General features: G+C 61.0%; 52 protein-coding genes and 1 tRNA gene (2 of these 53 running past the window's edge). 28 read left to right on the top strand and 25 right to left on the bottom strand.

What is annotated here, in order from left to right:
• The 4 genes from AC07OP_RS06895 to AC07OP_RS06880 all read left to right on the top strand — a co-directional run.
• Window positions 1-288, top strand: partial view of a ribonuclease E inhibitor RraB gene (locus tag AC07OP_RS06895; protein WP_025854181.1) — the 3' portion only. 54 nt of this gene lie to the left of the window's left edge; the window shows 288 of its 342 coding nt (coding positions 55-342); the start codon falls outside the window, past its left edge; the stop codon is at window positions 286-288.
• A gap of 458 nt (window positions 289-746) precedes the next feature.
• Window positions 747-2,156: a circularly permuted type 2 ATP-grasp protein gene (locus tag AC07OP_RS06890; RefSeq protein ID WP_027603639.1), complete on the top strand. Its 1,410-nt coding sequence runs from the start codon at window positions 747-749 to the stop codon at window positions 2,154-2,156.
• Window positions 2,157-2,160: 4 nt separating this feature from the next.
• The gene (locus tag AC07OP_RS06885) at window positions 2,161-3,111 is read left to right on the top strand and encodes an alpha-E domain-containing protein (RefSeq protein WP_027603640.1); all 951 of its coding nucleotides are present in this window, start codon (window positions 2,161-2,163) and stop codon (window positions 3,109-3,111) included.
• Window positions 3,108-3,911, top strand: a complete 804-nt coding sequence (locus tag AC07OP_RS06880) for a transglutaminase family protein (RefSeq protein WP_027603641.1) — start codon at window positions 3,108-3,110, stop codon at window positions 3,909-3,911. The genes AC07OP_RS06885 and AC07OP_RS06880 overlap by 4 nt, the downstream gene beginning before the upstream one ends.
• A 28-nt stretch (window positions 3,912-3,939) precedes the next feature.
• Here AC07OP_RS06880 and AC07OP_RS06875 read toward each other — a convergent pair whose 3' ends face one another.
• Window positions 3,940-4,746: a c-type cytochrome gene (locus tag AC07OP_RS06875; RefSeq protein ID WP_495100603.1), complete on the bottom strand. Its 807-nt coding sequence runs from the start codon at window positions 4,744-4,746 to the stop codon at window positions 3,940-3,942.
• Between the two features lie 640 nt (window positions 4,747-5,386).
• On the opposite strand from AC07OP_RS06875, the gene AC07OP_RS06870 reads away from it, so the two are divergent.
• The 3 genes from AC07OP_RS06870 to AC07OP_RS06860 all read left to right on the top strand — a co-directional run bounded on the left by AC07OP_RS06870 (window position 5,387) and on the right by AC07OP_RS06860 (window position 9,573).
• Window positions 5,387-6,592: an acetyl-CoA C-acetyltransferase gene (locus tag AC07OP_RS06870; RefSeq protein WP_495100604.1), complete on the top strand. Its 1,206-nt coding sequence runs from the start codon at window positions 5,387-5,389 to the stop codon at window positions 6,590-6,592.
• A gap of 16 nt (window positions 6,593-6,608) precedes the next feature.
• The gene (locus AC07OP_RS06865; RefSeq protein WP_495100605.1) at window positions 6,609-8,753 is read left to right on the top strand and encodes a 3-hydroxyacyl-CoA dehydrogenase NAD-binding domain-containing protein; all 2,145 of its coding nucleotides are present in this window, start codon (window positions 6,609-6,611) and stop codon (window positions 8,751-8,753) included.
• 94 nt (window positions 8,754-8,847) lie between these two features.
• The gene (locus AC07OP_RS06860; RefSeq protein ID WP_495100606.1) at window positions 8,848-9,573 is read left to right on the top strand and encodes an amidotransferase; all 726 of its coding nucleotides are present in this window, start codon (window positions 8,848-8,850) and stop codon (window positions 9,571-9,573) included.
• Here the strand turns inward: AC07OP_RS06860 and AC07OP_RS06855 are convergent.
• From AC07OP_RS06855 to AC07OP_RS06845, 3 genes are all read right to left on the bottom strand, one after another.
• The gene (locus AC07OP_RS06855) at window positions 9,570-10,541 is read right to left on the bottom strand and encodes a magnesium and cobalt transport protein CorA (protein ID WP_027603646.1); all 972 of its coding nucleotides are present in this window, start codon (window positions 10,539-10,541) and stop codon (window positions 9,570-9,572) included. The genes AC07OP_RS06860 and AC07OP_RS06855 overlap by 4 nt on opposite strands.
• A 140-nt stretch (window positions 10,542-10,681) precedes the next feature.
• Window positions 10,682-11,404, bottom strand: a complete 723-nt coding sequence (locus AC07OP_RS06850) for a lysophospholipid acyltransferase family protein (protein WP_495100607.1) — start codon at window positions 11,402-11,404, stop codon at window positions 10,682-10,684.
• Between the two features lie 212 nt (window positions 11,405-11,616).
• Window positions 11,617-12,309, bottom strand: a complete 693-nt coding sequence (locus AC07OP_RS06845) for a crotonase/enoyl-CoA hydratase family protein (protein ID WP_065924808.1) — start codon at window positions 12,307-12,309, stop codon at window positions 11,617-11,619.
• Between the two features lie 335 nt (window positions 12,310-12,644).
• Between AC07OP_RS06845 and AC07OP_RS06840 the strand changes: the two genes are divergently transcribed.
• Window positions 12,645-12,734, top strand: a tRNA-Ser gene (locus AC07OP_RS06840).
• Between the two features lie 274 nt (window positions 12,735-13,008).
• Window positions 13,009-14,568, top strand: coding sequence for a sensor domain-containing diguanylate cyclase (locus tag AC07OP_RS06835; RefSeq protein WP_495100608.1), 1,560 nt, complete (start codon window positions 13,009-13,011; stop codon window positions 14,566-14,568).
• 75 nt (window positions 14,569-14,643) lie between these two features.
• Here AC07OP_RS06835 and AC07OP_RS06830 read toward each other — a convergent pair whose 3' ends face one another.
• The 4 genes from AC07OP_RS06830 to AC07OP_RS06815 all read right to left on the bottom strand — a co-directional run bounded on the left by AC07OP_RS06830 (window position 14,644) and on the right by AC07OP_RS06815 (window position 17,693).
• Window positions 14,644-15,684, bottom strand: a complete 1,041-nt coding sequence (locus AC07OP_RS06830; protein ID WP_495100609.1) for a DMT family transporter — start codon at window positions 15,682-15,684, stop codon at window positions 14,644-14,646.
• 62 nt (window positions 15,685-15,746) lie between these two features.
• On the bottom strand, window positions 15,747-16,082 hold the full coding sequence (locus tag AC07OP_RS06825; RefSeq protein WP_032887540.1) for a hypothetical protein: 336 nt from the start codon (window positions 16,080-16,082) through the stop codon (window positions 15,747-15,749).
• Window positions 16,083-16,173: 91 nt separating this feature from the next.
• Window positions 16,174-16,752, bottom strand: coding sequence for a DUF4337 domain-containing protein (locus tag AC07OP_RS06820; RefSeq protein WP_027603653.1), 579 nt, complete (start codon window positions 16,750-16,752; stop codon window positions 16,174-16,176).
• A 56-nt stretch (window positions 16,753-16,808) separates the two neighbouring features.
• Window positions 16,809-17,693: a LysR family transcriptional regulator gene (locus AC07OP_RS06815; protein ID WP_495100610.1), complete on the bottom strand. Its 885-nt coding sequence runs from the start codon at window positions 17,691-17,693 to the stop codon at window positions 16,809-16,811.
• A 95-nt stretch (window positions 17,694-17,788) separates the two neighbouring features.
• Here AC07OP_RS06815 and AC07OP_RS06810 point away from each other — a divergent pair, with 95 nt between their 5' ends.
• Window positions 17,789-18,772 (top strand): SDR family oxidoreductase, encoded by a 984-nt coding sequence (locus AC07OP_RS06810; RefSeq protein ID WP_495100611.1) that lies wholly within the window; start codon window positions 17,789-17,791, stop codon window positions 18,770-18,772.
• On the opposite strand, the gene AC07OP_RS06805 is transcribed toward AC07OP_RS06810, so the two are convergent.
• A complete protein-coding gene (locus AC07OP_RS06805; protein WP_115489102.1) occupies window positions 18,744-19,115 on the bottom strand; it encodes a DUF2784 domain-containing protein in 372 nt (123 codons plus the stop codon). The genes AC07OP_RS06810 and AC07OP_RS06805 overlap by 29 nt on opposite strands.
• 109 nt (window positions 19,116-19,224) lie before the next feature.
• Between AC07OP_RS06805 and AC07OP_RS06800 the strand changes: the two genes are divergently transcribed.
• Window positions 19,225-19,914 carry an HAD-IA family hydrolase gene (locus AC07OP_RS06800; protein ID WP_053132697.1) on the top strand — a complete coding sequence of 230 codons (690 nt, stop codon included), beginning with the start codon at window positions 19,225-19,227 and terminating at the stop codon, window positions 19,912-19,914.
• A 47-nt stretch (window positions 19,915-19,961) separates the two neighbouring features.
• Here the strand turns inward: AC07OP_RS06800 and AC07OP_RS06795 are convergent, their stop codons facing one another.
• A complete protein-coding gene (locus AC07OP_RS06795; protein ID WP_131699705.1) occupies window positions 19,962-20,708 on the bottom strand; it encodes an SDR family oxidoreductase in 747 nt (248 codons plus the stop codon).
• Window positions 20,709-20,834: 126 nt separating this feature from the next.
• Here AC07OP_RS06795 and AC07OP_RS06790 point away from each other — a divergent pair, with 126 nt between their 5' ends.
• Window positions 20,835-21,758: a LysR family transcriptional regulator gene (locus AC07OP_RS06790; RefSeq protein ID WP_495100612.1), complete on the top strand. Its 924-nt coding sequence runs from the start codon at window positions 20,835-20,837 to the stop codon at window positions 21,756-21,758.
• Between the two features lie 13 nt (window positions 21,759-21,771).
• Here the strand turns inward: AC07OP_RS06790 and AC07OP_RS06785 are convergent, their stop codons facing one another.
• The 3 genes from AC07OP_RS06785 to AC07OP_RS06775 all read right to left on the bottom strand — a co-directional run bounded on the left by AC07OP_RS06785 (window position 21,772) and on the right by AC07OP_RS06775 (window position 25,203).
• Entirely contained in the window at window positions 21,772-22,500 is a 729-nt protein-coding gene (locus AC07OP_RS06785) for an aspartate/glutamate racemase family protein (protein ID WP_027603659.1), read from the bottom strand.
• Window positions 22,501-22,513: 13 nt separating this feature from the next.
• Window positions 22,514-24,043, bottom strand: coding sequence for an NCS1 family nucleobase:cation symporter-1 (locus tag AC07OP_RS06780; protein ID WP_495100613.1), 1,530 nt, complete (start codon window positions 24,041-24,043; stop codon window positions 22,514-22,516).
• Window positions 24,044-24,468: 425 nt separating this feature from the next.
• A complete protein-coding gene (locus AC07OP_RS06775; protein ID WP_027603661.1) occupies window positions 24,469-25,203 on the bottom strand; it encodes a phosphoadenylyl-sulfate reductase in 735 nt (244 codons plus the stop codon).
• Window positions 25,204-25,354: 151 nt separating this feature from the next.
• Between AC07OP_RS06775 and thrH the strand changes: the two genes are divergently transcribed.
• The gene (gene thrH, locus AC07OP_RS06770) at window positions 25,355-25,972 is read left to right on the top strand and encodes a bifunctional phosphoserine phosphatase/homoserine phosphotransferase ThrH (protein WP_065924794.1); all 618 of its coding nucleotides are present in this window, start codon (window positions 25,355-25,357) and stop codon (window positions 25,970-25,972) included.
• 77 nt (window positions 25,973-26,049) lie between these two features.
• Here thrH and AC07OP_RS06765 read toward each other — a convergent pair whose 3' ends face one another.
• The 6 genes from AC07OP_RS06765 to rloA all read right to left on the bottom strand — a co-directional run bounded on the left by AC07OP_RS06765 (window position 26,050) and on the right by rloA (window position 31,442).
• Entirely contained in the window at window positions 26,050-26,406 is a 357-nt protein-coding gene (locus AC07OP_RS06765; RefSeq protein ID WP_092486821.1) for a helix-turn-helix domain-containing protein, read from the bottom strand.
• Window positions 26,403-26,708: a type II toxin-antitoxin system HigB family toxin gene (locus AC07OP_RS06760; RefSeq protein ID WP_495100614.1), complete on the bottom strand. Its 306-nt coding sequence runs from the start codon at window positions 26,706-26,708 to the stop codon at window positions 26,403-26,405. The genes AC07OP_RS06765 and AC07OP_RS06760 overlap by 4 nt, the downstream gene beginning before the upstream one ends.
• Before the next feature lie 229 nt (window positions 26,709-26,937).
• The gene (gene pabB, locus AC07OP_RS06755; protein ID WP_495100615.1) at window positions 26,938-28,281 is read right to left on the bottom strand and encodes an aminodeoxychorismate synthase component I; all 1,344 of its coding nucleotides are present in this window, start codon (window positions 28,279-28,281) and stop codon (window positions 26,938-26,940) included.
• A gap of 100 nt (window positions 28,282-28,381) precedes the next feature.
• On the bottom strand, window positions 28,382-29,368 hold the full coding sequence (locus AC07OP_RS06750) for an alpha-L-glutamate ligase-like protein (RefSeq protein WP_027603666.1): 987 nt from the start codon (window positions 29,366-29,368) through the stop codon (window positions 28,382-28,384).
• Entirely contained in the window at window positions 29,368-30,900 is a 1,533-nt protein-coding gene (gene rloB / locus AC07OP_RS06745; RefSeq protein ID WP_495109905.1) for an osmotic stress tolerance membrane protein RloB, read from the bottom strand. Before rloB ends, AC07OP_RS06750 begins: the two co-directional genes overlap by 1 nt.
• Before the next feature lie 5 nt (window positions 30,901-30,905).
• On the bottom strand, window positions 30,906-31,442 hold the full coding sequence (gene rloA, locus AC07OP_RS06740; RefSeq protein WP_027603668.1) for a retropepsin-like aspartic peptidase RloA: 537 nt from the start codon (window positions 31,440-31,442) through the stop codon (window positions 30,906-30,908).
• Window positions 31,443-31,715: 273 nt separating this feature from the next.
• On the opposite strand from rloA, the gene AC07OP_RS06735 reads away from it, so the two are divergent.
• The 6 genes from AC07OP_RS06735 (at window position 31,716) to prpD (ending at window position 40,173) form a co-directional block, all read left to right on the top strand.
• Entirely contained in the window at window positions 31,716-32,426 is a 711-nt protein-coding gene (locus AC07OP_RS06735; protein WP_027603669.1) for a GntR family transcriptional regulator, read from the top strand.
• A complete protein-coding gene (gene prpB / locus AC07OP_RS06730; RefSeq protein ID WP_027603670.1) occupies window positions 32,423-33,316 on the top strand; it encodes a methylisocitrate lyase in 894 nt (297 codons plus the stop codon). The genes AC07OP_RS06735 and prpB overlap by 4 nt, the downstream gene beginning before the upstream one ends.
• Window positions 33,317-33,358: 42 nt before the next feature.
• Window positions 33,359-34,486 (top strand): bifunctional 2-methylcitrate synthase/citrate synthase, encoded by a 1,128-nt coding sequence (gene prpC / locus AC07OP_RS06725; RefSeq protein ID WP_053132736.1) that lies wholly within the window; start codon window positions 33,359-33,361, stop codon window positions 34,484-34,486.
• Window positions 34,487-34,695: 209 nt separating this feature from the next.
• Window positions 34,696-37,290: a Fe/S-dependent 2-methylisocitrate dehydratase AcnD gene (gene acnD, locus AC07OP_RS06720; protein ID WP_495100616.1), complete on the top strand. Its 2,595-nt coding sequence runs from the start codon at window positions 34,696-34,698 to the stop codon at window positions 37,288-37,290.
• An 11-nt stretch (window positions 37,291-37,301) separates the two neighbouring features.
• A complete protein-coding gene (gene prpF, locus AC07OP_RS06715; RefSeq protein ID WP_495100617.1) occupies window positions 37,302-38,492 on the top strand; it encodes a 2-methylaconitate cis-trans isomerase PrpF in 1,191 nt (396 codons plus the stop codon).
• A gap of 196 nt (window positions 38,493-38,688) precedes the next feature.
• Window positions 38,689-40,173, top strand: coding sequence for a 2-methylcitrate dehydratase (prpD, locus tag AC07OP_RS06710; RefSeq protein WP_495100618.1), 1,485 nt, complete (start codon window positions 38,689-38,691; stop codon window positions 40,171-40,173).
• 58 nt (window positions 40,174-40,231) lie between these two features.
• On the opposite strand, the gene AC07OP_RS06705 is transcribed toward prpD, so the two are convergent.
• The 5 genes from AC07OP_RS06705 to AC07OP_RS06685 are packed head-to-tail and all read right to left on the bottom strand — an operon-like array spanning window position 40,232 to window position 45,702.
• Window positions 40,232-40,960, bottom strand: a complete 729-nt coding sequence (locus AC07OP_RS06705; protein ID WP_495100619.1) for an alanyl-tRNA editing protein — start codon at window positions 40,958-40,960, stop codon at window positions 40,232-40,234.
• A gap of 2 nt (window positions 40,961-40,962) precedes the next feature.
• A complete protein-coding gene (locus tag AC07OP_RS06700; RefSeq protein ID WP_253491737.1) occupies window positions 40,963-41,955 on the bottom strand; it encodes a serine O-acetyltransferase in 993 nt (330 codons plus the stop codon).
• Between the two features lie 37 nt (window positions 41,956-41,992).
• A complete protein-coding gene (locus tag AC07OP_RS06695) occupies window positions 41,993-42,907 on the bottom strand; it encodes a PLP-dependent cysteine synthase family protein (RefSeq protein ID WP_065940683.1) in 915 nt (304 codons plus the stop codon).
• Between the two features lie 15 nt (window positions 42,908-42,922).
• Complete coding sequence (gene moeB / locus AC07OP_RS06690; RefSeq protein WP_027603678.1) at window positions 42,923-44,785, bottom strand: molybdopterin-synthase adenylyltransferase MoeB; 1,863 nt, start codon at window positions 44,783-44,785, stop codon at window positions 42,923-42,925.
• 23 nt (window positions 44,786-44,808) lie between these two features.
• Entirely contained in the window at window positions 44,809-45,702 is an 894-nt protein-coding gene (locus tag AC07OP_RS06685) for a DMT family transporter (protein WP_161985727.1), read from the bottom strand.
• Between the two features lie 160 nt (window positions 45,703-45,862).
• On the opposite strand from AC07OP_RS06685, the gene AC07OP_RS06680 reads away from it, so the two are divergent.
• Window positions 45,863-47,287, top strand: coding sequence for an aminotransferase-like domain-containing protein (locus tag AC07OP_RS06680; protein ID WP_027603680.1), 1,425 nt, complete (start codon window positions 45,863-45,865; stop codon window positions 47,285-47,287).
• A 187-nt stretch (window positions 47,288-47,474) separates the two neighbouring features.
• Here AC07OP_RS06680 and ppsR read toward each other — a convergent pair whose 3' ends face one another.
• On the bottom strand, window positions 47,475-48,293 hold the full coding sequence (gene ppsR, locus AC07OP_RS06675) for a posphoenolpyruvate synthetase regulatory kinase/phosphorylase PpsR (RefSeq protein ID WP_027603681.1): 819 nt from the start codon (window positions 48,291-48,293) through the stop codon (window positions 47,475-47,477).
• A gap of 177 nt (window positions 48,294-48,470) precedes the next feature.
• On the opposite strand from ppsR, the gene ppsA reads away from it, so the two are divergent.
• The 8 genes from ppsA to AC07OP_RS06635 form a co-directional block, all read left to right on the top strand.
• Window positions 48,471-50,846, top strand: a complete 2,376-nt coding sequence (ppsA, locus tag AC07OP_RS06670; protein WP_027603682.1) for a phosphoenolpyruvate synthase — start codon at window positions 48,471-48,473, stop codon at window positions 50,844-50,846.
• A 104-nt stretch (window positions 50,847-50,950) separates the two neighbouring features.
• Window positions 50,951-51,940, top strand: a complete 990-nt coding sequence (locus AC07OP_RS06665; protein WP_495100620.1) for an alpha/beta fold hydrolase — start codon at window positions 50,951-50,953, stop codon at window positions 51,938-51,940.
• A 188-nt stretch (window positions 51,941-52,128) separates the two neighbouring features.
• Window positions 52,129-52,620 (top strand): ribonuclease E activity regulator RraA, encoded by a 492-nt coding sequence (rraA, locus tag AC07OP_RS06660; RefSeq protein ID WP_495100621.1) that lies wholly within the window; start codon window positions 52,129-52,131, stop codon window positions 52,618-52,620.
• Between the two features lie 25 nt (window positions 52,621-52,645).
• On the top strand, window positions 52,646-53,641 hold the full coding sequence (locus AC07OP_RS06655; protein WP_027603685.1) for a zinc transporter ZntB: 996 nt from the start codon (window positions 52,646-52,648) through the stop codon (window positions 53,639-53,641).
• 86 nt (window positions 53,642-53,727) lie between these two features.
• Entirely contained in the window at window positions 53,728-53,973 is a 246-nt protein-coding gene (locus tag AC07OP_RS06650; protein WP_015885347.1) for a hypothetical protein, read from the top strand.
• 2 nt (window positions 53,974-53,975) lie between these two features.
• Window positions 53,976-54,800, top strand: a complete 825-nt coding sequence (locus AC07OP_RS06645; protein ID WP_003175519.1) for a mechanosensitive ion channel family protein — start codon at window positions 53,976-53,978, stop codon at window positions 54,798-54,800.
• An 87-nt stretch (window positions 54,801-54,887) separates the two neighbouring features.
• Window positions 54,888-55,478, top strand: a complete 591-nt coding sequence (sigX, locus tag AC07OP_RS06640) for an RNA polymerase sigma factor SigX (protein WP_010208495.1) — start codon at window positions 54,888-54,890, stop codon at window positions 55,476-55,478.
• Window positions 55,479-55,585: 107 nt separating this feature from the next.
• Window positions 55,586-56,493, top strand: partial view of an OmpA family protein gene (locus tag AC07OP_RS06635; protein ID WP_027603686.1) — the 5' portion only. The gene runs 73 nt beyond the window's last position; 908 of the gene's 981 nt are visible here — the first part of the coding sequence; the start codon lies at window positions 55,586-55,588; its stop codon lies beyond the right edge, outside the window.

Genomic DNA, 56,493 nt, shown 5'->3' with positions numbered 1-56,493 from the left:
GAAGGCGGCTTCGACTTTTCACGGTTCCACCCCATTGAGTTCTACGCCATTTTCCCGGATGAGGAACGGGCGCGCAGGGCTGCGGGTGAATTTCGTGGTGAGTCCCTGAATGCCCAGGTCAGTGCGCGCGACGATGGCGCCTGGTACCTGGAACTGAGCAAGATCATGTTTGCAACCTACGATGGCATAGGAGACTTCGAGCAGGACTTTGGAGCGGTGGTCGAGCCGCTGGGCGGAATCATCGAAGGTTGGGGCGTCAAGCAGGAGGTGCGTGGGTTACCCATGTAGCGCCATTGTATGAGCAACACAGCGTATCGGCTGGCCTTAGGGTCGGCCGATTTTGTTTGCGGTATATGAAGGTTTGTGGAACTTGCGCCGCTCTTTCTTGCACAAAAAAAAGCCACCCGTAGAAAAGGGTGGCTGAAAGGGAAGACCGAAGGAGCCGGTCGGTACACGAGTGATCACGGTACCGATTACGCAATGGTTAAAGCTGTAGGACATGTCCTGTTCAGCGGATGGGGGCGATTATCCGCACGCTTCGACGGGCAGTGAAATCAACTCTGACTATGCTGTTGATAGCCAAAGCTTGCATTGCCATGAAGCGTGCAGCAGGGCAGCGGGCATTCTGCGCACCAGGACGGTGCGATCAGTTCCTTGCTTATATTTAACCCACTGATTTTTAAGTGTTTATGCCGCTGGCACGGGCCTTGCGATGGTTCTTGCGTCCGGGTGACAAGGAGTACGGCATGATCCGCACTTATTACGACGAAATGTACGATGGGGCTGGGCAGGTTCGCCCTCACTACCGCGAGTTCGCCCGCTGGTTGGCCGACACCCCCGCTGAACTGCTGGCCCAGCGCCGGCGCGAAGCCGACTTGCTGTTTCACCGTGCCGGGATCACCTTCACGCTTTACGGCGACGAGCAGGGCACCGAGCGCCTGATTCCGTTCGACACCATCCCTCGCAGCATTCCCGCCAGCGAATGGCGGATGGTCGAGCGTGGCTGCATCCAGCGGGTCAAGGCGCTGAACATGTTTCTCGCCGACCTCTATCACGAACAACGCATCATCAAGGCCGGGATCATTCCCGCCGAACAGGTACTGGCCAACGAGCAATACCAGTTGGCAATGCAGGGGCTGAACCTGCACCGCGACCTGTATTCCCACATCTCCGGAGTCGACCTCGTACGCGACGGCGACGGCACCTACTACGTGCTGGAAGACAACCTGCGTACACCCAGCGGCGTGAGCTACATGCTCGAAGACCGCAAGATGATGATGCGCCTGTTCCCCGAGCTGTTCGCCGCCCAGCGCATCGCGCCGATCGATCATTACCCCAACCTGCTGCTCGATACCCTGAAAAGCGCCAGCCCCCTGGATAATCCCAGCGTCGTGGTGCTGACCCCTGGGCGCTTCAACAGCGCGTTTTTCGAGCATGCATTTTTAGCTCGGGAAATGGGTGTGGAATTGGTGGAAGGCGCCGACCTGTTCGTGCGCGATGACCGTGTGTTCATGCGCACCACCGACGGCCCCAAAGCCGTGGACGTGATCTACCGTCGCCTCGACGACGCATTCCTCGACCCGCTGGCGTTCAACCCGGACTCCATGCTCGGTGTGCCCGGCCTGCTGGCGGCGTACCGATCGGGCAATGTGGTGCTGGCCAATGCCATCGGCACCGGGGTGGCGGATGACAAGTCGGTGTACCCCTTCGTCACCGAGATGATCCGTTTTTACCTGGACGAAGAACCGATCCTGCAGAACGTTCCCACCTTCCAGTGCCGTAAGCCCGACGAATTGTCCCACGTGCTGGCCAACCTGCCGGACCTGGTGGTGAAGGAAACCCAGGGCTCCGGCGGCTACGGCATGCTGGTGGGCCCAGCGTCCACGGCGGCGGAAATCGAAGCCTTCCGCGCGCGTATCAAGGCCAAGCCCCACGCCTATATCGCACAGCCAACCCTGTGCTTGTCCACCTGCCCGACCTTTGTCGAAAACGGCATTGCGCCGCGCCATATCGACCTGCGCCCGTTTGTGTTGTCCGGCAAGGAAACCCGTGTGGTGCCCGGCGGTTTGACCCGTGTCGCGCTGCGTGAAGGGTCGCTGGTGGTCAATTCGTCCCAGGGCGGCGGCACCAAAGACACCTGGGTGGTCGAGGACTGATGCCATGTTGAGTAGAACTGCCTCGGATTTGTACTGGATGTCGCGCTACCTGGAACGCGCGGAAAACCTCGCGCGCATGCTCGATGTCAGTTATTCGCTGTCGCTGATGCCCCAGGATGGGCGCGGTGATGGCCTGCATGAACTGGCCATGCCGCTGTTGATCACCGGCACGCTGGATGATTACCGCGAGCGCCACGGCGAATTGCACGCCGAACGCCTGCTGCATTTCTTCGCACTGGATGCGGCCAACCCGGCCAGCATCTACAGTTGTCTCGGTGCCGCGCGGGCCAGCGCCCATGCTGTGCGTGGGCGAATCACTGCCGACATGTGGGAAAACATCAACGCCACCTGGCTGGAGATTCGCGAAATCTCACAGCAGGGCCTCAGCCGCTACGGCATGAGCCGCTTCTGCGAGTGGGTCAAGGAGCGTTCCCATCTGTTCCGAGGGGCGACCTACGGCACCATCATGCGCAATGACGCCTTCCGTTTTATTCGGCTGGGTACGTTTATCGAGCGCGCCGACAACACCCTGCGCCTGCTGGATGCGCGCTATGAAATGGCCGGTGACCAGGCCGAAGCCGTTACCGATGGCACCGCCCACGCCTACTATCAATGGAGTGCCTTGCTGCGCGCGTTATCGTCGTTCGAGGCCTACACCGAGATCTACCGCGACGCCCCAGGGGCCCGGCAAGTCGCGGAACTGTTGCTGTTGCGCGCCGATGTACCGCGCTCCCTGCGGGCCTGCAGCGAAGAGATCGACCAGATCCTCGCCAGCCTGCCCGGCATCAACGGGCGTCCGGCCCAGCGCCTGGCGGCCGAGATGGATGCGCGGCTGCGGTTTACCGCGATCGATGAAATCCTCGAGGAAGGCCTGCACGCCTGGCTGACCGACTTTATCCCCTTGGTCCGCCAGTTGGGCGACGCCATCTACAGTTCCTACCTGGAGGCCGCATGAGACTCTCCATCAGCCACGAAACCACCTACCACTACGAAGACCAGGTACGCGCCAGCATCCAGTACCTGCGCCTCACGCCCCACGACAGCGAGCGCCAGCACGTGCTCAGTTGGCAACTGGACCTGCCTCGCCCGGTGCGCGCGCAGATCGACCCGTTCGGCAACATCCTGCACGTGCTGACCCTGGACGAACCCCACGACGCCATCATCATTGGCGCCCGTGGCCAGGTGGATATCGATGAGCTGCGGGAGGCTGAACACGAGAGCCAGTCAGCCTTTCCGTTCCTGCGCTGCACCCGCCTGACCGAGCCCGACGACGCCCTGCGCGCTTTTGCGCAGCAGCATTGCCACCAGCGTCGTGATCGCACCGCGTTGATCGACCTGATGCACGCCCTCAACCAGTCGATGGTCTACACGCCCGGCGCCACCGAAGTCGACACCTGCGCCGCCCAGGCCTTCGCAGGGCGGGCGGGGGTGTGCCAGGACCATACCCATGCGTTCCTGGCCTGCGCGCGCAGCCTGGGCATTCCTGCGCGGTATGTGTCTGGGTATTTGTACACGGAAGACAGTACCCACCTGGCCAGTCACGCCTGGGCCGAAGCCTGGCTGGATGACGCCTGGTACAGCTTTGACGTGACCAACCAACTGGCCCGGCCGGAGCGGCATTTGAAACTGGCCGTGGGCCTGGACTACCTCGACGCTTGCCCGGTGCGCGGCATGCGCCGTGGCGGTGGGCATGAGCAGATGCATGCCAAGGTGTTCGTGGCACCGACGCCGGTGGTCCTGGTCCAGCAGCAATAACCCGCTCGCCACCGAGATCAGGCTGGGTTCAGGGGTGTTGTTTACGCCCCGCCATATGCCTCAAGTACCCCACCAGCAATTCCAGCTCGCTGTCAGGCAACACGCTGGCGGCGAACGCTGGCATCTTCGCCTGCGGCCAGTGCCTCAGGCTCTGCGGGTCGCGGATATAGCGCTTGAGGAAGTCGCCGCTGAAATATTCCGTAGGGTTGTAGGGAACATTCAGGTCCGGCCCCACCTGTGCATCGCCGGCGCCATTGAGGCGGTGACAGGCCAGGCAGTTCTTCTGGAACAGCGCAAAGCCCTGGTTGACCGGATCATTCGCAGCCAACGTCGGGTCGGGCAACAGCGCCGGAAAACGTTCGGCCACCGTCTTCAACTGCTTGATCGCAGAGATCTGGAACGGCCACTGCTCCGGGCTGATATGCCCGGCCTGCGGATCGGTCCACACCAGGTAGAACGGCCCGGCACTCGGCTTGCCGTCTGCCAACGGGGGCCATGGGTGGGCCGGGTCTTCCACGGCCAGCCAGGCGCGGGCGCCGTTTTTTTGCAGCAACGGTGCCGCCGTCAGTTCGGCGGCGAAGCCATCCAGGGCAACGGCTTGCAGATGATTATCGGGCTGTAGGCCCGGCAGGAGCACTGCCAGCGGTACTGCGCGATAGGTCATGTTGCGCTTGTAGGAAACGTCATCGACGACCTGCACTGTCTGCGCATCCGGATGCTTGAGCAGGTCGGCGGTCTGCCAGGTCTTGCGGCTGTGATCCAACTCGACGGTCAATTGCGCCGCCGAAGCGGGCAGGGCGAGCAACAAGGCAAGGAATGCGAAGAACGGTTTCAAGACGGCGGCCCCGTGTTAAGTGGCGATAGGGCCCACGATAGCGGAAAAGTGCAGGTAAAAAGGCAGCCCCTGCAACAGGATCGCTATGCACGAAGTCCCGGCAGGTGCTGCCAAAAGCGGTAATCCTGAGGTACAGAACAGGCTCAAGAAGAGGTCACCCAATGACCTTGGTCAAGTTGGGCAAGATCAGAATCAATGTGGTGGCGAACAGAATAAGTCCCGCCTGACGTACTTTCGAATGTTTAAACATGGCTGACTGCCTTTTGTTGTTATTCCTGAGCGTCAAATGCGTGCCGTTGAATATGAGTATCGCAATGTGACGTGTCGCTTTTCTTACAGCTGCTCCAGCAAAACCCGGCAGCAACTTCTTACTGATTGAACCTTAGAGCCCTCGTTCTGCGCGGCTTAGACCCATTTCATATCATCTGATCAGCATTTCAGCTTAAAAAGGCATGAGGCATAACGCCATCTTGGCGCCAATGCCTTGGCTAGACAGCTAAAACGATTAATCCAGCAATTACCTTAGGTGCCTACCGTTCGTCCGAGCGTGGCGGTCAAAAGCAATGAGCGCATCCGTCATTGAAACCGTGTCAATCGGGCCTAAGGTAAGGGCATTACTGCGCAATGGTTCGAGGACGTCATGACCCAAGCTTTGATCTTTGATGCGATACGTACGCCCCGCGGCAAAGGCAAGGCCGACGGGGCCCTGCACAGCGTCAAGCCGGTAAACCTGGTGGCCGGCCTGCTAACCGCGCTGGGGCAACGCAACGACCTCGACACCCAGCAGGTGGATGACATCGTGCTTGGCTGCGTCACCCCGGTGGGCGACCAGGGCGCCGACATCGCCAAGACCGCCGCCCTGGTGGCGGACTGGGCCGTCAGCGTCGCCGGTGTACAGATCAATCGCTTCTGCGCCTCGGGCCTGGAGGCGGTTAACCTCGGCGCGATGAAAGTGCGTTCCGGCTTTGAGGACCTGGTGGTGGTCGGCGGCGTGGAGTCCATGTCCCGCGTGCCCATGGGCAGCGATGGCGGGGCCTGGGTGCTCGACCCGCAGACCAACATGCACAGCCACTTCACGCCTCAGGGGATCGGCGCCGATCTGATCGCCACCCTGGAAGGTTTCACCCGCGAGGACGTCGATAGCTTTGCCCTACAGTCCCAGCAGAAAGCCGCCAGGGCGCGTGCAGACGGTTCCTTCAACAAGTCGTTGATCGCGGTGCAGGACCAGAACGGCATCGTGCTGCTGGACCATGATGAATTCATTCGCGCCGATTCCACCCTCGAAGGCCTGGGCAAGCTCAAGCCCAGCTTCGAAATGATGGGGCAGATGGGCTTCGACGCCACCGCGTTGCGGGTCTACAGCCATGTGGAACGCATCCACCACGTCCACACACCAGGCAACAGCTCCGGCATTGTCGACGGCGCCGCATTGATGTTGATCGGCTCCGAAGCGAAGGGCCGCGAGCTGGGCCTGCAACCGCGGGCGCGCATCGTCGTCACGGCCGTCACTAGCACCGACCCGACCATCATGCTCACAGGCCCGGCGCCGGCCACCCGTAAAGCGCTGGCCAAGGCCGGTTTGCGCGTAGAAGATATCGACCTGTTCGAGGTCAACGAGGCCTTTGCCTCGGTGGTGCTCAAGTTCATCAAGGACATGGGCATCGACGCCGCGCGCGTCAACGTCAACGGCGGCTCCATCGCCATGGGCCACCCGCTGGGCGCCACGGGTTGCGCGATCCTCGGCACCCTGCTCGACGAACTGGAGGTGCGCCAGCAGCGCTACGGCCTGGCCACCCTGTGTGTCGGCGGCGGCATGGGCATCGCCACCATTATCGAACGCCTCTGAGCCCAAGGAATTTGTCATGATCGATGCCATTCGTTACGAAAAAGGCCAGGACCAGATCGTGGTGCTGACCCTCGACATGCCCGGCCAGAGCGCCAACACCATGAACGCCGCGTACCGTGAGGCGATGGCGGCCACCGTCGCACGCCTGCAAGCGGAAAAGGATGACATTGCCGGCGTGGTTATCACCTCGGCGAAGAAGACTTTTTTCGCCGGCGGCGACCTCAATGAACTGATCAAGGTCGACAAGGCCCACGCCCAGGATTTCTACGCCAGCGTCCTGGTGTTGAAGGCACAACTGCGCAGCCTGGAAACCCTCGGCAAACCGGTGGTGGCCGCGATCAATGGCGCAGCCCTCGGCGGTGGTTGGGAGATCTGCCTGGCGTGTCATTACCGCATCGTGCTGGACGACAAGTCGGTACAACTCGGTTTGCCGGAGGTCACCCTTGGCCTGCTGCCAGGCGGCGGTGGCGTGGTGAGGATGGTGCGCATGCTTGGGCTGGAAAAGGCCTTGCCGTATTTGCTCGAAGGCAAGAAAGTCCGGCCCCAGCAAGCGCTGCAAGCCGGGTGGGTGGATGAGCTGGCGGCGGACCGCACGGAGCTGCTGGCCAAATCCCGCGCATGGATTCTCGCCAATCCGCAGGCCAGGCAGCCGTGGGACCACAAGACCTTTCAGATTCCCGGCGGTACGCCGTCTCACCCGAAAGTTGCGCAAATGCTCGCCATCGCACCGTCGATTTTGCGCAGTAAAACCCATGGCTGCTTCCCGGCCCCGGAGAAAATCCTCTGCGCCGCCGTGGAGGGCGCGCAGGTGGATTTCGACACCGCGCACGTGATTGAAACCCGCTACTTCACCGAATTGGTCACCGGGCAGGTGGCGAAAAACATGATGGGCACCTTCTGGTTCCAACTCAATGAAATCAACGCCGGCAGCTCGCGGCCTCAGGGCTTTGCGCCTTACGTGACGCGTAAGGTCGGGGTACTCGGTGCGGGGATGATGGGCGCAGGCATCGCCTATGTCAGCGCCTGCGCCGGTATCGATGTGGTGCTCAAGGACATCAACCAGGCGGCCGCCGAGAAGGGCAAGGCGCATTCGACGGCGCTGTTGGACAAGAAGGTCAGCCGTGGGCAATTGACCGCCGAGCAGCGCGAAACCACCCTCGCGCGGATTCATCCTACGGCTTCGGATGCTGATCTGGCCGGCTGTGACCTGATCATCGAGGCCGTGTTCGAAGACCGTGAACTCAAGGCCAAGGTCTCGGCTGCCGCACACAATGTGGTCGGCGCCGACGCGGTGATCGCCTCCAACACGTCTACCTTGCCCATCAGCGGCCTGGCCACGGCGGTGCCGGATCAAGGCAAGTTCATCGGCCTGCATTTCTTCAGCCCGGTGGACAAGATGCCCCTGGTGGAAATCATCAAGGGCGCCCGCACTTCGGACGAAACCCTGGCCCGGGGGTTCGATTTCGTCCTGCAGATCAAGAAAACTCCGATCGTGGTCAACGACAGCCGTGGGTTCTTCACCTCGCGGGTGTTCGGCACCTTCACCCATGAAGGCATCGCCATGTTGGGCGAAGGCGTGGCTGCGCCGATGATCGAGACCGAGGCGCGCAAGGCGGGTATGCCGGTGGGGCCGCTGGCGGTGTCCGATGAAGTGTCCCTCAGCCTGATGAGCCATATCCGCCAGCAGGCTGCCAAGGATCTGCAGGTTGAAGGTAAAACAGTCCCAAGCCATCCGGCGACGGTGGTAATTGATCTGTTGGTGAACGAGTACAAACGCGCGGGCAAGGCGGCGGGGGGCGGTTTCTACGAGTACCCGGCGGGCGGGCAGAAGCATTTGTGGCCTGAATTGAAAGCGCGCTTTGAGCGAGCCGACCAGCAGATTTCAGCGCAGGATGTGCGCGACCGTTTGCTGTTCATCCAGGCTATCGAAACCGTACGCTGCGTGGAGGAGGGCGTGTTGATGTCCACCGCCGACGCCAACGTGGGGTCGATCTTCGGGATTGGTTTTGCCGCCTGGAGTGGTGGCGCGTTGCAGTTTATCAACCAGTACGGCCTCAACGACTTCATCGCGCGCGCCCGCTATCTGGCCGAACAGTATGGGGAGCGGTTCTCGCCGCCGGCGTTGTTGCTCGACAAAGCGGCGCAGAACACGACCTTCTGACGGTTTTGGGCATGTACAGGGCTTGCCTTGTCAGGGTATTTCAAGGCAGGCTCTGGGGTGTGCATTATTCCCATCACCGTGTCAGGTATTTTTTATGTCGCTACGCGTCTGTATCCTGGAAACCGATATCCTGCGTCCAGGCTTGATCGATCAATACCAAGGCTACGGGCAGATGTTCAAGCGCCTGTTCTCCAAGCAGCCGATTGCCGCCGAATTTGTTGTGTACAACGTGGTGCAGGGCGAATACCCGTCGGACGACGAAGTGTTCGACGCCTACCTGGTGACCGGCAGCAAGGCCGATTCCTTCGGTGCCGACCCCTGGATCCAGACCCTCAAGACCTACCTGCTCGAACGCTATGAGCGCGGCGACAAGTTGCTGGGCATCTGCTTCGGCCATCAATTGCTCGCGCTGCTGCTGGGCGGCAAGGCCGAGCGCGCGGGGCAGGGCTGGGGCATGGGCATTCACGATTACAAACTGGATACCAAGGCGCCGTGGATGAGCCCTGAAGTGCCAGAGTTGACGCTATTGATCAGCCACCAGGACCAGGTCACCACCTTGCCGGACAATGCCACGGTCATCGCCTCCAGCGAGTTTTGCCCGTTCGCCGCCTATCACATCGGCGACCAGGTGCTGTGCTTCCAGGGGCATCCGGAATTTATCCATGACTATTCCCGCGAGTTGCTGGAGATTCTTCAGACAACCCTGGGTGAAAAAGTCTACACAAACGGCGTGGCCAGCCTGGCGCGCGACCACCACGGCGTCACCGTGGCGGAATGGATGATGCGTTTCGTGGCGCACAAGCCTGAAGCCCGGGTTTAAAGCCAGCCCGAGCGCTTGAAACTGGCCCACAAGCCGGTGCAACCGAACGCAATAAACCCGAGCACCGCAAAATAGCCGTAGTGCCATTGCAGCTCGGGCATGTTCTGGAAGTTCATCCCATAAATCCCCGCCACCGCGGTGGGGAACGCCAGGATCGCCGCCCACGCGGCAAACTTGCGCTGCACCACGCTCTGGCGCGAGGCCTCAAGCAATACACCGATCTCGATGGTCTGGCTGGCGATATCGCGCAGGGTGGTGAGGTCTTCCATCTGCCGCGTGACGTGGATCTGCACGTCACGGAAATACGGGCGCATGTTCTTGTCGATAAACGGGAAGCTCAGCTTCTGCAGTTCCTGGCTGATCTCCACCATCGGCGCCACATAGCGCTTGAGTCGCAGCACGTCGCGGCGCAGGCCATGGATCTTCTGGATATCGCGCTCGCTCAGCGAGCTGCACAGCACGTTGTGCTCCAGTTCATCGATCTCGGCGTGGATCGCCTCGCTGACCGGCTGGTAGTTCTCGGTGACAAAGTCCAGCAGGGCATAGAGTACGAAATCTTCCCCATGCTCCAGCAAAAGCGGCCGCGCCTCACAGCGTTGCCTAACAAAGCCGTAGGACGCCGAATGGCCGTTGCGCGCAGTGATGATGTAGCCGTTGCCGGCGAAGATATGGGTCTCGATAAACTCCAGCTTGCCGTTCTCGCGCACCGGTGAATAGGTGACGATAAACAGTGCGTCGCCGAAGGTTTCCAGCTTGGGGCGGCTGTGTTTTTCCAGGGCATCTTCGATGGCCAGTTCATGCAGGTTGAACTGGCGTTGCAGGTTGGCCAGCTCCTGGGCGTTGGGCTCTTCCAGGCCGATCCACACAAAGTGCCCGGGTTTGGCGGCCCAGGCCGCGCCTTCGTCGAGGGTGATATCAGTGACTTTCTTTCCGGCGCTGTACACGGCGGCCGCAACAACTCTACCCATGGTGCTGATCACTTCTTATTAGGAGGACAGGTGTTGGGCAGCTTAGCTTGAATGACGTTCCGTTGCGGCGTTTGCAGGTGCTCGCTTTTTGTGACGAGCAAGCTTGTTTGCGTGGGGAGGCCAGGCCCCCCGGAAGGTGTTCAGGCAGGTTGCACTTCGCGATCCATCGCTGTAATGCACTCATCCATCTGCGCCTGACAGGTCTGCATCAACTGCGGGATGTCATCCGAAGTCAGGCCCACAGTAGGAATCGGCGGCAACGAGCGTATGAGCACATCACCGCTGTTCCAGCGATTGAGCTTCATATGGATGACGTAATTGCTGACACACACCGGCACGATGGGCACGCCAGCGGCGATGGCCATATGAAACGCGCCTTTCTTGAACGGCAACAGGCCTTTGCCCAGGTTGCGCGTGCCTTCCGGAAACACCCAGATCGACGTGTCCTGATGCTGCAACGTATGAGTGGTGGTGAGCATCGCGCGACGTGCCTTGTGCGCATTGCCGCGGTCGATCAGCACATTGCCCGCCAGCCAGAACAACTGGCCGAACAGCGGTACCCATTTCAGGCTCTTTTTGGCGATACACACAGTGCGATGGGGCACCACGGTGCCCAGCACAAACAGGTCATAGTTGGACTGGTGATTGGCGATGATCACGCACGTACCAGGCTTGTTGCGCAGGGAGTCGACATCGGTCTTCACCCTCAGCCGCAGGATCCACATGGCCGGCAGCGCATAGAGGCGCGCGCACAAGCGGCTGTTGTCCGGGTTGAACGGCCGGCAGGCCCCGAGCAGCACGCCCAGTACACCGGCCACCATAAAGTGCAGGCCCATCAATAACATGCGTAACAGAAAAAGCATCGACACGGCCCATCGGGATAAAAGGTGGCGCAGTGTACGGATGTGCACTGAATTCGGCAATTACCCGTAAAGAGGTAGGAGATAGGCGATGTTTAAGCACATGTTTCAACATGTGCCGATATAGGCAGGCTAGAGCGGCTAAAGATGTTTCGGATTCATTTGTACGAAAAAGCCCGACGCAAGGTCGGGCTCTGATGTTTCGGTTGTAGGGCTTAACTCAGGATATGGCCCTGATCCTGAATGATCGCCTCGTCCAAGGCTTCCAGCAGCGCCTTACGCACCTTCAGCTTGGTGTGCTTATGGGCATTCATATTCAGCTTCTTCAACTGACGTGCCGCTTCCAGCGCCGCCGCCTGCAGCTCTTCAGGCGCCACCACCTTGTCGAGGAAGCCGGCCTGCAACGCGCCTTGCGGGTCAAACATCTCGGCATTGATCACCGAGCGATGAAACGCCGACTTACGCAGACGGTCCCGCGCCAGCTCGATACCGGCGTGGTGCATGGTCATGCCGATCGCCACCTCATTCAGGCCAATGCTGAACGGGCCTTCCACCCCAATCCGATAATCTGCCGACAACAACAGGAACGCACCCTTGGCCACCGCATGCCCAGGGCACGCCACAATCACCGGAAACGGGTGGGACAACAGGCGACGCGCCAACGTCGAACCCGACGTCACCAGGCCGATGGCTTCTTTAGGGCCGGCTGTCATCACCTTCAAGTCATACCCACCCGACAGGATCCCCGGCGTGCCGGTGATGATCACCACCGCCCGATCTTTCTCGGCTTGGTCCAGCGCTGTATTGAACGCACTGACCACATCCGGAGAAATGGCATTCACCTTGCCGTTGCTCAGGGTCAGGGTCGCGATACCGTCTTCGAGGTGGTAAGCAATCAACTCACTCATGACGCGGTTCCTTGTAGGATTTGTTATAGAGAGGCTGTTTATAAAGGCGCATGCGCAGACGTTACCCACCACGCCCGCCCCGGTAAAGCGCCGTGACTGACTGCCCAGTCAGACTTTCCCCGCAGGGAGGGCACTGGAAGGCCTGGGGCAGGGCGCAACACCGACCCCAGACACAGGCCGCCCATGCCCAAGAATGGCAGAATCACCCCCCTCGCCGGGCACATCCCGGCATAGCCGTCTAACCGCATGAAAATTCTGAAAAAAACCTTTGCCATCAGAAAGGCTTTCGACTACATTAGCGCGCCTCGACAGACTGAACTGGTTTGACGAGATACGGTGAAGTGTCCGAGTGGCTTAAGGAGCACGCCTGGAAAGTGTGTATACAAGAAATTGTATCGAGAGTTCGAATCTCTCCTTCACCGCCACATTTAGTAAACACAAACCCCCGGTTTTCCTAGAGAAGGCTGGGGGTTTGTGGTTTTTGGCATTGGAAAAGACTGTGTAGGGCCATTACGAGGCTGGCGGTATTTTCTGCGTGCTGCGCCCGAATCCATCGGCTTTGCAGGTGCAGGTGCAGGGAGCTGCGTCTATCGTAAAGTTGTTTGAGGCCAGGGTTTAGTGCTCAAGTGTCTGGTAAATCCAGGCGACTCACGCTTCAGCGAATGGTTTGTAATTCCTCGCTCCAACCGGATTGCGTTAATGACCACACGACCGAAGCCCAAGCTCAACCTCCGCTTTCTGATTCTTATTTTTGTACTGCTTTCCGCCGTCGCAACCCTGGCCAACAGTTTTTGGGTGACCTTCAAGATTCAGAAGCAGGAACTGATTGAGAATGCGCTGGACGTCAACAAAGCCTACGCTTCCCGGATTGCTACGAGTGTCGAGCAAGTACTGAACAGCGACGTCAATAAATTGAAGTACGGTTCAGTTGGCATCGGCAGAGCTTTTGGCGACACGTCGTATTTGGCTGACGAAGTTCAGCGCTTGTTTGGGCAGGATGCCAGTTTCAACTCGGTACTTATCGCCGATGCGGCAGGAACAATCATCGCGTCAGCACCCGAGCGTCTGCATCTCAATGGCCGCACGCTGCAGCACAAAGAGCCCCTCAGCCTTCGCACGGCGCAAATCAGCCACGCCTTCAAGTCCATCGCAGGCAATCTGGTGGTCTTCATCTCCCACCCCATATTTGACGTAAAAGGCGAGTACCTGGGCCTTATAGGCGGGAGTATTCAACTTGAACAGAAAAATACCCTTCAGGCCCTGATGGACACCAATGTCCGTAAGGATGGGGCGCATGTTTATCTGATCGACAGCTCCCGGCGCGTGCTCTATCACACTTATCCGGCGCAGATCGGCAACATTATGGACAAGGGCTTGATCGCTGGTGAGGCACTCAGCCAAGACGTGGGTACGTTGGAAGCGCCGGATGAAAATGGCGTGGAAATGCTCGCGGGTTTCGCCAAGGTGCCCAGCAGCGGCTGGGGCGTGATCTCGCAGCAGCCACTTGTCAATATAGAGTCCGTGCTGCGGCAGACGATGGTCAAGGTTGCGCAGGGGATAGCGCCACTCGCAGTGTTCGGCATTGTATTGATCTGGTGGTTGGGGGCCAGGATTTCGGCGCCGCTGTCCAGGCTTGCCGAGTGCGCCAAGCGCCTGGATACACCTGACAGCTACGAACGCATCAGTGCAGTCCCCGCGCGCTATTTCGAAAGCTGGCAAATTCGCAGAGCGCTGTTGCTGGGTGCCACCTTGCTGCAGGAAAAGATCGGCAAGCTGAACCAGCAAGCACAAACCGATGCACTGACCGGGCTGGCCAACCGTCGCGCGATGCAGGACGTCCTGTCGCGCTGGCTGGAAGCTGAAAAAGGGTTTGCCGTCGTCTCCATGGACATCGATCACTTCAAGCGCGTCAACGACACTTTCGGCCATGGCGTAGGTGATGAGACGCTGAGGGCCATCGCGCAACTCATGCAGCAGAACTCACGAACCAACGATTTGCCCTGCCGGGTGGGAGGCGAGGAGTTCGTGTTGTTGTTGCCCGGCGGTTCGCTTCAAATCGCGGCGGACGTCGCCGAGAGACTGCGAGCGTCGATCGACGCTGCGGATATAGAGACTGTCGGGCACATAACCGTCTCGCTTGGTGTCGCCTTATGGCATCCCACTGGCGACTCGATTTCAGCGGTGCTTGAGAGGGCCGACCAGTTGTTGTACCAGGCCAAGCAGGGCGGACGTAATCGTGTGGTGGTGGAGCAGCCTTGATGTGACGTGACGGTCACCCCGTGATATGAATGACCGTCGATTGGGTTGTCCGGATGTATTCCGCGCACACCGGCTTCAATGCCTATGCCGATGATGCACATCTGGAAAATGCGCATGGCTGTGCCTCAGCGGACTGTGTACATGCACATGGCTATGGGGTTGCGCCGGATCCCACGCAAACCCGTGCTCATGCTGATGATGTTCATCATGCACATGCCGATGCCCGTGTTCCGTCGCGTCATGCTGATGTTCATGGGCATGCCGTTCCGTCAGGTGCAGCCAAACCCCCACGGCCATCAACGCTGAAGCAATCCAGAACGCCAGCGTCACTGACTCACCCAACAACAGCACCGCGATCGCGGCACCCAGAAACGGCGCAGTCGAAAAATACGCCCCCGTGCGTGCACTGCCCAGTCCGCGTAACGCCAGCACGAACATCACCAGGCTGATGCCGTAGCCCAGAAAACCCACCAGCAAGATAGGCGCAAGCTGCGCCATGCCCGGGATCCGCGCCCCGAGATAAAGCGCCAACCCGCCATTCACCAGCCCCGCAATCAACCCCTTGGCCGCGGCGATAAACAGCGCGTCCGATGCAGACACCTTGCGCGTCAGGTTGTTATCGATCCCCCAGCAGAGGCACGCCACGGCAACCGCCAGCGGCCCCGTCCAGTCATGGCTGGTGCCACCGCCGTCGGCCCCTGACAACACCACGCCGCCCAGCACGATGGCGATCATCCCCAGGACGATGCGACGGTCGGCGTTTTCCCTGAACACGACCCAGGCGATAACGGCGGTCAGCACCGATTCCAGGTTGAGCATCAGGGAGGCGGTGGCGCCAGCGGTGCGGCTCAAGCCGAACATCAGCGCGACGGGCCCGAGAATGCCGCCGAATGCGATGGCGCCGAGCAGCCAGGGCCATTCCGAAGGGGTTAGCCCGGAGGGTTTCCAGCCGCGATCACGAATCACGCGCACACCCGCGAGGCCGACGCCACTGCCAAGATAGAGCAGGCCGGCGAGCAGCACGGGCGAGAGGCCCAGGCCGAGGTGCTTGGCGAGCGGGGTGCTGGCGCCGAACAGGGCGGCGGCGGCGAGTGCGTAGACGATACTGAGGTTCATGGGCCATCCTCGAAAGGTTGGCCCATGATACGTCGCGGGCTCAGTTGAAAGCCCGAGCGATTTTACTGCGCGGTTTTCAGCTTGATCACATCACCGGAAATCTTGGTGGTGTAACCGCTGAGCACCCAGGCCCAGAACCAGTTTTCCTGCACTTGGGTGTTGATCAGCGCATCGCCGCCTTTTGCCTTGATGGCGGCGTCCTGGGCGCGCACGAAACGGCTGTTCTGGCCGATCGGGATCACGCCGAACAGCATGATGCCGGTGGCACTGGCTTCGCTGTGACCCAGCACGGTGTACTGGCTGCTGTCGTATTGCGGGGATTTGATGGCGGTGCCGGTGCAACCTGCGAGGGTGAAACCGAGAACGGCTGCTGCAACCACTTTACTGATGTACTTCACTGGGAAACTCCATGGACTAAAGCCCGAGATTCAATTCTCGGGGGCTGCACTTTAATCGCCCCGGCAAGGGATTGAAATCAATCTTCCCCCGTCAGATATGCAACCACGCCAGGCTACCTAACACCACCGCCACACCCGCCGCCGCATAGGACATGCGCTTCAACCATTCCCTTCTCGTCAACAACGTAATCGCCGCCAGCGAAATCGCGATCTGAATCGCGGTCATTGCCTGCGCCCAACGATGATGCTGGTGCAGGGCCTGCTCGGATTTTTCATCCCATTCCTTTGAGGTCGCTTCCAGTTTTTCCGCTTGCTTGCGTACCTCTTCCTTCTGGCTTTTGTAGCGCTCGATCTCATCCTTGTAATGGGCGGCATCCACGCCGGGAATATGGGTCGCGAGTTCCGCCAGGTTCTGTCGGCTGGACTTGGCCTGGTAGTAGTTCCATTGGTTGGCGGCGTCGGTCTTGATGATGGCTGCGTTGTTCTTGTCCATCGCCGCCTCACTCTCGGTGGAGCCGGCCTGGTAGCTGAGCATGGCGCCGAGGGTGGCCATCAGCGCGGTCATGACGGCGATGCGGCTGGCGAAACTGTCACCACGGGCGTGGGCATGTTCGGTGGTGTGTTCGAGGTGTTTTTCGTGGGGGCTGGGGACTTCGAAGGCTTCGGACATGGGGGCGCGCCGGTGAACGGACTGAGGGAGTCTGATTCTTCACCAGAGAAGCTGTCTCAATCCTGTACGTAACGCTGCAAACCCTGCACCAGGGCATCGAACATCACTCGGCAGCGCGGGCTGTTGCGCAGGTCTTCGTGCATGGTGACCCAGGTGTCCATCTTGAACGCAAAGGCATTTGGCAGAACGCGTTGCAGGCGTGGGTCGCGCTTGGCCAGTTGCACCTGGCAGCCGCCAATGCCGGCACCGGCGCGAATCAGCGCCAGTTGTGCCAGGTCGCTGTCGCTGCTGAGGGCAAACGCGCTGCGCTCGAAGCCAGGAATAGCCAGGCTGCGGATAAACGCGGTTTCCTGGTCGAAGCCGATCACCGAGTGCGCCGCCAGTTCTTGCAGTTGCTGCGGGATACCGTGCTGTTGCAGGTAGTCGTCGCGGGCGTGCAAACCCACTTCGATCAGGCCGATACGCCGTGCCAGCAGTTGTTCCTGGCTCGGGCGGACCATGCGCACGGCGATGTCGGCTTCCAGTTGCAGCAGGTCGCTCAGGCGGTTGGTCAGGATCAGTTCGACCTTGAGATGGGGTTGTTGCTGGCGCAATTGGCTGAGGATCGGCGGCAGTACCTCAACGCCGACCACTTCACTGGCAGACACCCGCACGACGCCGCGTACTTCATCGCCTTGTGACGAGGCGGCGCGCTCGAGGGCGGCGGCGGTACGCGCCATGGTTTCGGCGTGGGCGCGCAGCGTGTGGGCGACCGCCGTCGGCAACAAACCGGTCGGTGAGCGGGTAAACAGCACAACGCCCAGCGCCGTTTCCAGGGCGGCAATATGCCGACCGACCGTGGGCTGCGTGATGCCGAGCTGCCGTGCGGCCCCCGACAACGAGCCCTCCTTGAGTACACCGAGGAAGGTTCGGTAAAGCTCCCAACCGATAGTCAATGCCATGCATAAATGTATAGCGGCTGGATGCTCTTGGGTAATTTATCTATAGCGTGCCGGCGTTCAGGATGACCCCATTAACTCAGTGCGGGAGGCAGGGCATGGACAAGGTATTGGTACTCGGCGCGACCGGTGGGATCGGCGGTGAAGTGGCACGCCAGTTATTCGCCAAAGGGTGGCAGGTCATAGCGCTGACGCGGGAGGTGGACAAGGCCCGTCGCCACAGCCGCAATTTCACCTGGGTACAGGGTGATGCGATGAACCGTTCGGATGTGCTCGCGGCGGCCAAAGGGTGTTCTGTGATCGTGCATGGAGTGAACCCGCCCGGTTATCGCCGCTGGGCCGAGTTGGTGTTGCCGATGCTGGATAACAGCATTGCCGCGGCGATCGCAGAAGGGGCGACCATTGTGTTGCCGGGCACCGTCTATAACTATGGGCCGGATGTTTTCTCACGGGTTGGCGAAGATTCGCCCCAGCACCCGCACACGCGCAAAGGTGCGATTCGCGTCGAGATGGAGCGGCACCTGCTGGACGCATCGCGTAACGGTGCGCGGGTGCTGATTGTGCGGGCCGGGGATTTTTTCGGCCCCAGGGCGGCCAACAGCTGGTTTTCCCAAGGCCTGGTCAAACCGGGCAAACCGGTGGCCACGGTAAGTTACCCCGGCGCGCCGGGTATGGCGCACCAGTGGGCCTACCTGCCGGATGTGGCACGCACGATGGTCCAGTTGCTGGAGCGTCGCGATCGCCTGGAACCGTTTGCGCGTTTTCATATGGTCGGGTATGTGGACACCGATGGCACCCAGATGGTTGAGGCCATCCGCCGAGTCGTCCAACGCAGGACGGGCACCACACCCCGCGTGGGCGCGTTCCCCTGGTGGCTGCTGAAGCTGGTTGCGCCTTTTGTCGTCACCTTCCGCGAACTGCAGGAGATGCGTTACCTGTGGCAAACCCCGCTGCTCCTGGACAATTGTCGGCTCCTGCAAGCCCTGGGCAGTGAACCCCATACGCCGCTGGATGAGGCGGTGGAGGCCACGCTGGTCGGCATGGGCAACCTGGCTACTGCGGCAAACCCCGCGGCTGCCTGATCAAGCGTACATACACCGCGATATTGATCGCCAGCACCAACCCGCCCAGGCCCAGTTGGATCTGTGGCGTCAGCCCGGCCGGGTAGATCAGCGTGAGGATGTAATGCTCGATAAACCCACCGCCATAACCGTCCTGCCCGGCGAGGTGGCGAAACAGGTTTTCCCAGCGGGTCAGCGGGCAGGGCAGGTGGAACACTTCGACCGCCACGCCCCACGCAGCGGCGGGCAGGTGCAGCCAGATAACCGGGCGCCATTTCAGCGCCAGCAGCCCACCAAACAGTACGAACAGGATGAAACACAGGTGGAACAGCACGAGGCTGTCTGCGGCTAGACGATAGAGCATTGCGCGCGCATCGAAAGGAGGGGGAGCACAGTCTAAAGGGTTGCTAGCGGGCAAGCGTGGCCGTTATTGTGCTGAATCCTTTTAGTCCTTCCTCCAGGGTTTTGTTGTGATGAATGCACCGCGTACCGCAGTCGGTCCGATCAAGGCCGTGATTTTTGATATGGACGGGTTATTGCTGGATACGGAAGGCATCTACACCGAAGTCACGCAGATCATCGCTGAACGCTACGGCCGAACCTACGACTGGGGCATCAAGCAGCATATCATCGGGCGCGGCGCCCAGGATTTGGCCGACTATGTGGTCAAGGCGCTGGACCTGCCGATTACCCCGGCTGAATTCCTCGAGATTCGCGAGCCTTTGATGAGCGAGCGCTTTCCCAAGGCCTTGGGCATGCCCGGCGCCGAGGCGCTGGTGCGGCACTTGAAGGCGCACAACATACCGATTGCCGTGGGCACCAGTTCGTCGCGCAATTCGTTTGGCCACAAGACCACCCTGCACCGCGAGTGGTTTGGTTTGTTCGACACCATCGTCACCGCTGACGACCCGGAAGTCGGCGCCGCCAAGCCTGCGCCGGACATCTTCCTCACCGCCGCGCGCCGCCTGGGCGTTGCGCCCGAAGATTGCCTGGTGTTCGAAGACTCGCCGTTTGGTGTGACGGCGGCGAAGGCCGCCCATATGACCGCCATCGCCGTACCCGATGAGGCCATGGCCGACAGTAAGTACCAGCATGCCGACCAGATCATCCGCAAGCTTGCGGACTTCGACCTGGCGGCCTATGGCCTGCCGCCCATCTCCTGAACCAACAAGGTCAACCTGTGGGAGGGGGCAAGCCGCTCCCACATTGCTTAAGCGCTGAACCCACCGTCGATAGTCAGGCTGGCACCGGTGATATACCCCGCTTCCGGCCCGGCCAGATACGCCACAAAACTGGCAATCTCTTCCACATGCCCGTAACGCCCCACCGCCATTAGCCCGATCAGGCTCTCGGCAAAATCGCTGTTTGCCGGGTTCATGTCCGTGTCCACCGGCCCAGGCTGCACGTTATTGATCGTGATGCCACGCGGCCCAAGATCCCGCGCCAGGCCCTTGGTCAAACCGACCAGCGCCGCCTTGCTCATTGCGTACGGGCCACCACCGCCAAACGGCATACGTTCGGCATTGGTGCTGCCGATGTTGATCACCCGGCCACCTTCACCCATATGCTTGGCGGCTTCCTGGGTGGCGATAAACACGCTGCGTACGTTGATCGCCAGGGTCTGGTCGAAGTCTTCCAGCTTGAAGTCTTCCAGCGGTGCGATGGCCAGCACGCCGGCGTTATTCACCAGGATGTCCAGGCGGCCGAAGGCTTCCACGGTGGCGTTGACCGCGTTGCGGATCGCAGTGGCATCGGCGCTGTCGGCGTGAATCGCCAGGGCTTTGCCGCCTTCGCTGATCACGCTGTGCTGCAGGGCTTCAGCCTTGGCGGCCGAGCTGACGTAGGTAAAGGCAACGGCTGCACCCTGGGCGGCCAGGCGCTTGACGATGGCGGCGCCGATGCCGCGGGAACCGCCTTGAATCAAGGCGACTTTGCCGCTGAGGTTGTGTGTGGTCATGTCGATCTCCTGGTCATTCAAGGCGCAATGCCCTGTTGTTGGAGCCGAGTATCGACCTCGCTCGCCGCTGCCGGTAGACCGTGATTGCTATAGTCTGTGTAAACCAAAAGTTTAGAGTGGGGCGACATGGAAAGCTTTGGCAGTATCGAATGCTTTGTGCGCAGTGCTGAAGGTGGCAGCTTTGCCGAGGCCGCCCGGCACCTGAGCCTGACCCCGGCGGCGGTCGGCAAAAGCGTCGCCAAGCTCGAAGCGCGCCTCGGCGTGCGGCTGTTCCAGCGCAGCACCCGGCGCCTGGCCCTGACCGAAGCCGGCAAGCTGTTCCTGGCCGAAGTCAGCGGCAGCCTCACCACCATCCAGAATGCCGTGGCTAACCTGGCCAGCGCCGAAGGGCGGCCGGTGGGCACGCTCAAGGTCAGCATGGGCACCGTGTTTGGCAATCGCTATGTGGTGCCGTTGCTGGGGGCGTTCATGGCGCGCTTTCCGGATATCAGCCCGGACTGGCATTTCGACAACCGCCAGGTTGACCTGATCGGCCAGGGCTTCGATGCCGCCATCGGTGGCGGTTTTGAGCTGCCTCAAGGGGTGGTGGCGCGCAAGCTGGCGCCGGCGCATCGGGTGCTGGTGGCCTCGCCGGGTTACCTGGCGCAACGCCCGCCGGTGCGCGAGCCCGAAGACTTGTCGCGCTGCAAGGGCATTCTGATCCGCTCGCCGCAAACCGGGCGTATCCGGTCCTGGCAATTGACCAGTGTCGAGCGTGAACACCGCCCGCTGGTGCTCAAGCCCGGCATGACCATGAGCGACTCCGAAGCCGCCTGCTGTGCCAGCGCCCAGGGCCTGGGGATTGCGCTGGTGAGCATGCCCATGGCCGTGCCGTTCCTCGACAGTGGCGCGGTGGTGCGCGTGTTGCCCGGCTGGTGTGTCGACGACGGCAATATTTCCATCTACTACGCCGAGCACAAACTGCTGCCCGGCAAGACCCGGGCATTTGTGGATTTCATCATCGAGCAGTTTGCCGAGAGGAAGCTGGGCCAGAGGTTCAGCGCAATCTGAAACCAGGTGCCGGTCAGCGGCCGAACCGAGTCGGCCAGCCAATTACCTGCTTCGGCCGTGGCGTCGCGTAAGTGCGGATCTTCGACGTCGACAACCCCAGCCGCACCAGGGATTCGGCAATGGTCACCGCCGCCGTCACCCCATCCACCACCGGCACGCCGGTGCGCTGGCGAATCTGCTCATCCAGCCCGGCCATGCCGCCGCAACCCAGGCAGATCACTTCGGCCTTGTCCTCGCGGATGGCCAGTTCCGCCTGGCGCACGATGGCTTCCATGGCGGCCAGCGGGTCTTCTTCCAGCTCCAGCACCGCCATGCCGCTGGCGCGCACCGAGGCGCAGCGCTGGTACAGGCCGGCGAGTTTCAGGCGGTCTTCGATCAGCGGCACGGTGCGGTCCAGGGTGGTGACCACGGAGTAGGCGTGGCCCAGGAACATTGCGGTGCTGGCTGCTGCTTCGGTGATGTCCACCACCGGCACATTCAGCAATTCCTGCAAGCCTTCCCGGCCGTGCTCGCCGTAGCCGGCCTGGATCACCGCATCGAAGGGTTGGTCGTAGGCCATCACCCGGTCCATCACGGCGATGGCGGCCAGGTAGCTTTCAAAGTTGCCCTCCACTGACTCCGCGCCGAAGTAGGGCGTGAGCCCGACAATCTCGGTGCCCGGCGAGGCCACGGACCGCGCCTGTTGAGCGATGGTTTCAGTGATGGATTCGGTGGTGTTGACGTTGACCACGAGGATACGCATGGAAGGTCCTTACTCAGTGACTGACGTTATCGACGGCAATGCTTTCGCCGCTGACATCGGCGTAGAACGGCTGGCGCTTGGCGATCAGCAGGTACAGCAACCCTGCAATACCGGCGCCAAACAACCAGGAAAACGGTGAGACGCTGGCAAATCCGGGCAACAGCGCCAGCAGGATGGCGATCACGGCTGCAGGAATAAACGCCGCCACGGCACGCATATTCACCCCACGGCTGTAGTAATAAACGCCATTCGGGTTTTCGCTATACAGCTGCGGCACGTCTACCTGGCTTTTACGAATCAGCCAGTAATCGACCATGATCACCCCGTACAGCGGCCCCAGCAGCGCGCCCAGGCCGGAGAGGAAATACACGATCACCAGCGGGCTGTTGTAGAGGTTCCACGGCAGGATCAGCACCGCCACGGTGGCGCTGATCAAGCCGGCGCGGCGGAAGTTCAGGTATTTGGGTGCCAGGTTGCTCAGCACAAAGGCCGGCGCGACGAAGTTGGCCATGATGTTCACCGCCACGGTGACGATCAGGAACGCCAGGCAGCCCAGCACGAGAAAGAAGGTATTGGGAATGGCTGCAATGATTTCAGTCGGGCTTTCGATCACCCGGCCATTGAGCTGGAATTGCCCGCCGCACAGCAGCACGGTGATGGCGGCGAACACCAGGATATTCACCGGCAGGCCCCAGAAGTTGCCGACGAGGATGGTCTTGCGGCACGGCGATGAGCGCGCGAAGTCGCAGAAGTTGAGGATCAGCGTGCCATAGATCGCCAGCCACAACGCGCCACCGGCAAAGATATTGCGCCACATCTCGCCGCCGCTCAGCGGTTCGCGGATCGACCAGGCGATGTGGCCACCGGCCTGGAAGTACATCCAGCCGGCCAGCGCTGCCACCGTCAGCAGAATCACCGGTCCGGCGAAGCCTTCATAGCGGCGCACCATCTCCATGCCATAGGCCAGGATCACCAGTTGCACGAACCAGATCGCCACGAAACAGGCCCAACCCAGGGTCGATAATCCCAGGATCGAGTTGTGGTCATAGTCGGCAAAGCCCGGATGAATCGCCGTCAACAGTACGCGGAACACCACCGACGCCAGGTACGTCTGGATACCGAACCAGGCAATCGCGATTACCGCGCGGATCAACGCCGGGATCTGCGCACCGTGAATGCCGAAGCTGATGCGGCTGATCACCGGAAACGGCACGCCGGTCTTCTGGCCCATATACCCCGACAGGTTCATGAAGAAGTACACCAGCGCCGCGCCGATGCCCAGGGACAACAGGATCTGCCAGCCGCCCAGGCCCAGCGCATAGAGGCCGATGGCGAACGAATAGTTGGCGATGTTGTGCACGTCATTGGTCCACAGCGCGAAGATGCTGTAGCGCCCCCAACGTCGGCCTTCGACCTTGGTGGGCGCCAGGTCCTTGTTGTGCAGGCGCGGGCTGAGCACCAGGGGGCCGGGGCTTGTGGCGTCCGGGTTCAGGGCGGAGGAGGGCAGATCCAGTGCGATGTTATTCGAGAGGCTTGTACGCATTCCGGCAGGCTCCAGCACATCTGCCGGGGCGCTGCAGATGGCAAAGTGTATGTAGGTTTTGTATTTATTGTATACAAAGCGTATTTCACCTTAAGCCACATGCGTGCCAGCTTTGGATCTATGAAAGTCCTGGGTAATTTCGTTTTTATAGGTTGGTTAAATAACTGGCTGAATTTGAAGAAATATAAATTGACCGATTGAACAGCTATTTATTTTTTCGCTGTCAGCCTGTGATTCGCCAGGCCAATCGAGGGGAGGGGAGAGGTGTTACGTTATGGTGCGGCTGAAGAGAAATTGCACACATAAATGGCACCGATGGTTACATCTATGTGTACATCTCTAACATTCAACACAAGACAAAATGTGGGAGGGGGGCAAGTCGAATCGTCGCCCCGCCCCTCCACATTTTCTAATCGCGTCCGCCCTTAGGCCTTGCTGATGATATTCCCGGCATGCAGCCCGCATTCCTTCTGCGTGGCTTCCTCCCACCACCAACGACCTTCGCGCTCGTGCTGGTTCGGCAGCACGGGCCGGGTGCACGGCTCACAGCCGATGCTGATAAAGCCGCGCTCATGCAGGCTGTTGTACGGCAGCTCCAGCATGCGGATGTAACCCCAGATCTCCTCGCTGGTCATCTGCGCCAGCGGGTTGAACTTGTACAGGGTGCGTTCCGGGGTGGAGAAGGCCGTGTCGATTTCCAGCGCCGCCACCTGGCTGCGGGTGCCGGGGCTCTGGTCGCGGCGCTGGCCGGTGGCCCAGGCGCTGACGCCGGAAAGCTTGCGGCGCAGCGGTTCGATCTTGCGCACGCCGCAGCATTCGCCATGGCCGTCCTTGTAGAAGCTGAACAGGCCTTTTTCCTTGACGAAGGGTTCCAGCTTGCTCTGGTCCGGCGAGATCAGTTCGATATCGATCTTGTAGAAGTCGCGCACCTGCTCGATAAACCGGTAGGTCTCCGGGTGCAGGCGGCCGGTGTCGAGGCTGAACACCTTGACGTTCTTGTTCAGCTTCCAGGCCATGTCCACCAGCACCACATCCTCGGCGCCGCTGAAGGAAATCCACAGGTCATCACCGAACTGGCTGAACGCCAGCTTGAGAATGTCCTGGGCAGACTTGTTGGCATAAGTCGTGGCGAGTTCAACGACGTCGAAGGCTTGGTTCATCAGGACGGTTCCTACAGTTCAATGGCGCTGAGCGCTCTATAGGGGAGCGATGGTATCAAAATCCGCCTTGCGTTGCGGCGGCGGGCTTGAATCGCTAGAGTTCGGCAGTCCTTTTGCTCGCTCAACTAACAACATCTAATGGGAGTGTCTTGTGGAAATTGCCTGTCTCGACCTGGAAGGGGTGCTGGTGCCGGAAATCTGGATCGCCTTCGCCGAAAAAACCGGTATTGAATCTCTGCGGGCCACCACTCGGGACATTCCCGACTACGACGTGCTGATGAAGCAGCGCCTGCGCATCCTCGACGAACACGGGCTCAAGCTCGCCGACATCCAGGAAGTGATCGCCACCCTCAAGCCGTTGGACGGCGCCATCGAGTTCGTCAACTGGCTGCGCGAGCGCTTCCAGGTGGTGATCCTGTCCGACACCTTCTACGAATTCTCCCAGCCGCTGATGCGCCAGTTGGGTTTCCCGACCTTGTTGTGCCACCGTCTCATCACCGACGAAAACGACCGCGTGGTCAGCTATCAACTGCGCCAGAAAGACCCCAAGCGCCAGTCGGTATTGGCGTTCAAGACCCTCTACTACCGCGTGATCGCCGCGGGCGACTCCTACAACGACACCACCATGTTGGGCGAGGCCGACCGTGGGATTCTGTTCCATGCGCCGGACAATGTGATTCGAGAGTTCCCGCAATTCCCGGCGGTGCATACGTTTGAGGATTTGAAGAAAGAGTTCATCAGGGCGTCGAATCGGCCGTTGAGCCTGTAATTTCTTTCGGTCCGGCTGAGGGCCCTATCGGGGGCTTGCTCCCGATGGGGAAAGTAGCGCCACTACCCATGTTTCTGTCAGCTCCCTGCAAGCAACCGCTCATAAGGAATACTCAAGCCTTCATGCAGCCGCTTGATCATCGACAGGCTCAGCTTTCGCTTGTGGTTCAGCACCTCTGACACCCGTCCGCTGGTGCCGATAAATGGCTCCAGGTCGCGGGCAGTCATGCCCAGTTGCTCCATGCGAAATTTAATGGCTTCCACCGGATCGGAAGGTGGCATTGGGTAATGTTCGGCTTCGTACTTCTCAATGAGTACTGCAAGAATTTCCAGCTCATCGCCTTCAGTCGAGCCGATGTCCGCTCCCCAGAGCTGCTGTACCCGCGCGAGTGCAGCAGTGAGGTCTTCCTGGGAGTGTATGGGTTTGATGTTCATTGCACGGTCTCCGCGTTGATCTGGTCGTACTGCCCATGAGTCCCTACGAACCGTATGAACCCAAGCTGTCGCTGGTAATCGATCGCCATGATCACTCGATATTTGTTGCCGCCCACGTTGAATACAACCCTGCCACCTTTGAGAATGCTCGCGGTCCTGAGCGCTGCCTTGAGTGCTTGTGGCGTCGGGTAAATGGCCTTTTCCATATGGCGATACAGTTCTATAAGCGGTGCCTTTGCATCGATATAGGCGGGTTGGCTTTCCCAGAATATTCGTAAGGTCGAGAGGGCGATTATCCGCATCGCTGCAACCTCCCAATTTGGGAGATGATAGGCGCGGTTGAGAGGGGGCGCAATCTCGGAAATATTTCCTGACGGGTAGGCAGTCGCTTCATGTGATCCTTCACAGACGGCGGGTGGACGGTTGAAGCCGGACGCTATCTTCCGACGTTCAACTACGTCTACTGCGGTTCTGATTCAGGTTTTTTCTACTGCTCGGCGCTGCGTCTGAGAACCAGGAAGGCACTGTGCGCTACAGGCTTTCCAGCGTTTGTAACAACACCCGCACCTTCGTCAGCGACTCCTGGTACTCCGCCTCCCACTGCGAATCCGCGACAATCCCGCCGCCGCCCCAGCAACACACCTGTCCCTCCTTGACCAGCAAACTGCGAATGGCGATGGAGCTGTCCATCTCACCGCGTACGTCCAGGTACACCAGCGAACCGCAGTACAGCCCACGGCGTGTGGGCTCCAGTTCGTCGATGATCTGCATCGCGCGAATCTTCGGCGCGCCGGTGATCGAGCCGCCGGGGAAGCTGCCGGCGATCAGGTCGAGGGCGTCTTTATCGTCGGCCAACTCGCCGGTCACGCTGCTGACCAGGTGGTGCACATTGGGGTAGCTTTCCAGACTGAACAATTCCGGTACATTGACCGAGCCGGTGCGGCACGTGCGGCCGAGGTCGTTGCGCAGCAGGTCGACGATCATCAGGTTCTCGGCGCGGTCCTTGGGGCTGGCCAGCAGTTCGGCGGCATTCGCCGCGTCTTCTTCCGGCGTAAGGCCGCGGGGGCGGGTGCCTTTGATCGGGCGGGTCTCGACGTGGCGCTCGCTGATGCGCACGAAACGCTCCGGCGACAGGCTCAGCACCGCGCCGTCGTCCGGCAGGTGCTGGAACCCGGAAAACGGCGTCGGGCAGGCTTCGCGCAACGCGCAGTAGGCGGCCCAGGGATCGCCCAGGCACGGCGCGCGGAAACGCTGGGCGAAGTTGACCTGGTAGCAGTCGCCCGCCTGGATGTAATCCTGGATCCGCACGATGGCCAGGCGGTAGGCCTCGGCAGTGAGGTCGGGCGCCATCGGGCCCAGGAGTTTGAACGTCGCAGAGGTGTCGACCGCCCCATGGCCGAACAACGCGATCAGCCGTTGCCGTTCGCTGTCTGCCAGTGAAGGGTGAAACACCAGTTGGCTGCTCCGGGCCTGGTGGTCACTGATCAGCGCCCAGGCGTACAGCCCGAAGCGCGCGTCCGGCAGGTGCAGGTCATCCACCGCCAGGTGCGGCATGGGCTCCAGGTGCCGACCGAAGTCGTAGCTCAGGTAGCCGATCAAGCCACCGGCGAACGGCAACTGCAAACCGGCGGGGATTGCTGCTTCACCCAATCGCGTCAGGTTTTCTCGCAGGCGTTGCAGGAAAGCAGCGCCGCTTTCGTCAGGCGCTACCGTCAAGGTTGCTTCGGGCCAGGCGCTGAGCAGATCGTAACGCCCACGCTCGGCCGCCGGGCGGCCGCTGTCGAGCAGTACCGCGCCGGGAGCGTGGCGAATCGCCGCAAAATACTCGGCGGGGTTGGCCCGGTAGGGCAATGGGTGTACGGAGCAGGTCGACATGCGGGGTTGGATCAGCCAATGGCGCGGGGGAGAGGGATTGTAGTCCCCCGTAGGATTTGCTCCTAGGGGGATGTCGGGGATAGACAGTTCGAAGACCGGATCAGCCTTCCACGGGCGGAATATGCCCGAACATCTCCTGCACGAACTTCACCCGCTCTTCCGGGGTTTCCGTCACGCCGGCGGCTTTCAGTTCTTCCAGTCGCGCCTCCACCGCATGGGTGCGCAAGGTCAGGCCGCAGTCGTTGGCGATCTGGATATTCAGCCCCGGCCGCGCATTCAGCTCCAGGATCAGGGGGCCCTTTTCCTGGTCGAGTACCATGTCCACGCCGATATACCCCAGCCCGCACAGCTCGTAGCAGCCGGCCGCGAGCTTCATGAACCCGTCCCAGTTGGGCAGTTGCACACCGTCCACCGCGTTGGTGGTGTCGGGGTGCTTGGTGATGATGTTGTTCAGCCAGGTACCGCGCAGGGTCAGGCCGGTGGCGAGGTCGACGCCCACGCCGATCGCGCCCTGGTGCAGGTTGGCCTTGCCGCCCGACTGGCGGGTCGGCAAGCGCAGCATCGCCATCACCGGGTAGCCCATCAGCACGATGATGCGGATATCCGGTACGCCTTCGTAGCTGATGCTCTTGAAGATCTGGTCAGGCACCACGCGGTACTCGATCAGCGCACGGTCGCGGTGTCCACCCAGGGAGTACAGGCCGGTGAGGATGCTGGAAATCTGGTGCTCGATCTCTTCATGGCTGATGATCTTGCCCGACACCGTGCGGTAGCGCCCCTCGAAACGGTCCGCCACCACCAGGATGCCGTCGCCGCCGGCACCCTGGGCCGGCTTGATCACGAAGTCGCTGCGCCCGCCAATGATCTCGTCGAGCTTGTCGATTTCCTTCTCGGTGGAGATCACCCCGTACATTTCCGGCACATGGATGCCGGCGGCGATGGCCCGCTCCTTGGTGATGATCTTGTCATCCACGATCGGGTACAGGCTGCGCTTGTTGTACTTGAGCACGTAGTCGGCATTGCGCCGGTTGATGCCCATGATCCCCCGCGCTTCCAGGGCCTTCCAGGTCTTCCAGAAGCCGAACATTACGAGTCAGCCTTGAGGAAGGCCTTGAAGCGCACCAGCTCGGTCAGGCGGTAGCCACGATAGCGGCCCATTGCCAGCATGAAGCCCACCAGGATCAGCAGGATCGCCGGGAAGGTGAAGACGAAGTAGATCAGCTCCGGCACGCTCATGATGATGTGCGCCAGGGACGCGGCGAACAGCGTACCAATCGCGACTTTCATGGCATGGCTGGCGCCGCGCTCTTCCCAGGTGATCGACAGGCGTTCGATGGTCATGGTCAGGATCACCATCGGGAACAGCGCCACCGACAGCCCGCGCTCCAGCCCCAGCTTGTGGCTGAACAGGCTGATGGCGGCGATCAATACCACCACGAAGGTCAGCACTACCGACAACCTCGGCAGCATCTGCAGCTTCAGATGTTCCAGGTACGACCTGAGTGACAGGCCGAGTGCCGTGATAATCGTAAACAGCACAATCCCGAAGCCCAGCTGCGTCTCGCGGAACGCCAGGGCAATCAGTACCGGGGTAAAGGTGCCGAGGGTCTGCAGGCCGATCAGGTTGCGCAGGATCAGGATCACCAGCACCCCAATCGGGATCATCACCATGATCATGAAGGTCTGCTGGGTTTGCAGCGGCAGGCCGTACAGCGAGTATTCGAGGAAGTTGGCGTCGGTGTTCTCGTCGGTCAGCTTGGCCAGGCGAATGGCGTTCATTTCGCTGTTATTGAGGCTGAAGGTGACCATGGCTTTCTTGCCGCCATCGACGGTGATCAGGTTTTCATCGCCGGTCCACCACAGCAGGCGGTCGGCGGGCAGGCCCTGTTCGCCGGTTTCCGGGTTGAAGTACAGCCAGTCGTTGCCATTGAAGCTGCGCAGCCACAGTTCCGGGGGCTGCGGCTGGTCGGCCACCAGGCGGATGGTGTGGACCTTTTCCACCGGCACGTGGGCGATGGACAGCAGCAGCTCGACGATCTTGGCCTTGTGCGGCGTCGACGGGTCGCCGGCCAGCAACAGCTTCACGTTGTCGTCGTTGAGGTTGTTGGTGCGCTTGATGGCTTCGGTGATAAAGGTCTCGACGTCGGCCGAATGCTGGCGGATCGGCGCCAGCAGGGCTTCGGCGGCGATTTTCTCCGGGCCTTCCACGGCAATGCTGTCGCGGAAGGTCGGGCCCTTGATCTTGGTTTTTTCGCCGCTGTAGCGCTTGGTCAGCACCAGGCGGTAATACAGGGTCTGGTTGCCCTTGGCGCGGCGTGCTGACCAAGTGACCTTGCGGTTGCCGTCGATGCGGTTGACGCTCACCCCGTAGTTATTCGAGATAAAGCTCTCATTAAGACTGACGAAGTCGCGGCTCAAGGGCGGCACGAACATCTGGATCTTCACCGGGTCCTTGGGGTTGGCGACGAACTCGACCTTGGCGTCGATGTTCCACAAATCGTCGGTGGCGTCCTCGGTGACGGGAATGCCCAGCACGAAGATCTGGTAGGCGGTGACCGAAATACCCAACACCACCAGGATGGCGATCAGGATTCTCAGGTGCAGGGTTAGAGCGCGCATTCGGTTTACTCGGCGGTATGAGCGTCGGCGGCGCAGGCAGGTTTGCCTGCTGCGTATTTAAGACTGGGGTCGACCAGCGCATCAAAGCGCTTGAGCGCTTCGGAGCCGATCAGCAGCGGGTATTGGAAAGCGCTGCGGTCAGTCAAGTTCACTTCAATGCTGCGTAAAGCGGTGCCCATGCAGATATCCAGGGCAATCACAGGACGGGCGGTGTAGTTCTTGTCCTCATCGGGGTCGTAGTCACCGGCGCGACGCTTGATTTTGCTGACGCGGGCCAGGGGCCGTTCGATGGGATGGGAATGGGCGGTGTCGATGGCCAGGTAGAAGCGCACCCAGGATTCGCCGTTGCGCTTGAAACGCTTGATGTCACGGGCGCTGAGGGAAGCGGTCTTGGCGCCGGTGTCGAGCTTGGCGGCTACTTCCAGGTCGATGCCGGCCAATTGCGCGTATTCATTGAGGCCATACACGGTCTTCTCGGCGGCAGCGCCAAGGCTCGGTATGGACAATAGGCAAAACAACAGGGGGAAGGGCTTGAGTCTCATAGATCCTGAGGCGGTGCAGTGCGATGTTCAATTCAAGGCGACTGGCATTGCTGCGCAAGCTCCCTTCGTGCGCCGTTTCATCAAGTGATGTCAGGCAAATGCGGCGGGCATTCTAACATGATGCTTTTCTGGCGCCAGCGCTGGCAGCCGGCCATGCCTTGAGGGGATACAGCCGGGATTATTAGACGATTGTCGACAATATCGATTTATTCTTTGACTGGCCGCGGTTTATTGGCTAGTTTTTGCCGCATTGCTTTCAAAGGTGTCGACAATATGCTGGGTCAATCAGAAGCTCCGATAATGGCGTCGGACGAATCCCAAACGATGTCCGAGAACGTCTTCCGACGCATCCAGGCAGCCATCGTTAAGGGTGAGATCGCTCCCGGCAGCAAGATTTCCGAGCCGGAACTGGCCCGCACCTACGGCATCAGCCGTGGCCCGCTGCGCGAGGCGATCCACCGCCTGGAAGGCCAGCGCCTGCTGGTGCGCGTGCCCCATGTGGGCGCCCGGGTCGTGTCCTTGAGCCACGCCGAGCTGGTTGAACTGTATGAAATCCGCGAGTCCCTGGAAGGCATGGCCTGTCGCCTGGCCGCCGAGCGCATGACCGACGCGGAAATCGAAGAATTGCGCCAGGTGTTGCACACCCATGAGCGCGACGCCGCGTTCCAGGCGGGTGTCGGCTATTACCAGCAGGAAGGCGACTTCGATTTTCATTACCGGATCATTCAAGGTGCGGGCAACCGCACGCTCACCCAGATGCTCTGCGGCGAGCTGTACCAGCTGGTGCGCATGTACCGCATCCAGTTCTCCGCCACCCCCAATCGTCCACGCCAGGCCTTTGCCGAGCATCACCGCATTCTTGATGCGATTGCCGATCGCGACGGTGAACTGGCCGAGTTGTTGATGCGCCGGCATATCGGTGCTTCCAAACGCAATATTGCCCGTCATTTCCCAGGCGGCGCCCCTGATAGAGGTGAGTCATGAGTTCGAACAATAAAAGCACCCCCGGCCAGCGTTTCCGTGACGCAGTCGCCAGCGAGCACCCCTTGCAGGTGGTCGGTGCGATCAACGCCAACCATGCGCTGCTGGCCAAGCGCGCCGGCTTCAAGGCGATCTACCTGTCGGGTGGCGGGGTGGCGGCCGGTTCCCTCGGCGTGCCGGACCTGGGCATCACCGGCCTGGATGACGTACTCACCGACGTGCGCCGTATCACCGACGTCTGCGACCTGCCGCTGCTGGTGGACGTGGACACCGGCTTCGGCTCCTCGGCGTTCAACGTCGCGCGCACGGTCAAATCAATGATCAAGTTCGGCGCCGCCGCCATCCATATCGAAGACCAGGTCGGCGCCAAGCGCTGCGGCCATCGTCCGAACAAAGAAATCGTGTCCCAGCAGGAAATGGTCGACCGCATCAAGGCCGCCGTGGACGCGCGCACCGATGACAGCTTCGTGATCATGGCGCGCACCGATGCCCTGGCCGTGGAGGGCCTGGAGTCCGCCCTGGAGCGTGCCGCCGCCTGCATCGAAGCCGGCGCCGACATGGTGTTCCCGGAAGCCATTACCGAGCTTGAGATGTACAAACTGTTCGCCGCCCGTGTGAAGGCGCCGATCCTGGCCAACATCACCGAGTTCGGCGCCACGCCGCTGTACACCACCGAACAGTTGAAATCTGCCGATGTTTCCATCGTGCTGTACCCGCTGTCGGCCTTCCGTGCCATGAACAAGGCCGCCGAGAACGTCTACACCGCGATCCGTCGCGACGGCACTCAACAGAACGTGATCGACACCATGCAAACCCGCATGGAGCTTTACGATCGCATCGACTACCACACCTTCGAGCAGAAGCTTGACGCGCTGTTCGCCGCGAAAAAGTGACGAACACGCCTCCCTGAATAACGACAAAATTGGAGAACAACCATGGCTGAAGCAAAAGTACTGAGTGGTGCCGGCCTGCGTGGCCAGGTCGCCGGGCAGACCGCACTGTCCACCGTGGGCCAAGCCGGAGCCGGCTTGACTTATCGTGGCTACGACGTGCGCGAACTGGCTGCCGATGCACAGTTTGAAGAGGTCGCTTATCTGCTGCTGTACGGCGAACTGCCGACCCAGGCCGAACTGGCTGCCTACAGCGCCAAGCTGAGCAAATTGCGCGATCTGCCGCAGGCGCTGAAAGAAGTGCTCGAACGCATCCCCGCCGACGCCCACCCGATGGATGTGATGCGCACCGGTTGCTCGTTCCTCGGCAATATCGAGCCGGAAAAAGACTTCAGCGTGCAACGCGACGTGACCGACCGCCTGCTCGCCGCGTTCCCGGCGATCATGTGCTACTGGTACCGCTTCAGCCATGACGGCAAGCGCATCGACTGCGTGACCGACGAGCCGAGCATCGGCGGCCACTTCCTGCACCTGCTGCATGGCAAGAAGCCGAGCGAACTGCATGAAAAAGTCATGAACGTGTCGTTGATCCTCTACGCCGAGCACGAGTTCAACGCCTCGACCTTCACCGCGCGGGTGTGTGCCTCGACCCTGTCCGACCTGTATTCCTGCGTCACCGCCGCCATCGGCTCCCTGCGCGGCCCTCTGCACGGCGGTGCCAACGAAGCGGCGATGGAAATGATCGAGCGTTTCGGTTCGGCAGAGGAAGCTGTCGAAGGCACCCTCGGCATGCTGGCTCGCAAGGACAAGATCATGGGCTTCGGCCACGCGATCTACAAAGACAACGACCCGCGTAATGAAGTGATCAAGGGCTGGTCGAAAAAGCTCGCCGACGAAGTGGGCGACACCGTGCTGTTCCCGGTCTCCGAGGCCATCGACAAGACCATGTGGGAACAGAAAAAACTGTTCCCCAACGCCGATTTCTACCATGCCTCGGCGTACCACTTCATGGGCATCCCGACCAAGCTGTTCACGCCGATCTTCGTCTGCTCGCGGCTTACAGGCTGGGCGGCCCACGTATTTGAGCAGCGCGCCAACAACCGCATCATCCGTCCAAGCGCCGAGTACACCGGCGTCGAACAGCGCAAGTTCGTGCCAATCGAACGTCGCTGAAGACCGACGATCCCTGGACTGGAAGGAGGTCAAAGTGTGGGAGGGGGCTTGCCCCCGATAGCGGTGTGTCATTCAGACCTATAGCAACTGATACACCGCCATCGGGGGCAAGTCGAATCGTCGCACCGCCCCTCCCACATTTGGATCGCATTTCAATTCCGGATCGGCCCAGGTCTTCCTTTTGCAATCACCGTGACCGAGTCCTGACGATGAACACTGAATTTCGCAAACCACTCCCCGGCAGCCGCCTGGATTACTTCGACGCCCGCGCGGCTGTCGATGCAATCAGCCCCGGCGCCTACGCTACCTTGCCCTACACCTCTCGTGTGCTCGCCGAGAACCTGGTGCGCCGCTGCGACCCGGCCACCCTCAACGCATCCCTGAGCCAGTTGATCGAACGCAAACGCGACCTCGACTTCCCCTGGTTCCCGGCCCGCGTGGTGTGCCACGACATTCTTGGCCAGACCGCCCTGGTCGACCTCGCCGGCCTGCGTGACGCCATCGCCCTGCAAGGCGGCGACCCGGCTCAGGTCAACCCGGTGGTCCCCACCCAGTTGATCGTCGATCACTCCCTGGCCGTCGAAGCCGGTGGTTTCGACCCGGACGCGTTCGAGAAAAACCGCGCCATCGAAGACCGTCGCAACGAAGACCGCTTCCACTTTATCGAGTGGACCAAAAAGGCCTTCAAGAATGTCGACGTGATCCCGCCGGGCAACGGCATCATGCACCAGATCAACCTGGAGAAAATGTCCCCGGTGGTCCAGGTGCGTAACGGTGTGGCCTTCCCGGATACCTGCGTCGGCACCGACAGCCATACCCCCCATGTCGATGCGTTGGGCGTGATCGCCATTGGCGTCGGCGGCCTTGAAGCCGAAAGCGTCATGCTCGGCCGCGCGTCGTGGATGCGCCTGCCGGAAAGCGTCGGTGTCGAATTGACCGGCCAGTTGCTGCCGGGCATCACCGCCACCGATATGGTGCTGGCCCTGACCGAGTTCCTGCGTCAACAGAAAGTGGTCGGCGCCTGGCTGGAGTTCTTCGGTGAAGGCGCGTCCAAACTGACCCTCGGCGACCGCGCGACCATCTCCAACATGGCCCCGGAATACGGCGCCACGGCGGCCATGTTTTATATCGACCAGCAGACCATCGCCTACCTGAAACTCACCGGCCGCGAAGACGAGCAAGTCGCCCTGGTCGAGCAGTACGCCCGTCATACCGGCCTGTGGGCGGATGACCTCAAAGGTGCGCAATACGAGCGTGGCCTCACCTTCGACCTGTCCAGCGTGGTGCGCAACATGGCTGGCCCGAGTAACCCGCACGCTCGCGTCGCCACCCGCGACCTGGCCGCCAAGGGCATCTCCGGCCAGTGGGATGAAGTGCCGGGGCAAATGCCCGACGGCGCGGTGATCATCGCCGCCATCACCAGCTGCACCAACACCAGTAACCCGCGCAACGTGATCGCCGCCGGGCTGCTGGCGCGCAACGCCAACAGGCTAGGGCTGACGCGCAAACCTTGGGTCAAGTCGTCCCTGGCGCCGGGTTCGAAAACCGTGGCCATGTACCTGGAAGACGCCGGCCTGGGCCATGAGCTGGAAAAGCTCGGCTTTGGCGTGGTGGCGTTTGCCTGCACCACCTGCAACGGTATGTCCGGTGCACTCGACCCGGCGATCCAGCAAGAGATCATCGACCGCGACCTGTACGCCACCGCCGTGCTCTCGGGCAACCGCAACTTCGACGGGCGTATCCACCCGTACGCCAAGCAGGCGTTCCTGGCTTCGCCGCCGCTGGTGGTGGCCTATGCGATTGCCGGCACCATCCGTTTCGATATCGAGAAGGACGTGCTCGGCCTCGACGCCGACGGCAAGGAAATCCGCCTGCAGGACATCTGGCCGAGCGACGAAGAGATCGACGCGGTGGTCAAGGCCTCGGTCAAGCCGGAGCAGTTCCGCGCGGTGTATATCCCGATGTTCGCGATCCACGAAGACACCGGCCCGAAAGTCGCGCCGCTGTACGACTGGCGCCCGCAGAGCACCTATATCCGCCGCCCACCGTACTGGGAAGGTGCGCTGGCCGGTGCGCGGCCGCTCAAGGGCATGCGCCCGCTGGCGGTGCTGCCGGACAACATCACTACCGATCACCTGTCGCCGTCCAACGCGATCATGCTCGACAGCGCCGCCGGCGAATACCTGGCGAAAATGGGCCTGCCGGAAGTCGACTTCAACTCCTACGCCACCCACCGTGGCGACCACCTGACCGCCCAGCGCGCGACGTTCGCCAACCCGAAACTGTTCAACGAAATGGTGCGGGAGAACGGCAAGGTCAAGCAGGGCTCCCTGGCGCGGATCGAGCCGGAAGGCCAGGTCACGCGGATGTGGGAAGCCATCGAAACCTACATGGAGCGCAAGCAGCCGCTGATCATCATTGCCGGCGCCGACTACGGCCAGGGCTCGTCCCGCGACTGGGCGGCCAAGGGCGTGCGCCTGGCGGGTGTGGAAGCGATTGCCGCCGAGGGTTTCGAGCGCATCCACCGCACCAACCTGGTGGGCATGGGCGTGTTGCCCCTGGAGTTCCTGCCGGGCACCGACCGTCACACCTTGCAGATTGATGGCAGCGAAACCTACGACGTGATCGGCCAACGCACCCCGCGTGCGCAACTGACGCTGGTGATCAACCGCAAGAGTGGCGAACGTGTCGAGGTGCCGGTGACGTGCCGCCTGGACACCGCCGAAGAAGTGTCGATCTACGAAGCCGGCGGCGTATTGCAACGGTTTGCCCAGGATTTCCTGGAATCGGCGACCACTGCCTGAAGAGGATGACCATGGCACACGCAGCGCAAATCAAGATCCCCGCCACCTATATGCGTGGCGGCACCAGCAAGGGCGTATTTTTCCGCCTCCAGGACCTGCCCGAGTCGGCGCAGGTGCCGGGAGCGGCGCGGGATGCCTTGCTGCTACGGGTGATCGGCAGCCCCGATCCCTACGACAAGCAAATCGACGGCATGGGCGGCGCCACATCGAGCACCAGCAAAACCGTGATCCTCGCCAAAAGCACCCGCGCCGATCATGACGTGGACTATCTGTTTGGCCAGGTCTCCATCGACAAACCCTTTGTCGACTGGAGTGGCAACTGCGGCAACCTGTCGGCGGCGGTGGGTTCGTTCGCCATCAGCGCCGGGCTGGTCGATGCGGCCCGCGTGCCCCATAACGGCGTGGCCGTGGTGCGGGTCTGGCAGGCCAATATCGGCAAGACCATCATCGCCCACGTGCCGATCACCGACGGGGCGGTGCAGGAAACCGGCGACTTCGAGCTGGACGGCGTGACCTTCCCGGCGGCCGAAGTGCAGCTGGAATTCATGGACCCGGCGGCGGAAGAAGAGGGCGGCGGCGGCTCGATGTTCCCCACCGGCAACCTGGTTGACGACCTGGAAGTGCCCGGCGTCGGCACCTTCAAGGCCACGCTGATCAACGCCGGCATCCCGACGATTTTCATCAACGCCGAAGACCTCGGTTACACCGGCACCGAGCTGCAAGGCGCGATCAACGGCGACCCCAAGGCCTTGGCGATGTTCGAGACCGTACGGGCCTATGGCGCGTTGCGCATGGGGCTGATCAAGCACCTCGACGAAGCGGCCCAGCGCCAGCACACGCCGAAGGTGGCGTTCGTGGCCAAGCCTGCCGACTACGTGGCGTCCAGTGGCAAGGCGATCAAGGCCGGCGATGTGGATTTGCTGGTGCGCGCCCTGTCCATGGGCAAGCTGCACCACGCGATGATGGGCACGGCGGCGGTGGCGATCGGCACGGCGGCGGCGATTTCCGGCACTTTGGTCAACCTCGCTGCAGGCGGCGTGGAGCGCAATGCCGTGCGCTTCGGGCATCCCTCCGGCACCTTGCGCGTGGGGGCTGAAGCCACCCAGGTGGACGGTGAGTGGGTGGTGAAGAAAGCCATCATGAGCCGCAGTGCGCGGGTGTTGATGGAAGGTTTCGTCCGCGTACCCGGCGACGCCTTCTAAAACCCTGCACAGATCCAATGTGGGAGGAGGCTTTTTGTAGGAGCGAGCAAGCTCGCTCCTACAAGAGGCGATGTGAACTGGCATCAGGGTAAGCCCTTCCCACAGAGGATCTCTATTCCAAAAGGCAGGCATCCAAGATCTGCTTCCCATAACCGTTAGCCCGAGGATTGACCCCACCCATTTTTGGAGATCCGCCATGAGCACCAACGTCGACCAGAACAACCGCCCCGACTACGACCAGGTTTTGCAGGACATCGCCGACTATGTCCTCAACTACCGGATCGAGTCCCAGGCCGCCTTGGACACCGCCCGTAACTGCCTGATGGACACCCTCGGTTGCGGCCTGCTGGCCCTGCGTTTTCCCGAGTGCACCAAGCACCTGGGACCGATGGTTGAAGGCACGGTGGTGCCGTTTGGCGCGCGGGTGCCGGGCACGTCGTTTCGTCTGGACCCGGTTAAGGCGGCCTGGGACATTGGCTGCATCGTGCGCTGGCTCGACTACAACGACACCTGGCTCGCCGCCGAGTGGGGGCATCCCTCGGATAACCTCGGCGGCATCCTCGCCGTGGCGGATCACCTGTCGCAAAAGCGTGTGGCCAATGGCGACGCGCCGCTGACCGTGCGCGCGGTGCTGGATGCGATGATCATGGCCCACGAAATCCAGGGTGTGATTGCCCTGGAAAACTCGTTCAACCGCGTTGGCCTCGACCATGTGCTGTTGGTGAAAGTCGCCTCCACGGCGGTTACCGCCAAGCTGATGGGCGCCAACCGTGAGCAATTGCTGTCGGCACTGTCTCACGCTTTCGTCGATGGCCAGGCCTTGCGCACTTATCGCCATGCGCCGAATGCCGGCTCGCGCAAATCCTGGGCGGCGGGGGATGCGTCGAGTCGCGGCGTGCGCCTGGCGGATATCGCCCTGCGCGGCGAAATGGGCATCCCCGGTGTGCTGAGCGCGCCGCAATGGGGCTTCTACGACGTGCTGTTCAGCCACACCAACAAAGACCTGGCGCTCAAGCCCGAGGACAAGCGTGCGTTCAGCCTGTCCCAGCCGTATGGCACCTACGTGATGGAAAACGTGTTGTTCAAGATCAGCTTCCCCGCCGAGTTCCACGCGCAGACCGCCTGTGAAGCCGCGGTGACCTTGCATCCGTTGGTCAAGGATCGCCTGCACGACGTCGAGCGCATCGTGATCACCACCCATGAGTCGGCGATTCGCATCATCTCCAAGGTCGGGCCACTGGCCAATGCGGCCGACCGCGACCATTGCCTGCAATACATGACCGCCGTGCCCCTGGCATTCGGCAACCTGGTGGCCGAGCACTACGAGGATGAATTTCACGCCGCTCACCCGATCATTGATCAGTTGCGCGACAAGATGGTCATCGTCGAAGACCCGAGCTACAGCCATGAATACCTGGAAGCCGACAAGCGTTCCATCGCCAATGCCGTGCAGGTGTTCTTCAAGGATGGCTCCAGCACCGAGCCAGTGGCGGTGGAATACCCGATCGGCCATCGCCGTCGTCGAGTGGAGGGCATTCCGTTGCTGGAAGACAAGTTCAAGGCCAACCTGGCCACGCGCTTTACCGCGCAACGCAGTGCCGAGATCTTTGCGTTGTGCACGGACCAGGCGAAGCTCGAGGCCACGCCGGTCAATCGCTTCGTGGACCTGTTCGTCATCTAGCAGGCGCCGCAAAAGCAAAAATGTGGGAGAGGCAAGCCCCCTCCCACAGTTGTTGCGTTCACTCAAACCGCAGAATCACCCGGCGGTTGTGCTTGCTCTTCTTCTCGATCTTCTCGCAGAACACCCGGCCGATTTCCTCGGTGTTGAGCACATGGGTACCGCCGCATGGCTGGATATCGATCCCGCCGATTTCAATCACCCGTACCGAACCCTGGATCACCGGCGGCGCAACCGCCTGGGTGCGGGTGATCTGCAGCAGGGTGGCGTACTCCGAAGCCGGCATCGACAGGGTCTTCACCTCGTGGGCCTGTTCGATCAGCGCATTGAGCTCACGGGTGATGCTGTCCTTGTCGAGGGTCATTTCCGGCAGGTCGAAATCCAGGCGGCCTTTGTCGGCACTGATGCTGCAACCGGTCACTGGTGCGTCGATGAGCGAGCACAGCAGGTGCAGGCAGGTGTGCATTTTCATGTGCTGGTAGCGCCGCTCCCAATCCAGGCCGGCGTTCACCATCACGCCGGCGACCAGTTGCTCCGGGCAGTGTTCCACCTGGTGCCAGATGATCGAACGCAGCACCGGGTCGCGCACCGTGCCGGTCACGTCGACCCGGGTACCGTCCGCCAGGGTCAGGTGGCCGGTATCGCCGGGTTGGCCGCCGCCGGTGGGGTAGAACAGGGTGTGCTCCAGGGCGATGCCGTGTTCGCTGACGGCAATCACCCGGGCGCTGAATGCGTTCTGGTAGGGCGCGCTGTCAAACAGCGCCAGGGTTTCCATGGTATGCACGGACATGTTCAACCTCCGACGATCAGTGGGCTGGCCTGCAGCAGGTGGCGCACCATCGCGCTCAAGCCAGGGGGGGAGAGCAGGGTGATTTCGAATTCCGGTCCGCAGACTTTCAGGTTCAGCGGCAGGCGCGGCAGGTGGTTGCCGGATTCGAGGCGGTGCAGCCTGAATTGCAGGTGGTGACGTTCCTTCACCGTCGGCTCCAGCATCAGGCCTTGCAACGGATGAAAGTCGGCGTCCAGCACCGTGACCTTGTGGCTGGCATTGACCTCGCCGACCACGTGCAGGCGCTCATCCAGGGCGAAGGCCCCAAGGTAGTTGCTGTGGTCCGATTCATCGTTTTTTTGCAGCTGGATCTGGTTCACCACCTTCACCTTGGTGCCGGCGGGGACGTCCTGGGTGATCACACAGGAGGGGCTGATAAACACGTTGTCGCCGATCAGCACATAGCCCAGCACCCGGGCGCCGGAGCCGACTTCGACATTGTTACCCAGGCGCGGATGACGCTTGCCATCGGGGTTGTTGGCGATGCCGCGGGCACCCAGGGTCACGCCGCAGAGGATGTAGCAGTCGTTGCCGATCTCGCAGGTCTCGCCGATTACCGTGCCGTAGCCGTGGTCGAGCACAAAGCGCCGGCCGATACGCGCCGCCGGGTGGATTTCGGCCCCGGACAGGACCTTGCCCTGGTTGCTCAGCTTGAGGGCGATGCGTGAAAACACGCCGTTGGTCTGGTCGGGGAAATTCCACACCTGATGCGCAAGCCGGTAATAGAGCACCGCCTTGAACGAGGCGTAGGACTCCAGGATCAGTTCGCCGCGGCCACGGGATGCCGGGTCGCGATAGGCATAGGCGATCAAGTCCTCGGCCACCGCCTGGGCGGCATTCTGGATCAGCGGCGCGAGGTGCGGCTCCAGCTGTTTCATCTGCATGGGGGTGAGGGTCTTGATGAGCTGGGTGAGCAACTCATCGTGCAACTGTTGCATGTCGATAAAGCCGCCCATGGAGGCACCCCCGCATTCTGGCTGGTTGGAAAACCCGTTATTCGAAACTGGGCAGGTAGCTGTCGGCATTGTCGTAGACCATGGTCAACACCACCGTTTCGGGCGGCAATTCGGGGGCGAGCCTGGCGATGGCCACCATGTTGGCGGCGGAGGACAGGCCCAGGCTGATGGCGTCGGTGCGCATGATGCGTTTCATCATGTCGATGCAGTCCTGGCGCGAGACCTTGAGCATGCCGTCGATCACCTCCAGGTTGAGGATGCTCGGGATCAGGCCGATGGACAGGCCCTGGATATGGTGCGGCGCGTGCTGGTTCTTCAGCAGGTCGCATTCTTCGGGCTCCACGCCCATCACGCGCAGGGCTGGCCAGGCGGCCTTGAGGGTTTCGCCGATACCGGTGATATGGCCGCCGGTGCCGATGCCGCTGACGAAATAGTCAACACGGCGATCACCGAAGGCGCGGAGGATTTCCGGCGCGGTGGTGTCACGGTGAGTTTGCGGGTTGGCGCCGTTGCGTTGCTGGTTGAGCATCACGTAGCTGGGGTTTTCCAGCTGCAACTCCATGCATTTTTCACCGTGGGAATTGTTGCCGAGGCGGCTGTCGGAGAGCACCACCTTGGCGCCGTACAGGCGCAGCAGCTTCTGTTTTTCGGGGCTGTAGTTGTCCGGGATCACCAGCACCACCTTGTAGCCCAGCACGTTGCCGGCCATCACCAGGCCGATACCGGTATTGCCGCCGCTGGGTTCGATGATGGTTTGCCCGGAGTCACGGATCAGCACGCCGCGCCGCTCGGCGTCGAGGATCATGCCCAGGGCGATGCGCGCCTTGTGGCTGCCTCCCGGGTTGAGGGATTCGAGCTTGGCGTAGACCTCAATGCCGAGGTCTTCGGAAAACTGCGCCAGGCGGACGATCGGCGTATGGCCGATGGCGTCGAGGATAGAGTTATGCAACATCGGTCAGCCCCCGGGTCAGTACAGCGGCATGTCGGGTTCGACGTCGCGAACCCAGTGCTTCATGCCACCTTGCAGGACTTTGGTGTTGGCGAAACCCGCCGCCAACAGGGTGCTGGCCGCTTGCTCGGCGCGGGTGCCGGCGTAGCAGATCAGGTAATGGGTGTTGTCGCGGCTGAGGCGCCCGAGCTGGCCATCCAGCTCGGCCAGGGGGATGTGCACCACCCCCGGTAATTTGCACACCTCCAGTTCGCTGGCGTCGCGCACATCCAGCAGCACGTCGGCGCTGCTGGGGTGTTCGAGTACCTGCTTGAGTCCGCGCGGCTTGATGTAGCGCTCTTCGGCCAGGGACGGTTGGCTGGGCACGGCGTCCGCACATACGGCTGGCGCCAGGGTTTCGCTGTGGCGCAGGTCGGAGCAGCACGGGCAGTCGGCACGGCGCTTGAAACGGATTTCGCTGAACTTCATCGCCAGTGCATCGAAGCGCATCAGGCGGCCGGACAGGGGCTCGCCAATGCCGATCAACAGTTTGATCGCCTCGGTGGCCTGGATCATCCCGACCACCCCGGGAAGCACGCCGATCACCCCTCCGGCGCTGCAATTGGGCGCCAGTTCCGCGGGCGGTGCGCTGGGGAACAGGCAGCGGTAGCACGGCCCGCCCTGGTAATTGAGCACGCTGATCTGCCCGTCGAAACGGTAGATGGCGCCGTACACCAGGGGTTTGCCCAGCTGCACGCAGGCGTCGTTGACCAGGTAGCGGGTATCGAAATTGTCGGTGCCGTCGATGACCAGGTCATAGGCGCCCACCAGTTCCAGGGCGTTGTCGGCGTTCAGGGCGGTGTCGTGGGCGTTGATCTGGATATGGCGGTTGAGGTCCTGCAAGCGCTGCTTGGCCGAGTCGACCTTGGGCATGCCCAGGGTGCTGTTGCCGTGGACGATCTGGCGTTGCAGGTTGCTGCTTTCCACCACGTCGAAATCCACCAGCCCCAGGGTACCGACACCGGCCGCTGCCAGGTACAGGCTGATGGGCGAGCCCAGGCCGCCGGTGCCGATGATCAGGACCTTGGCTTTCTTGAGGTTCAACTGGCCTTCGCGGCCGACGCCGGGCAGGGTGATATGGCGCACGTAACGTTGCACTTCCTCGTTGCTGAGGCTGTCGACGTCCATACCGCCGGAGGTGGCGAGCAGCACTTCGATGCGGGCTTTTTCCGGCAGCCGGTCATCGGCGCCGATCAGCTCTTCCTCGGCGGTGAACAGGAAGTGTTCCTTGAGCTGGTTGTTCTTTTCGTGAAACAGATGGGCGCGCAACTGCGGGTGGCTGCTGCAGAGGTTTTCAATGACTTCGCGCAATGTCGATCCGGCGCCCTCGAGGGTCGATTCCGGCAGCTTGGCCACGCGAACCAGAATGTCGGGGAAAGAGACAGCGTTCATGGACAACTCCGTGTGCAGGTCGTTGAAGGGGTTAAGGGTGAAATGCTCGCCATCCCAGGCAAACAGTTTTGAACCCAGGGCCTGGCCCTGGCGAACGTCGACCACCAGGTAACTGACGGGGTAGATCGGCTCGCCCATGAACAGGGCCTTGTCCTGGTCTTCATCGCTGAAATAGGCGCCGACATCCGGGTGGGAGTGGTAGATCACCACCACCGGGTTGTCGCTGCGAAACGCCTTGTTCATCAGCAGGGTGTCGGCCACCGAGAAGGTGTAGCCATTGGCCGCGCTGCGCGGGTACATCTCGGGGTTTTTGCGGTGCAGTTCGTTCTGGATGTTGCTGCCCAGGTACACGCTGCCGTCGGCGAAGACAAAGCCGCAGCATTCCTCGGGGTAGCTGCGGCTGGCGTGGGCGTAGATCTGTTCCAGGGCTTTTGGGCGGAGGACGTCCATGTTTCTCTCGCGTTGATGGCGGGTCAATTTTTCTTGGCCAGGAGTTTTTCAATGGGCAATTTGGTGATCGCAAAGCCGGCCAGCAGGATGGCCGAATACAGCATCAGGTCGCGGGAAATCGCCACGCCTTCGTACCAGGCGCCGATGATCACCGCGAACACCGGGAAGATGATGAACACGAACGACAGGATGATCGGGCTCAAGCGCTTGAGCAGCATGAAATACACGATGAACCCACCCACCGAGGCCACCAGCCCCAGGTAGAACAGCGCGCTCCAGGAGCGCAGGGTGATGGCTTCAAAGGTCGGTGTTTCAAACCACAACCCGGCCACGAACAGCATCAGCCCGGCAATGCCGATGGGCAGGGTGTTGTAGGTGATCACGCTGATGGCGCTGCCTTTTTGCTTGGTGATGACGTAGCACAAGGCGTGCATGATCGCGGCCGCCAGGATCGCCAGTACCCCCAGGAACTCGGCGTGGTCCAGGTGCAGGCCCTGGCTCCTGATGATCATGTAGAGGCTGCCGAAGCCGATACCGATGCCGACCACCTGGGAAAAGTAGATGCGCTCGCGCAGGAACAACGCGGAGAAAATCAGGATGAATACCGGCATGCAACTGAACAGCAGGGCGGTGAGACCGGATGACACATGCATCTCGCCGTAGTTGAGCAGGTAGTAGGGCACGCTGAAGTAGGACAGGGTCACGAACACGAAGAACCAGCGGCTCTCGCGGGGAAACAGGATGGGCTCGCGGCGCACCTTGGCAAAGCACAGGAACAGCGGGAAGGCGATCAGGAAGCGCAGGCCGGCGGACGTCAGCGGCGGCACGCTCTCCACGGCAATCTTGATCCCCAGCCACGTGGTGCCCCAGCTCAGGCACACGATCAGGAACATCACGCTGGTCACCAGCCCGGCCAGCCACTGTTTTTGCGTTTTGGTTTTGGCGGTGTTTTCGAGAACGGCGGACATTGGCATCGTTTATTGCTTCCCTGAGCCTGAATTGAACTCTATATTGAACTTGTAATGAGTCATGAAATTCGGCGATTGAACCCGTAAAAGCACACTATTAGGGCGAAAGATGGCTGTCAAAACAAATATTGACATGGTGTCAATTATGCGTGAGGGGTTGTCCAACGGGCAGGGCGTGAAGTACAAGCGCCTGTCCGATGTCATGGAACGGGGCATCCTCGAAGGCTTGATTGAGCCGGGACGAAAACTGCCGCCTCATCGGGTGCTTTCCGACAATCTGGGGGTGACCATCGGCACCATCAGCCGGGCCTACGGTGAGCTGGAGCGTCTGGGTTTGGTAGTAGCGCGAGTGGGTGACGGCACTTTCGTCCGCAAGCGTGGGATGGAGCGCCAGCGTGATGAAGGCTTTCGTAACTTCAGCGAGGAGCCGCGCCAGTACTTCGACATGAGTCGCAACATGCATATCCCGGGTCAGGAAACCACCTTCCTGGCACAGAGCTTCCAAACCCTGTCGACCAACGCCAAGTTCCTCCAGGACATCAGCGCCTACACCCCCGATGCCGGCCTGCCGCGTTATCGCGACGCGGGCGCGCAGTGGCTGGTGCAGCGTGATTTTCATCCGATCCCCGAGCAGGTGATCTGCGTCAACGGCGGCCAGCATGGCCTGCTGTGCGCGATGATGGCCCTGTTGCGCGCCGGCGATACGGTGGTCACCGAACAATTGACTTACCCGGGGCTGATCACCGCGGCTCGCATGCTGGGTATCCGCCTGATCGGCCTGGAGATGGACGAAGAAGGCGTGCTGCCGAGCGCGCTGGATGAAGTCTGTCGTAATCACCGGGTTTCAGCGCTGTATTGCACGCCGACCATCCAGAACCCGACCACGGCGGTGTTGTCCGTGGCGCGCCGCGAAGCCCTGGTGAAGGTGTGCCGGGAACATAATCTGCTGATTCTTGAGGACGAAGCCCACGGCGTGTTGGTTGAAGACCGTCCACCGCCCCTCAGCCATTTTGCCCCCGAACGTACGATTTTGATCAGCAGCCTGAGCAAGGCCGTGTCTGCCGGGCTGCGTGTGGGCTATGTGCATGCGCCCCCGGCGCTGGTCAGCCGTATCTCGGCGGCGTTGCGCTCCACCTGCTGGATGGCCACGCCGGTGACCCTGGAACTGGCGACGCAGTGGATCGAAAACGGCACGGCGGAATACCTGCTGCGCCAACAGATCAACGAGATCAGCCGCCGCAAGACCCTGGTGCAGGACCTGTTGGCCGGCCTGGCGTACCGCACCCACCTGAACAGCCCGCACTTCTGGATCGAAGTGCCGGAGCCCTGGCGCGCGTCGGAAATCGAGGCGGAGCTCAAGCAGAATAATTACCTGATCGCCACCGCCGAGGCGTTTGCCGTAGGGCAGACGGCGGTGCCGCAGTTCATTCGGGCGAGTATCTGCAATACGTCGGGGGATGATCAGTTGTTGCGGGCGGGGTTTGATGCATTGGCGACGGCGTTGGGGCAAGGGGGAGGGCGGTTTCACCTATAGCGAGTGGACGTCCATGCTGTGAGCAGGCTCGTTGTGGTGAGCGGGCTTGCCCCGCGCTGGGCTGTGCAGCAGCCCCAATCAAGATAAATGCGGTGTGTCAGCCAGTTCTCGCTGACTGGTTTGGGGCTGCTTCGCAGCCCAGCGCGGGGCAAGCCCGCTCACCACAGTAAAGCAGTGTCTCAAGGCATTATTTGAAGCGCCGCTCCACACCTTTCTCCACCAGAATCTTCGCCGAAATCTCTTCCACCGAAAAATGCGTGGAATTGATATGCGCAATGTTCTCGCGACGGAACAGATTTTCTACTTCGCGCACTTCGAACTCGCACTGGGCATAGCTGGAGTAGCGGCTGTTGGGCTTGCGCTCGTTGCGGATGGCGGTGAGACGGTCTGGGTCGATGGTCAGGCCGAACAGCTTGTGCGAATGGGCGCGCAGCGCGGCGGGCAGCGTCAGGTGCTCCATGTCGTCTTCGGTCAGCGGGTAGTTGGCCGCACGGATGCCGAATTGCATGGCCATGTACAGGCAGGTGGGCGTTTTGCCGCAGCGCGACACGCCGACCAGGATCAGGTCGGCCTTGTCGTAGTAGTGGGTGCGAGCGCCGTCGTCGTTGTCGAGGGCGAAGTTCACCGCCTCGATACGCTCCATATAATTGGAGTTGTGCCCAATGGAATGGGACTTTCCGACCGAATAGGAGGAGTGTTCGCTCAACTCCTGCTCCAGCGGTGCCAGGAACGTCGAGAAAATGTCGATCATGAAACCATTCGACGTTGCGAGAATCTCACGGATGTCTTGATTGACGATGGTGTCGAAAATGATCGGCCGAAAGCCGTCTTTTTCAGCCGCCAGATTGATTTGTTGTACCATGGCCCGCGCTTTATCCACGCTGTCGATATAGGGTCGCGTGAATTTGGCGAAGGTATTGTTTTCGAACTGCGCGAGCAGGCTCTGACCCAGGGTTTCGGCGGTAATGCCGGTGCCGTCGGAGATAAAGAAAGCAGATCGTTTCATTTGAGCCCTGGGCCTTAAGCTGATGACGAATCTTGGATATGATAGGCGCGATTTTGCCGTCCCATAGTGGGCCGCATTCTCACTTATTTTCCAGGTCCAGGCCACAAACGCGGGTAATCGCTCCTACGAGCAGCCGGCGTCCTGAGCTTTTCCAACACAGTTAGTGGAGAGATCACCTTGGTAGAGTACGTAGTTTCCCTCGATAAGCTCGGCGTCCATGATGTAGAGCACGTAGGGGGCAAGAACGCATCCCTCGGCGAGATGATCAGTAATCTTGCAGGCGCAGGTGTGTCGGTGCCGGGTGGTTTCGCCACCACGGCCCAGGCCTACCGCGATTTCCTCGAACTGAGCGGCCTCAACGCTCAGATCCACGCCGCGCTGGATGCCCTGGACGTCGATGACGTCAACGCCCTGGCCAAAACCGGCGCCCAGATCCGCCAATGGATCATGGAAGCCGAGTTCCCCGAGAAGCTCAACGAAGAAATCCGCACCGCCTTCGCCACTCTGTCGGCCGGCAACCCGGACATGGCCGTCGCCGTGCGCTCTTCGGCCACCGCCGAAGACCTGCCCGACGCCTCCTTCGCCGGCCAGCAAGAGACTTTCCTTAACATCCGCGGCGTGGAAAACGTGATCCGCGCCGCCAAGGAAGTGTTTGCCTCGCTGTTCAACGACCGCGCCATTTCCTACCGTGTGCACCAGGGGTTCGACCACAAGCTGGTGGCCCTGTCTGCCGGCGTGCAGCGCATGGTGCGTTCGGAAACCGGCACCGCCGGCGTGATGTTCACCCTCGACACCGAGTCGGGCTTCCGTGACGTGGTGTTTATCACCGGCGCCTACGGCCTGGGCGAAACCGTTGTACAAGGCGCGGTCAACCCCGACGAATTCTACGTGCACAAGCACACCCTTGAAGCCGGCCGTCCGGCCATCCTGCGCCGCAACCTGGGCAGCAAGGCCATCAAGATGATCTACGGCGACGAGGCCAAGGCCGGTCGTTCGGTGAAAACCGTGGACGTCGACAAGGCCGAGCGCGCGCGCTTCTGCCTGAGCGACGCGGAAGTCAGCGAGTTGGCCAAGCAAGCGATGATCATCGAAAAGCACTACCAGTGCCCGATGGACATCGAATGGGCCAAGGACGGTGACGACGGCAAGTTGTACATCGTGCAGGCCCGCCCGGAAACCGTGAAGAGCCGCACCTCGGCCAATGTCATGGAACGCTACCTGCTGAAAGAAACCGGCACCGTGCTGGTGGAAGGCCGTGCCATCGGCCAGCGCATCGGCGCCGGCAAGGTGCGGATCATCAAGGACGTGTCCGAGATGGACAAAGTCCAGCCTGGCGACGTGCTGGTTTCCGACATGACCGACCCGGACTGGGAACCGGTGATGAAGCGTGCCAGCGCTATCGTGACCAACCGTGGCGGGCGTACCTGCCATGCGGCGATCATCGCGCGCGAACTGGGGATCCCGGCAGTGGTCGGTTGCGGCAACGCCACCCAACTGCTCAAGGACGGCCAGGGCGTGACCGTGTCCTGTGCCGAAGGCGACACCGGCTTCATCTTTGAAGGCGAGCTGGGCTTCGACATCAAGCAAAACTCCATCGACGCCATGCCCGACCTGCCGTTCAAGATCATGATGAACGTCGGCAACCCGGACCGTGCCTTCGACTTCGCGCAGTTGCCGAACGCCGGTGTGGGCCTGGCCCGCCTGGAGTTCATCATCAACCGCATGATCGGTGTGCACCCCAAGGCCCTGTTGAACTACGACGGCCTGCCGCTGGACATCAAGGAAAGCGTGGACAAGCGCATCGCCGGCTACGACGACCCGGTGGGCTTCTACGTCGAGAAGCTGGTGGAAGGCATCAGCACCCTGGCGGCGGCGTTCTACCCGAAAAAGGTCATCGTGCGCCTGTCGGACTTCAAGTCCAACGAATACGCCAACCTGATCGGCGGCAAGCTCTATGAGCCGGAAGAAGAGAACCCGATGCTGGGCTTCCGTGGCGCCTCGCGTTACATCAGCGAAGCGTTCCGTGACTGCTTCGAGCTCGAATGCCGTGCCCTCAAGCGTGTGCGCAACGAGATGGGCCTGACCAACGTCGAGATCATGGTGCCGTTCGTGCGCACCCTGGGCGAAGCGAGCCAGGTCGTCGACCTGCTGGCCGAAAACGGCCTGTCCCGCGGCGAAAACGGCCTGCGCGTGATCATGATGTGCGAACTGCCGTCCAACGCCATCCTCGCCGAAGAGTTCCTGGAGTTCTTCGACGGTTTCTCCATCGGTTCCAACGACCTGACCCAGCTCACCCTGGGCCTGGACCGCGATTCCGGGATCATCGCCCACCTGTTCGACGAGCGTAACCCTGCGGTCAAGAAGCTGCTGGCCAACGCCATCCAGGCGTGCAACAAGGCCGGCAAGTACATCGGTATCTGCGGCCAGGGCCCTTCCGATCACCCGGACCTGGCCAAATGGCTGATGGAGCAGGGTATCGAAAGCGTCTCGCTGAACCCTGACTCCGTGCTGGAAACCTGGTTCTTCCTGGCGGAAGGCCAAGCGTCCGCCTGAGGTCGCCATGTCAAAAGTGCCGGTCCCCCGCCAGGGTGACCGGCATTCTTATCTGTACAGGGCGGAATCCTTGCGGACGTCGCCCTTTTTTGTGCAAGAGCATTATGCAAAGCAGCAGCAACCTGTTTCCTGTCGCCCTGATCAGCGCTGAGCGTCGTGGCGACCTGAGTGAAGACGTGTATCGCCTCAAGCCCGGTAACAGCCCCGACGGAACCGTCGAGCTGGCTGTGACCCGTTTGGGCCTGGCCGATGTCCCGGAAAACCGGGGCATACCGGTTATTTTGTTGCACGGCAGTTTTTCCAACCGGCGTTTCTGGTATTCGCCCAAGGGGATCGGCCTGGGCGCCTACCTGGCACGCCAGGGGTTCGATGTGTGGATCCCGGAAATGCGCGGTCATGGGCTGTCCCGGCGCAACCAGGACTACGCCCGCAACCGCGTCGCCGACTACGCGCGTTACGATCTGCCGGCCATTGGCGCCTTTGTGCGTGAGCAAAGTGCGCAGATTCCCCATTGGATGGGTCATTCTCTCGGCGCTACAACCCTGGCGGCGGCCCTGGGTGGGCAGCACCTGGGTGCGCCGGCAGTGGCCTCGGTGGCGCTGTTTGGCTGTCAGGTCAGTCGCAGCCACTGGCCCTTGAAACTTCCTCCGGTGGAGTGGACCGGCCGTCTGCTGTTGAAGCGTTTCGGCGGAGTGTCCGGCTCGCGGCTCAAGCGGGGCCCGGAGGACGAACCGGCGGGCGTGCTGATCGAAGCCATGCGCTGGAATGGCCTGTTCGGTCGCTTTGGCGAAGGTAAGCGCGATTGGTGGAAAGGCCTGGCGGACGTCGATGTGCCGCTGTTGGCCGTCAGCGCGGCGGGCGATCGGCAGGATCCGGACTGGGCGTGCCGTAAGCTGTTCGAGCAGATCGGCTCCGAGCACCGTCAGTACCTGTGCCTGGGGCGCCAGCAAGGGTTCAGCGGTGATTTCGGGCATGTGGAAATGCTCGTCAGCAAGGCCGCCCAGGCCGAGGTCTGGCCGCTGGTTGAGCAATGGTTGAACGACCCGCTGGCACCTTTATTGGCTGCCAAGCCCGAGGCATTGGTCGTAGTTTGAACCAGGGCTCTGCCAAGGGCGTTTCGCTCGTGTGTGGTTGCGGCTAATATATGACGCGTTAAACGCTTCTGGTCATATTCAGTCGCGCAGTGGTTATTGCGTTGCGATGAAGCGGATGGGATGTTGCGCACCGGCTCCTGCTGGCGCTTCTTTCGAAAGACACTTCTTTGACGGAAAGGAATTTTTCAATGAACCATTACGTGACCCCCGACCTGTGCGACGCCTACCCGGACCTGGTGCAGGTGGTCGAGCCGATGTTCAGCAACTTCGGCGGCCGAGATTCCTTCGGCGGCGAGATTGTCACCATCAAATGTTTCGAAGATAACTCCCTCGTCAAGGAGCAGGCCGACCAGCCGGGCGCCGGCAAGGTGCTGGTGGTCGACGGTGGTGGTTCCCTGCGCCGCGCGCTGCTGGGCGACATGATCGCCGAGAAAGCCGCGAAGAACGGTTGGGAAGGGGTGGTGATCTATGGCTGCATCCGTGACGTCGATGTGATCGCCCAGACCGACCTTGGGGTACAGGCGCTGGCCAGTCATCCGATGAAAACCGATAAGCGAGGCATCGGCGACCTGAACGTCGTGGTGACATTCGCGGGTGTGACGTTCCGCCCGGGTGAGTACATCTACGCCGACAATAATGGCGTGATCGTCTCGCCAAGCCCGCTGCAGATGCCTGAATAAACCGCAATAACCGACAGGGGTGAGGATGTTCGAGGAAGAAAACGCGCAATGGGGGCTGGTGCATGCCCTGGTGCTGGACGGTAAAGGCGGTGCGCGTTCGATTGCCCGGACTGAGCTCGACGACTTGCAACTGCAGCCCCAGGAAAGCCTGTGGCTGCACTGGGATCGCAGCCATCCCCAGACCCAGACCTGGCTGCGCAAATCCAGTGGCTTGAGCGAATTCGCCTGTGACCTGCTGCTGGAGGAGAACACCCGCCCACGCCTGTTGCCGCTGCCGGATGCCGAGTTGCTGCTGTTCCTGCGCGGGGTCAACCTCAATCCGGGGGCCGAGCCGGAAGACATGGTCTCGGTACGTATCTTCGCTGCCGCCAGCCGTGTGATCTCCCTGCGTCTGCGCCCGTTGCGCGCCACCGATGAACTGCTGGTGCAGTTGGCGGATGGCAAGGGGCCGAAAACCGCTTCGGAGCTCATCCTTTATATGGCGCAGTACCTGACCAACAAGGTCCAGGATCTGGTCACGGATTTGTCGGAAATCGTCGATGCGGAGGAAGAAAAACTCGATACCGACGAACGGTATACACCTGAACATGGCAGTGTTTTGCAGATCCGTCGCCGAGCGGCCGGGCTAAAGCGTTTCCTGTCGCCGCAGCGGGATATTTTTGCCCAGCTCACGCGGATAAAATTGCCGTGGTTCTGTGACGACGATGCCGACTATTGGAACGAATTGAACAACAGCCTGACCCGCTACCTGGAAGAACTCGAATTGACCCGGGAGCGCGTGGGGCTTGTGCTTGAGGCCGAAGACCGACGCTTGAGCGTACGCATGAACCGCACCATGTACCGCTTCGGGATCATCACGGGAATCTTCCTGCCGATGAGTTTCCTGACCGGTTTGCTGGGTATAAATGTGGGGGGCATACCGTTCTCTGCCAGCCCCTACGGATTCGTGATTGCATGCCTGTTGATGGTCTCGGTGGCGCTCGGACAATGGTGGTTGTTTCGACGATTGCGCTGGGTTTGAGCTGAATATGACCTGAACGTAGGAAGGGTCCTATGTGACCCCAGGAATTTTACCCTCGTCTTTTAAAACACTTGCGAGAGGTCTTTATGCACGATCCGTTCGAACAGTCTTTGCGTGACATGCTCAATGCCTCGCCGTCCAACCGCGACGACGATGCCTGCCTGGGCCGCGTATTGAAAACCGCTAACCGTCAGGTGGGCGCGGGTGACCTGTTCGGTCTGCTCGGCCGCTGGATGCCTGCGTTGATGATGGCCCTGAACAACGGTTCGGCCCACGTGTCGCCGGTTTCCCGTCGTAAACCTCTTGCTCGCACTGCTGATAAGGCTGATTGAATATGGAACTTGATCTCTGGACCCAGAGCCTGGTCACCGCGATGACCGCATTGTGGACCAAGGTGGCGAATTTCATTCCCAACCTGTTTGGTGCCCTGGTCCTGGTGCTGCTGGGCTTTGTCGTGGCCAAGCTGCTCGACACCCTGCTGTCCAAACTGCTCGCAAAACTGGGCCTTGACCGCCTGATGGCCGGCACTGGCCTGACCAAGCTGCTGGGCCGGGCCGGGTTGCAAGTGCCGATCTCCACGTTGATCGGCAAGATCGTCTATTGGTTTGTTTTACTGATTTTTCTGGTTTCTGCGGCGCAATCCCTTGGACTTGAGCGAGTTTCAGCTACGCTCGACATGCTGGCGCTGTATTTGCCGAAGGTGTTCGGCGGCGCGCTGGTGCTTCTCGTCGGTGTTTTGCTTGCTCAACTGGCCAATGGGCTGGTGCGCGGCGCCGCTGAAGGTGTGGGGTTGGATTATGCCGCTGGCCTGGGGCGCATCGCCCAGGGGTTGGTGATCATCATCAGTATTTCGGTCGCGATCAGCCAGTTGGAGGTCAAGACTGACCTGCTCAACCACGTGATCGTCATCGTTTTGATTACCGTTGGTCTGGCCGTTGCGCTGGCCATGGGCTTGGGAAGTCGGGAAATTGCCGGCCAGATTCTCGCGGGAATCTATGTGCGTGAGTTGTATCAGGTTGGGCAACAGGTGCGTGTGGGCGAGGTCGAAGGGCAAATCGAGGAGATCGGCACAGTCAAGACGACGGTGCTGACCGATGACGGCGACCTGGTGTCGCTGTCCAATCGGATTCTCCTCGAGCAGCAGGTCAGTAGCCGCTAACCCGGTAAACCCTGCTAATGTACGCCGCCGCAAGCCCGGCTGACCGGGCTGTAGCGGACATTGACCTGACTGTCGGCACGACTTGTTTTGAATAAAGCCCAAACGCTGTCCACGCGCTATGACCCCCGTGAGCTCTCTGATGAGGAGTTGGTCGCGCGCTCGCACACGGAGCTGTTTCACGTAACTCGCGCGTATGAAGAATTGATGCGCAGATATCAACGCACTCTGTTCAACGTTTGTTCAAGGTATTTAGGGAACGATAGAGATGCGGATGATGTCTGTCAGGAAGTGATGCTCAAGGTGCTGTACGGCCTGAAGAACTTCGAGGGCAAATCGAAGTTCAAGACGTGGCTGTACAGCATCACCTACAACGAGTGCATCACGCAGTATCGGAAGGAACGGCGAAAGCGTCGCTTGATGGACGCTTTGAGTCTGGACCCCCTTGAGGAGGCGTCTGAAGAAAAGGCGCCGGCACCCGAGGAGAAGGGCGGACTTGATCGCTGGCTGGTGTATGTGAACCCGATTGACCGGGAAATTCTGGTGCTACGATTTGTCGCAGAGCTGGAATTCCAGGAAATCGCTGACATCATGCACATGGGTTTGAGTGCTACAAAAATGCGTTACAAGCGTGCTCTAGATAAATTACGTGAGAAATTTGCGGGCGAGACTGAAACTTAGTGCGTGGCAAATATCTCTTACGTGTAGGCAAGTTCTGTTAGACTTGTCGCCGAGTTGTCCCCCGGTTTGTGGGACTGCTTTACAATCACCAGATGGGGATTTAACGGATGAAACTGAAAAACACCTTGGGCTTGGCCATTGGTTCTCTTATTGCCGCTACTTCTTTCGGCGTTCTGGCACAAGGCCAAGGCGCAGTTGAAGGCGAGCTGTTCTACAAGAAGCAGTACAACGATAGCGTCAAGCACATCGAAGACGGCTTCAATCCTGGCGCTCGCATCGGTTACTTCCTGACCGACGACCTGTCCTTGAACCTGTCCTACGACAAGACCAACCACACCCGTTCGAACGACGGTACTGGTAACCAGAAGATCAAAGGCGATACCGGCAGCCTGGTTGCCCAGTATCACTTCGGTCAAGCTGGCGTAGACAGCCTGCGTCCATACGTAGAAGGCGGCTTCGGTCACCAGAGCCGTACCAACGTTCAGGCTGACGGCCACAGCGGTCGCGACCAGACTACCTTCGCTACCGTTGGTACTGGTGTGAAGTACTACTTCACCAACAACCTGTACGCTCGTGCCGGTGTTGAAGCTGACTACGGTCTGGACAACGGCAAGTGGGACTACTCCGCACTGGTTGGCCTGGGCGTGAACTTCGGCGGTAACGCTGGCGCGGCTGCTCCAGCTCCTACCCCAGCACCAGCTCCAGAGCCAACTCCAGAGCCAGAAGCTCCAGTTGCTCAGGTTGTTCGTGTTGAGCTGGACGTTAAGTTCGACTTCGACAAGGCCGTTGTTAAGCCTAACAGCTACGGCGACGTGAAAAACCTGGCCGACTTCATGGCTCAGTACCCAGCTACCAACGTAGAAGTTGCTGGTCACACTGACTCCGTAGGTCCAGACGCCTACAACCAGAAGCTGTCCCAGCGTCGTGCTGACGCTGTTAAGCAAGTCCTGGTTAAAGATGGCGTTCAGCCTAGCCGCATCACCGCGGTAGGTTACGGCGAATCCCGCCCAGTTGC

It is taken from the genome of Pseudomonas sp. GW821-FHT09D08 (assembly GCF_059416305.1).
The sequence above is the reverse complement of the archived record's forward strand: the minus strand, read 5'-3'. Positions and strand labels throughout refer to the sequence as shown.

What these genes read in the sequence shown, in the direction of transcription:
- rloB (WP_495109905.1), bottom strand. Translation starts at nt 30,900, where the DNA reads ATGCGCGCTCTAACCCTGCACCTGAGAATCCTGATCGCCATCCTGGTG.
- AC07OP_RS06850 (WP_495100607.1), bottom strand. Translation starts at nt 11,404, where the DNA reads ATGCTTTTTCTGTTACGCATGTTATTGATGGGCCTGCACTTTATGGTG.
- rraA (WP_495100621.1), top strand. Translation starts at nt 52,129, where the DNA reads ATGAACCATTACGTGACCCCCGACCTGTGCGACGCCTACCCGGACCTG.
- AC07OP_RS06700 (WP_253491737.1), bottom strand. Translation starts at nt 41,955, where the DNA reads ATGGGCGGCTTTATCGACATGCAACAGTTGCACGATGAGTTGCTCACC.
- AC07OP_RS06655 (WP_027603685.1), top strand. Translation starts at nt 52,646, where the DNA reads ATGTTCGAGGAAGAAAACGCGCAATGGGGGCTGGTGCATGCCCTGGTG.
- AC07OP_RS06680 (WP_027603680.1), top strand. Translation starts at nt 45,863, where the DNA reads ATGGCTGTCAAAACAAATATTGACATGGTGTCAATTATGCGTGAGGGG.
- AC07OP_RS06845 (WP_065924808.1), bottom strand. Translation starts at nt 12,309, where the DNA reads ATGAGTGAGTTGATTGCTTACCACCTCGAAGACGGTATCGCGACCCTG.
- acnD (WP_495100616.1), top strand. Translation starts at nt 34,696, where the DNA reads ATGAACACTGAATTTCGCAAACCACTCCCCGGCAGCCGCCTGGATTAC.
- AC07OP_RS06870 (WP_495100604.1), top strand. Translation starts at nt 5,387, where the DNA reads ATGACCCAAGCTTTGATCTTTGATGCGATACGTACGCCCCGCGGCAAA.
- rloA (WP_027603668.1), bottom strand. Translation starts at nt 31,442, where the DNA reads ATGAGACTCAAGCCCTTCCCCCTGTTGTTTTGCCTATTGTCCATACCG.
- AC07OP_RS06775 (WP_027603661.1), bottom strand. Translation starts at nt 25,203, where the DNA reads ATGAACCAAGCCTTCGACGTCGTTGAACTCGCCACGACTTATGCCAAC.
- AC07OP_RS06785 (WP_027603659.1), bottom strand. Translation starts at nt 22,500, where the DNA reads ATGCGTATCCTCGTGGTCAACGTCAACACCACCGAATCCATCACTGAA.
- AC07OP_RS06765 (WP_092486821.1), bottom strand. Translation starts at nt 26,406, where the DNA reads ATGAACATCAAACCCATACACTCCCAGGAAGACCTCACTGCTGCACTC.
- AC07OP_RS06835 (WP_495100608.1), top strand. Translation starts at nt 13,009, where the DNA reads ATGACCACACGACCGAAGCCCAAGCTCAACCTCCGCTTTCTGATTCTT.
- prpB (WP_027603670.1), top strand. Translation starts at nt 32,423, where the DNA reads ATGAGTTCGAACAATAAAAGCACCCCCGGCCAGCGTTTCCGTGACGCA.
- AC07OP_RS06750 (WP_027603666.1), bottom strand. Translation starts at nt 29,368, where the DNA reads ATGTTCGGCTTCTGGAAGACCTGGAAGGCCCTGGAAGCGCGGGGGATC.
- pabB (WP_495100615.1), bottom strand. Translation starts at nt 28,281, where the DNA reads ATGTCGACCTGCTCCGTACACCCATTGCCCTACCGGGCCAACCCCGCC.
- AC07OP_RS06865 (WP_495100605.1), top strand. Translation starts at nt 6,609, where the DNA reads ATGATCGATGCCATTCGTTACGAAAAAGGCCAGGACCAGATCGTGGTG.
- AC07OP_RS06890 (WP_027603639.1), top strand. Translation starts at nt 747, where the DNA reads ATGATCCGCACTTATTACGACGAAATGTACGATGGGGCTGGGCAGGTT.
- prpF (WP_495100617.1), top strand. Translation starts at nt 37,302, where the DNA reads ATGGCACACGCAGCGCAAATCAAGATCCCCGCCACCTATATGCGTGGC.
- AC07OP_RS06830 (WP_495100609.1), bottom strand. Translation starts at nt 15,684, where the DNA reads ATGAACCTCAGTATCGTCTACGCACTCGCCGCCGCCGCCCTGTTCGGC.
- AC07OP_RS06860 (WP_495100606.1), top strand. Translation starts at nt 8,848, where the DNA reads ATGTCGCTACGCGTCTGTATCCTGGAAACCGATATCCTGCGTCCAGGC.
- AC07OP_RS06810 (WP_495100611.1), top strand. Translation starts at nt 17,789, where the DNA reads ATGGACAAGGTATTGGTACTCGGCGCGACCGGTGGGATCGGCGGTGAA.
- prpD (WP_495100618.1), top strand. Translation starts at nt 38,689, where the DNA reads ATGAGCACCAACGTCGACCAGAACAACCGCCCCGACTACGACCAGGTT.
- AC07OP_RS06760 (WP_495100614.1), bottom strand. Translation starts at nt 26,708, where the DNA reads ATGCGGATAATCGCCCTCTCGACCTTACGAATATTCTGGGAAAGCCAA.
- AC07OP_RS06705 (WP_495100619.1), bottom strand. Translation starts at nt 40,960, where the DNA reads ATGTCCGTGCATACCATGGAAACCCTGGCGCTGTTTGACAGCGCGCCC.
- AC07OP_RS06650 (WP_015885347.1), top strand. Translation starts at nt 53,728, where the DNA reads ATGCACGATCCGTTCGAACAGTCTTTGCGTGACATGCTCAATGCCTCG.
- AC07OP_RS06815 (WP_495100610.1), bottom strand. Translation starts at nt 17,693, where the DNA reads ATGGCATTGACTATCGGTTGGGAGCTTTACCGAACCTTCCTCGGTGTA.
- AC07OP_RS06665 (WP_495100620.1), top strand. Translation starts at nt 50,951, where the DNA reads ATGCAAAGCAGCAGCAACCTGTTTCCTGTCGCCCTGATCAGCGCTGAG.
- AC07OP_RS06805 (WP_115489102.1), bottom strand. Translation starts at nt 19,115, where the DNA reads ATGCTCTATCGTCTAGCCGCAGACAGCCTCGTGCTGTTCCACCTGTGT.
- AC07OP_RS06795 (WP_131699705.1), bottom strand. Translation starts at nt 20,708, where the DNA reads ATGACCACACACAACCTCAGCGGCAAAGTCGCCTTGATTCAAGGCGGT.
- prpC (WP_053132736.1), top strand. Translation starts at nt 33,359, where the DNA reads ATGGCTGAAGCAAAAGTACTGAGTGGTGCCGGCCTGCGTGGCCAGGTC.
- AC07OP_RS06880 (WP_027603641.1), top strand. Translation starts at nt 3,108, where the DNA reads ATGAGACTCTCCATCAGCCACGAAACCACCTACCACTACGAAGACCAG.
- AC07OP_RS06735 (WP_027603669.1), top strand. Translation starts at nt 31,716, where the DNA reads ATGCTGGGTCAATCAGAAGCTCCGATAATGGCGTCGGACGAATCCCAA.
- moeB (WP_027603678.1), bottom strand. Translation starts at nt 44,785, where the DNA reads ATGGACGTCCTCCGCCCAAAAGCCCTGGAACAGATCTACGCCCACGCC.
- AC07OP_RS06780 (WP_495100613.1), bottom strand. Translation starts at nt 24,043, where the DNA reads ATGCGTACAAGCCTCTCGAATAACATCGCACTGGATCTGCCCTCCTCC.
- ppsR (WP_027603681.1), bottom strand. Translation starts at nt 48,293, where the DNA reads ATGAAACGATCTGCTTTCTTTATCTCCGACGGCACCGGCATTACCGCC.
- AC07OP_RS06855 (WP_027603646.1), bottom strand. Translation starts at nt 10,541, where the DNA reads ATGGGTAGAGTTGTTGCGGCCGCCGTGTACAGCGCCGGAAAGAAAGTC.
- AC07OP_RS06820 (WP_027603653.1), bottom strand. Translation starts at nt 16,752, where the DNA reads ATGTCCGAAGCCTTCGAAGTCCCCAGCCCCCACGAAAAACACCTCGAA.
- AC07OP_RS06695 (WP_065940683.1), bottom strand. Translation starts at nt 42,907, where the DNA reads ATGTTGCATAACTCTATCCTCGACGCCATCGGCCATACGCCGATCGTC.
- AC07OP_RS06885 (WP_027603640.1), top strand. Translation starts at nt 2,161, where the DNA reads ATGTTGAGTAGAACTGCCTCGGATTTGTACTGGATGTCGCGCTACCTG.
- AC07OP_RS06800 (WP_053132697.1), top strand. Translation starts at nt 19,225, where the DNA reads ATGAATGCACCGCGTACCGCAGTCGGTCCGATCAAGGCCGTGATTTTT.
- AC07OP_RS06790 (WP_495100612.1), top strand. Translation starts at nt 20,835, where the DNA reads ATGGAAAGCTTTGGCAGTATCGAATGCTTTGTGCGCAGTGCTGAAGGT.
- AC07OP_RS06645 (WP_003175519.1), top strand. Translation starts at nt 53,976, where the DNA reads ATGGAACTTGATCTCTGGACCCAGAGCCTGGTCACCGCGATGACCGCA.